The 57671-nt window shown below is 64.2% G+C and carries 48 protein-coding genes and 1 other RNA gene (1 of these 49 running past the window's edge); 29 read left to right on the top strand and 20 right to left on the bottom strand.

All coding sequences use genetic code 11. The features are described from left to right. Positions 1 to 484, top strand: the 3' portion of a protein-coding gene (locus B7449_RS10245; protein WP_039734898.1) for a DUF3465 domain-containing protein. It extends 86 nt beyond the left edge of the window; the window shows 484 of its 570 coding nt (coding positions 87-570); its start codon lies beyond the left edge, outside the window; it ends in the stop codon at positions 482 to 484. Positions 485 to 598: 114 nt separating this feature from the next. Here B7449_RS10245 and B7449_RS10240 read toward each other — a convergent pair whose 3' ends face one another. The 3 genes from B7449_RS10240 to clpS form a co-directional block, all read right to left on the bottom strand. Next, on the bottom strand, positions 599 to 922 hold the full coding sequence (locus tag B7449_RS10240; protein ID WP_039734896.1) for a YnfA family protein: 324 nt from the start codon (positions 920 to 922) through the stop codon (positions 599 to 601). Positions 923 to 1010: 88 nt separating this feature from the next. Then, entirely contained in the window at positions 1011 to 3341 is a 2331-nt protein-coding gene (gene clpA / locus B7449_RS10235) for an ATP-dependent Clp protease ATP-binding subunit ClpA (RefSeq protein ID WP_039734893.1), read from the bottom strand. Between the two features lie 161 nt (positions 3342 to 3502). After that, complete coding sequence (clpS, locus tag B7449_RS10230) at positions 3503 to 3883, bottom strand: ATP-dependent Clp protease adapter ClpS (RefSeq protein WP_026019524.1); 381 nt, start codon at positions 3881 to 3883, stop codon at positions 3503 to 3505. Between the two features lie 312 nt (positions 3884 to 4195). Between clpS and B7449_RS10225 the strand changes: the two genes are divergently transcribed. The 9 genes from B7449_RS10225 (at position 4196) to folB (ending at position 12534) form a co-directional block, all read left to right on the top strand. After that, a complete protein-coding gene (locus tag B7449_RS10225; protein ID WP_039734891.1) occupies positions 4196 to 5329 on the top strand; it encodes a D-alanyl-D-alanine carboxypeptidase family protein in 1134 nt (377 codons plus the stop codon). A gap of 137 nt (positions 5330 to 5466) precedes the next feature. Then, complete coding sequence (gene map, locus B7449_RS10220) at positions 5467 to 6273, top strand: type I methionyl aminopeptidase (RefSeq protein ID WP_039734889.1); 807 nt, start codon at positions 5467 to 5469, stop codon at positions 6271 to 6273. 73 nt (positions 6274 to 6346) lie between these two features. Continuing rightward, the gene (gene ggt / locus B7449_RS10215; protein WP_039734887.1) at positions 6347 to 8122 is read left to right on the top strand and encodes a gamma-glutamyltransferase; all 1776 of its coding nucleotides are present in this window, start codon (positions 6347 to 6349) and stop codon (positions 8120 to 8122) included. A gap of 70 nt (positions 8123 to 8192) precedes the next feature. Continuing rightward, positions 8193 to 8287: signal recognition particle sRNA small type (gene ffs / locus B7449_RS10210), an RNA gene on the top strand. A gap of 66 nt (positions 8288 to 8353) precedes the next feature. Then, a complete protein-coding gene (locus B7449_RS10205; RefSeq protein ID WP_039734885.1) occupies positions 8354 to 10369 on the top strand; it encodes a DNA polymerase III subunit gamma/tau in 2016 nt (671 codons plus the stop codon). A 15-nt stretch (positions 10370 to 10384) separates the two neighbouring features. Next, the gene (locus B7449_RS10200; protein WP_010506817.1) at positions 10385 to 10708 is read left to right on the top strand and encodes a YbaB/EbfC family nucleoid-associated protein; all 324 of its coding nucleotides are present in this window, start codon (positions 10385 to 10387) and stop codon (positions 10706 to 10708) included. A gap of 22 nt (positions 10709 to 10730) precedes the next feature. Continuing rightward, positions 10731 to 11327, top strand: coding sequence for a recombination mediator RecR (recR, locus tag B7449_RS10195; protein WP_010513139.1), 597 nt, complete (start codon positions 10731 to 10733; stop codon positions 11325 to 11327). Then, complete coding sequence (locus B7449_RS10190; protein WP_039734882.1) at positions 11324 to 12109, top strand: SDR family oxidoreductase; 786 nt, start codon at positions 11324 to 11326, stop codon at positions 12107 to 12109. The genes recR and B7449_RS10190 overlap by 4 nt, the downstream gene beginning before the upstream one ends. A 23-nt stretch (positions 12110 to 12132) precedes the next feature. Further along, the gene (gene folB, locus B7449_RS10185) at positions 12133 to 12534 is read left to right on the top strand and encodes a dihydroneopterin aldolase (protein WP_039734880.1); all 402 of its coding nucleotides are present in this window, start codon (positions 12133 to 12135) and stop codon (positions 12532 to 12534) included. Positions 12535 to 12576: 42 nt separating this feature from the next. On the opposite strand, the gene B7449_RS10180 is transcribed toward folB, so the two are convergent. After that, complete coding sequence (locus B7449_RS10180) at positions 12577 to 12915, bottom strand: TIGR02300 family protein (protein WP_039734918.1); 339 nt, start codon at positions 12913 to 12915, stop codon at positions 12577 to 12579. A gap of 178 nt (positions 12916 to 13093) precedes the next feature. Here B7449_RS10180 and aroA point away from each other — a divergent pair, with 178 nt between their 5' ends. From aroA to B7449_RS10150, 5 genes are all read left to right on the top strand, one after another. Beyond that, on the top strand, positions 13094 to 14446 hold the full coding sequence (gene aroA, locus B7449_RS10175) for a 3-phosphoshikimate 1-carboxyvinyltransferase (RefSeq protein ID WP_039734878.1): 1353 nt from the start codon (positions 13094 to 13096) through the stop codon (positions 14444 to 14446). Further along, on the top strand, positions 14443 to 15084 hold the full coding sequence (locus B7449_RS10170) for a (d)CMP kinase (RefSeq protein WP_039734876.1): 642 nt from the start codon (positions 14443 to 14445) through the stop codon (positions 15082 to 15084). Before aroA ends, B7449_RS10170 begins: the two co-directional genes overlap by 4 nt. Positions 15085 to 15360: 276 nt before the next feature. Further along, the gene (rpsA, locus tag B7449_RS10160; protein WP_010513132.1) at positions 15361 to 17076 is read left to right on the top strand and encodes a 30S ribosomal protein S1; all 1716 of its coding nucleotides are present in this window, start codon (positions 15361 to 15363) and stop codon (positions 17074 to 17076) included. A gap of 599 nt (positions 17077 to 17675) precedes the next feature. Continuing rightward, positions 17676 to 22121, top strand: coding sequence for a UDP-forming cellulose synthase catalytic subunit (gene bcsA, locus B7449_RS10155; RefSeq protein ID WP_235720961.1), 4446 nt, complete (start codon positions 17676 to 17678; stop codon positions 22119 to 22121). 15 nt (positions 22122 to 22136) lie between these two features. Then, positions 22137 to 25919: a cellulose synthase subunit BcsC-related outer membrane protein gene (locus B7449_RS10150; RefSeq protein WP_039734868.1), complete on the top strand. Its 3783-nt coding sequence runs from the start codon at positions 22137 to 22139 to the stop codon at positions 25917 to 25919. A 120-nt stretch (positions 25920 to 26039) separates the two neighbouring features. Here the strand turns inward: B7449_RS10150 and B7449_RS10145 are convergent, their stop codons facing one another. Both B7449_RS10145 and B7449_RS10140 read right to left on the bottom strand, forming a co-directional pair. After that, the gene (locus B7449_RS10145) at positions 26040 to 26327 is read right to left on the bottom strand and encodes a hypothetical protein (RefSeq protein WP_039734866.1); all 288 of its coding nucleotides are present in this window, start codon (positions 26325 to 26327) and stop codon (positions 26040 to 26042) included. Positions 26328 to 26492: 165 nt separating this feature from the next. Next, complete coding sequence (locus B7449_RS10140) at positions 26493 to 29117, bottom strand: M16 family metallopeptidase (protein ID WP_235720960.1); 2625 nt, start codon at positions 29115 to 29117, stop codon at positions 26493 to 26495. 156 nt (positions 29118 to 29273) lie between these two features. On the opposite strand from B7449_RS10140, the gene B7449_RS10135 reads away from it, so the two are divergent. Together B7449_RS10135 and B7449_RS10130 are read left to right on the top strand one after the other, a co-directional pair. After that, the gene (locus B7449_RS10135; protein WP_039734864.1) at positions 29274 to 30446 is read left to right on the top strand and encodes a serine hydrolase domain-containing protein; all 1173 of its coding nucleotides are present in this window, start codon (positions 29274 to 29276) and stop codon (positions 30444 to 30446) included. A gap of 54 nt (positions 30447 to 30500) precedes the next feature. Beyond that, complete coding sequence (locus tag B7449_RS10130; RefSeq protein ID WP_039734914.1) at positions 30501 to 31022, top strand: hypothetical protein; 522 nt, start codon at positions 30501 to 30503, stop codon at positions 31020 to 31022. Between the two features lie 145 nt (positions 31023 to 31167). Here B7449_RS10130 and B7449_RS10125 read toward each other — a convergent pair whose 3' ends face one another. From B7449_RS10125 to B7449_RS10090, 8 genes are all read right to left on the bottom strand, one after another. After that, entirely contained in the window at positions 31168 to 31347 is a 180-nt protein-coding gene (locus tag B7449_RS10125) for a DUF1674 domain-containing protein (RefSeq protein ID WP_039734862.1), read from the bottom strand. Positions 31348 to 31418: 71 nt separating this feature from the next. Further along, a complete protein-coding gene (gene ccmI, locus B7449_RS10120; protein WP_039734860.1) occupies positions 31419 to 32141 on the bottom strand; it encodes a c-type cytochrome biogenesis protein CcmI in 723 nt (240 codons plus the stop codon). 7 nt (positions 32142 to 32148) lie between these two features. Then, complete coding sequence (locus B7449_RS10115) at positions 32149 to 32628, bottom strand: cytochrome c-type biogenesis protein (protein ID WP_039734859.1); 480 nt, start codon at positions 32626 to 32628, stop codon at positions 32149 to 32151. Further along, a complete protein-coding gene (locus B7449_RS10110; RefSeq protein WP_039734855.1) occupies positions 32625 to 33197 on the bottom strand; it encodes a DsbE family thiol:disulfide interchange protein in 573 nt (190 codons plus the stop codon). Before B7449_RS10110 ends, B7449_RS10115 begins: the two co-directional genes overlap by 4 nt. Further along, positions 33194 to 35173 carry a heme lyase CcmF/NrfE family subunit gene (locus tag B7449_RS10105; protein WP_039734853.1) on the bottom strand — a complete coding sequence of 660 codons (1980 nt, stop codon included), beginning with the start codon at positions 35171 to 35173 and terminating at the stop codon, positions 33194 to 33196. The genes B7449_RS10110 and B7449_RS10105 overlap by 4 nt, the downstream gene beginning before the upstream one ends. An 8-nt stretch (positions 35174 to 35181) precedes the next feature. Then, positions 35182 to 35712: a cytochrome c maturation protein CcmE gene (gene ccmE, locus B7449_RS10100; protein WP_039734850.1), complete on the bottom strand. Its 531-nt coding sequence runs from the start codon at positions 35710 to 35712 to the stop codon at positions 35182 to 35184. Further along, positions 35709 to 35855: a heme exporter protein CcmD gene (ccmD, locus tag B7449_RS10095; protein ID WP_010513118.1), complete on the bottom strand. Its 147-nt coding sequence runs from the start codon at positions 35853 to 35855 to the stop codon at positions 35709 to 35711. Before ccmD ends, ccmE begins: the two co-directional genes overlap by 4 nt. Beyond that, positions 35852 to 36655: a heme ABC transporter permease gene (locus tag B7449_RS10090; protein WP_039734848.1), complete on the bottom strand. Its 804-nt coding sequence runs from the start codon at positions 36653 to 36655 to the stop codon at positions 35852 to 35854. The genes ccmD and B7449_RS10090 overlap by 4 nt, the downstream gene beginning before the upstream one ends. A gap of 176 nt (positions 36656 to 36831) precedes the next feature. On the opposite strand from B7449_RS10090, the gene B7449_RS10085 reads away from it, so the two are divergent. From B7449_RS10085 to B7449_RS10075, 3 genes are all read left to right on the top strand, one after another. Continuing rightward, positions 36832 to 37125: a YciI family protein gene (locus B7449_RS10085; protein WP_039734846.1), complete on the top strand. Its 294-nt coding sequence runs from the start codon at positions 36832 to 36834 to the stop codon at positions 37123 to 37125. A gap of 10 nt (positions 37126 to 37135) precedes the next feature. Beyond that, positions 37136 to 37549, top strand: coding sequence for an EVE domain-containing protein (locus B7449_RS10080; protein WP_039734844.1), 414 nt, complete (start codon positions 37136 to 37138; stop codon positions 37547 to 37549). A 181-nt stretch (positions 37550 to 37730) separates the two neighbouring features. Then, complete coding sequence (locus B7449_RS10075) at positions 37731 to 38582, top strand: EcsC family protein (RefSeq protein WP_039734842.1); 852 nt, start codon at positions 37731 to 37733, stop codon at positions 38580 to 38582. Between the two features lie 63 nt (positions 38583 to 38645). On the opposite strand, the gene B7449_RS10070 is transcribed toward B7449_RS10075, so the two are convergent. Both B7449_RS10070 and B7449_RS10065 read right to left on the bottom strand, forming a co-directional pair. Beyond that, positions 38646 to 38834, bottom strand: a complete 189-nt coding sequence (locus tag B7449_RS10070) for a hypothetical protein (RefSeq protein ID WP_039734840.1) — start codon at positions 38832 to 38834, stop codon at positions 38646 to 38648. A 31-nt stretch (positions 38835 to 38865) separates the two neighbouring features. After that, complete coding sequence (locus B7449_RS10065; RefSeq protein WP_039734838.1) at positions 38866 to 39840, bottom strand: 2-hydroxyacid dehydrogenase; 975 nt, start codon at positions 39838 to 39840, stop codon at positions 38866 to 38868. Between the two features lie 83 nt (positions 39841 to 39923). Here B7449_RS10065 and aat point away from each other — a divergent pair, with 83 nt between their 5' ends. The 4 genes from aat to B7449_RS10045 all read left to right on the top strand — a co-directional run bounded on the left by aat (position 39924) and on the right by B7449_RS10045 (position 42433). Then, entirely contained in the window at positions 39924 to 40583 is a 660-nt protein-coding gene (aat, locus tag B7449_RS10060; RefSeq protein ID WP_039734912.1) for a leucyl/phenylalanyl-tRNA--protein transferase, read from the top strand. A gap of 70 nt (positions 40584 to 40653) precedes the next feature. Continuing rightward, on the top strand, positions 40654 to 41343 hold the full coding sequence (locus B7449_RS10055; RefSeq protein ID WP_039734910.1) for a hypothetical protein: 690 nt from the start codon (positions 40654 to 40656) through the stop codon (positions 41341 to 41343). Between the two features lie 41 nt (positions 41344 to 41384). Further along, positions 41385 to 41993, top strand: a complete 609-nt coding sequence (locus B7449_RS10050; protein ID WP_039734837.1) for a hypothetical protein — start codon at positions 41385 to 41387, stop codon at positions 41991 to 41993. Between the two features lie 137 nt (positions 41994 to 42130). Next, positions 42131 to 42433 (top strand): hypothetical protein, encoded by a 303-nt coding sequence (locus tag B7449_RS10045; protein WP_039734836.1) that lies wholly within the window; start codon positions 42131 to 42133, stop codon positions 42431 to 42433. Position 42434: 1 nt separating this feature from the next. On the opposite strand, the gene B7449_RS10040 is transcribed toward B7449_RS10045, so the two are convergent. Both B7449_RS10040 and B7449_RS10035 read right to left on the bottom strand, forming a co-directional pair. Next, a complete protein-coding gene (locus B7449_RS10040; protein ID WP_039734834.1) occupies positions 42435 to 42941 on the bottom strand; it encodes a peroxiredoxin in 507 nt (168 codons plus the stop codon). A gap of 124 nt (positions 42942 to 43065) precedes the next feature. Further along, complete coding sequence (locus B7449_RS10035) at positions 43066 to 46080, bottom strand: bifunctional [glutamine synthetase] adenylyltransferase/[glutamine synthetase]-adenylyl-L-tyrosine phosphorylase (protein ID WP_199858288.1); 3015 nt, start codon at positions 46078 to 46080, stop codon at positions 43066 to 43068. A 65-nt stretch (positions 46081 to 46145) separates the two neighbouring features. On the opposite strand from B7449_RS10035, the gene B7449_RS10030 reads away from it, so the two are divergent. Beyond that, positions 46146 to 49475, top strand: coding sequence for an AsmA-like C-terminal region-containing protein (locus B7449_RS10030; protein WP_039734908.1), 3330 nt, complete (start codon positions 46146 to 46148; stop codon positions 49473 to 49475). A gap of 112 nt (positions 49476 to 49587) precedes the next feature. Here B7449_RS10030 and B7449_RS10025 read toward each other — a convergent pair whose 3' ends face one another. Beyond that, a complete protein-coding gene (locus B7449_RS10025) occupies positions 49588 to 50889 on the bottom strand; it encodes an MFS transporter (RefSeq protein ID WP_199858287.1) in 1302 nt (433 codons plus the stop codon). Positions 50890 to 50952: 63 nt separating this feature from the next. Next, positions 50953 to 52317 (bottom strand): dicarboxylate/amino acid:cation symporter, encoded by a 1365-nt coding sequence (locus B7449_RS10020; RefSeq protein WP_039734830.1) that lies wholly within the window; start codon positions 52315 to 52317, stop codon positions 50953 to 50955. 241 nt (positions 52318 to 52558) lie between these two features. Between B7449_RS10020 and B7449_RS10015 the strand changes: the two genes are divergently transcribed. The 4 genes from B7449_RS10015 to B7449_RS10000 all read left to right on the top strand — a co-directional run. Beyond that, positions 52559 to 53899 (top strand): DNA recombination protein RmuC, encoded by a 1341-nt coding sequence (locus B7449_RS10015; RefSeq protein WP_039734829.1) that lies wholly within the window; start codon positions 52559 to 52561, stop codon positions 53897 to 53899. Between the two features lie 49 nt (positions 53900 to 53948). Beyond that, positions 53949 to 54686: a response regulator transcription factor gene (locus tag B7449_RS10010; RefSeq protein ID WP_039734828.1), complete on the top strand. Its 738-nt coding sequence runs from the start codon at positions 53949 to 53951 to the stop codon at positions 54684 to 54686. Next, on the top strand, positions 54676 to 56073 hold the full coding sequence (locus B7449_RS10005) for a sensor histidine kinase (protein ID WP_039734827.1): 1398 nt from the start codon (positions 54676 to 54678) through the stop codon (positions 56071 to 56073). Before B7449_RS10010 ends, B7449_RS10005 begins: the two co-directional genes overlap by 11 nt. 156 nt (positions 56074 to 56229) lie before the next feature. Beyond that, on the top strand, positions 56230 to 57671 hold a 1442-nt coding region (locus B7449_RS10000), incomplete at its 3' end, for an efflux RND transporter permease subunit (protein WP_048883598.1).

The following is a 57671-nucleotide window of genomic DNA, read 5'->3' as shown; positions in this document are numbered from 1 at the left end:
AGCACGCCGTCACCATCACCACAAACGCGAACAGGCCGGGGAAGAGTACCAGCAGTCCGGCAGCGAGAAGGACAGGGCGCAGACCCAGGCCATCGCCAGCCCCGTGCCGCAGTCCTGCGATGATCGCAAATTCCTTGCAGATGTCGAAGCGGCGGAAGCCTCGCAGGCGGACCAGCCTGACCGGGTCGAGCATGTCTGTGGTCGTGTGATCGCCGTATCCGCCTCAAAACGGACCCGCAGCGGACTGCATGGTTATTTCTATGTTGATGTCGGAAACGGCGTGTCCATTCGCATCGTATCCGATCTGGATCGTATGTCTGCACCCGCATGGCCGTGGGTGGCCAAGGGGGATCAGGCCGATGTGCTGGGCCGGTATTATTACGATAATGCCCGCAGCCAGGGCATTGACTGGACCCATCATGGCACCGGGCGGACCTGGCCCGTGGAGGGATATGTGACGGTCAACGGCACCCGTTACCAGTAAAGGGCTGCCTCATATCTTAAGGACGTTTTGGGTGCCGCCTTTTCTTTAAAGGCGGCATTTCCTGAGGCTTTTTGAGAAAAGCTTTACCAAAAAGTTTTCTTATCAACAGGATGTTCAGCCGCGCGGAGCCAGCAGGATGATGGCGGCCCCGACAATGCAGATCGCGGCCCCCCCGATATCCCAGCGGTCGGGCGGCAGTCCTTCCACCAGCCATGACCAGATCAGGCTGGCGACGATATAGACCCCCCCATAAATGGCATAGGCCCGACCCGCATTATCGGCCGGGCTGAATGTCAGCAGCCATGCGAACACCATCAGCGACAGGCAGCCCGGCACCAGTACCAGTGCCGAACGGCCAAGGCGCATCCATGCCCAGAAACAGAAGCAGCCGCCAATTTCGGCAAATGCAGCGGGAATATAAATGGCGGCCGTCAGCATAAGGTTCCTTTCAGGGCAGGGAGACAAAAAAAACAGGGACCATTTCTGGTCCCTGTCATTTTCAGTCAATACCCGCAAGGGCCCGGTATCAGTCGGCGGCTTCCGCTTCACGCGTGCTGTCGCCTTCGTCCCCTTCGGCGGAGGAATTTTCCGCCTGCGAGATGTATTCAAAGTCCAGCTTCCCGTCCTTGAGCGTGATCTTGGCCACGCCCCCCTTGGTCAGCCTGCCAAACAGCAGTTCTTCTGCCAGTGGCTTCTTGATGTATTCCTGAATGACGCGGCCCAGCGGGCGGGCGCCATACAGGCGGTCATATCCCCGTTCCGCCAGCCATTCGCGCGCGGCGGACGAGATTTCGATCATCACGTTGCGGTCCGCCAGCTGGGCTTCAAGCTGGAAGATGAACTTCTCCACCACCCGGTCCACCACATGCGGCGACAGGTTGGCAAACGGAATGATCGCATCTAGCCGGTTGCGGAATTCCGGCGTGAACAGGCGCTTGATCGCATCCTCGTCCTCGCCTTCGCGACTGGTGCGGCCGAAGCCGATCGCCTCCTTGCTCAGGTCGGCAGCGCCTGCATTGGTGGTCATGATCAGGACCACGTTGCGGAAATCGACCGTCTTGCCGTTATGGTCGGTCAGCCGACCATGGTCCATCACCTGCAGCAGGACGTTATACAGGTCCTGGTGCGCCTTCTCGATTTCATCAAGCAGCAGGACCGCATGCGGGTGCTGGTCGATGGCGTCGGTCAGCAGGCCACCCTGATCGAAACCGACATAGCCCGGCGGCGCACCGATCAGGCGCGAGATCGAATGCCGTTCCATGTATTCCGACATGTCAAAGCGGATCAGCTCGATCCCCAGCGTGCTGGCAAGCTGCTTGGCCACTTCCGTCTTGCCGACACCCGTGGGGCCGGAGAACAGGTAGTTGCCAATGGGCTTTTCCGGGTCACGCAGGCCAGCGCGCGACAGCTTGATCGCAGCCGTAAGGGCTTCGATCGCCTTGTCCTGCCCATAGACCATGCCCTTGAGGTCACGCTCCAGCGAACGCAGGGTTTCCTTGTCATCGGACGACACGCTTTTGGGCGGAATACGCGCGATCTTGGCGACGATATCTTCCACGTCCTTCAGCGTGACCGTCTTGCGACGGCGGTTTTCGGGCACCAGCATGCGTGATGCGCCAACTTCGTCAATGACGTCGATGGCCTTGTCAGGCAGCTTGCGGTCGTGGATGTACTTGGCGGACAGTTCCACCGCGCCACGGATCGCATCATCGGTGTACCGCACCTTGTGGTGCTTTTCGTAATTGACCTTCAGGCCGCGCAGGATCTGCACCGCATCGTCGACCGTCGGTTCCGCAACATCGATCTTCTGGAACCGGCGTACCAGCGCGCGGTCCTTTTCAAAATGCTGGCGGTATTCCTTGTAGGTGGTCGAACCCATGCACCGCAGCGTGCCGGCAGCCAGCGCGGGCTTGAGCAGGTTGGACGCATCCATGGCCCCGCCCGACGTCGCACCCGCGCCAATGACGGTGTGGATTTCGTCAATGAACAGGATGGAGCCGGGATTGTTGTCGAGTTCGGTCACGACCGCCTTCAGCCGTTCCTCGAAATCGCCACGGTAGCGGGTGCCCGCCAGCAGCGCGCCCATGTCCAGCGAATAGATCGTGGCGTTGAGCAGCACTTCAGGCACGTCACCCTCGACAATGCGCTTGGCCAGCCCTTCGGCAATGGCGGTCTTGCCAACGCCGGGGTCGCCCACGTACAGCGGGTTGTTCTTGGTGCGGCGGCACAGGATCTGGATCGTGCGCTCGATTTCGGAGTCGCGGCCGATCAGCGGGTCGACCTTGCCTTCCTGCGCCTTCTCGTTGAGGTTGGTGCAGTAGGTGGACAGCGCATCCTGGCTTTTCTGCCCGGTCTTGCCGCGTTCCTCGTTTTCATTCCCTTCGGGGGCGCTGCCCGCGACGGGCCTGCGCGTGGAGCGGTCAGGCGCCTTGGCAATCCCGTGGGAGATGAAGTTGACCGCATCCAGCCGCGTCATGTCCTGCAGCTGCAGGAAATAGACGGCATGGCTTTCGCGTTCGGCAAACAGGGCGACCAGCACGTTGGCGCCCGTCACTTCGTCCCGTCCGGTGGACTGCACATGGATCGCGGCGCGCTGGATCACACGCTGGAAGGCGGCGGTGGGCTTGGGGTCGACGGTACGGTCGGCGGCGAGTCCCGCGAGGTCCTTGTCAAGGAAGTCGGTCAGGTCGGTGCGCAGCTTGGTCAGGTCCACCCCGCAGGCGCGGAATACCGTCACGGCATCCGGGTCATCGATCAGGGCAAGCAGGAGGTGTTCAAGCGTTGCGTATTCGTGCCGGCGGTCGCCGGCCAGTGTCAGCGCACGGTGAAGCGTCTGTTCAAGATTACGTGACAACATGCCGAGACGCTCCTTTTTCAAGAGGGGCCACCCGGGCCCCGGAGATCATAACCGGTAAGTCTGGACAATCCTTGCCCCGTTGTGGCGGAAATGCCAGCACAAAATGCCATGGAACGCGATCGGATCGCGGTGGGGGCTGCAAGATGCGCTTGTCCGTGGGATCAGTCCTTTTCGATGGTGCATTGCAGCGGGTGCTGGTTCTGGCGCGCCAGGTCCATCACCTGTGTTACTTTGGTTTCCGCAACCTCATACGTAAAGACCCCGCACACGCCGACGCCACGTTTGTGAACATGCAGCATGATGTCGGTCGCTTCCTCGCGGTTTTTCTGGAAAAAACGCTCCAGCACATGCACCACGAATTCCATGGGTGTGTAATCGTCGTTCAGCATCAGCACCTTGTACATCGCCGGTTTGCGGGTCTGTGGGCGGGTGCGGATGACCACGTCGATCATGCCGTCATCATTGCCGGGGGGGGAATCCTGCCCGCCGTTGCGGCGTGGCGGCGTGTTGCCGCCATGTCCGTGCGGGTACGTGCCGCCCATTTCGGGCGACGACACGGGGCGGGGAAGGGAAGCGCGAGCAATAGCAGACATGACAGGTACCATATTGGAACTTTGCCGTCGGTTGAAAGGGGTGGCGCAGCAGGGTGACAAGGATTTTTTTTCAGTCCGCGCCCCGTGCCATCCATTCCCCCGCATGGGGCGGGGATGGAAATACGCTCTGGACGAATAGAAAACCTTTCTTTTAGAATGGTTGCAGCCAAGCAACCCATGAATGGATGGAGGGGTGCCGGATAATTACCGTGCGCTCGGAAGCCGTATGAATGTTATTGCACGCGCAGGTTTCACCATTCCATGAGCCGTATGCCCCTGTCCCGCCTTTCCCGCCTGAAGGTCACCATGACCGTCGGCCTGTGTGTCGGTCTGGGTGGCATGCATGCCGCCCGCGCCCAGTATGTCGGTCAGGTCAGCACGATCGTGCTTGACGCCCGCACCGGCGCTGTCCTGTCACAGCAGGATCCCGACCTGCGGCGTTATCCTGCCAGCCTGACAAAGCTTATGACGCTGTACCTGACTTTCAAGGCCGTGCGGACGGGGCAGGTCACGCTGGATCAGGACATGCCGGTATCGGTGCACGCGGCATCCATGGAACCGTCCAAGCTGGGCCTGCGGCCCGGCAGCACCCTGACGGTGGAACAGGCCGTGCTGGCGCTGGTCACCAAATCCGCCAATGACGCCGCCTGCGCGCTGGGTGAATTCCTGGGCGGTGGCGATGAAACCCGCTTCGCCGCGATGATGACGCGCGAGGCAGGTCGTCTTGGCATGTATGACACCGTTTTCCGCAATGCTTCCGGCCTGCCGAATCCGGAACAGATGACATCCGCCCGCGACCTTGCGGTGCTGGCGCGGCACCTGATCGTGGATTACGGCGAGTACTATCATTATTTCGCGGTGCCCGGATTCTATTTCCATGGGCATGAAGTGCCCAACCATGACCCGATGCTGGGTGCCTATCCCGGCGCGGACGGGCTGAAGACCGGCTATACCGGTGAAGCGGGGCATAACCTCGTGACATCCGCCGTGCGTGACAATGTGCGACTGATCGGCGTGGTGATGGGGGCGAAGTCCAACAGCCGCCGCAACGCGACCATGACCGCCCTGCTTGACAGCAGCTTCCAGGCGGAAGGTGTCGCACCTGTCGCCCGTCCCGCCATGCGTCCGCTGCTGCTGGCGCGTGCGGGGGGCGGGACCGTGGTGGCGCGGCATGGCAGCACGCACAACGTACGTCTCGCCAGCGCGCGGCTGAACCCCGTGCAGCCTGACGAGGTGGCCGAAGCCCCCACGATTCCTGCAGGCTACGCCCGCATCCGGCGTGGACATGGCACGGTCGCGCATATCCACCCCACGGCAGTGCGCGCCCATGTGCATCTGGTTGGGATGGGACATGTCGCCCATGCCACGCATACCCATGCGAAGGCGCGAAGCTGACAGCGCGATGTGGGCGCTGTATAGAAGGCATCATCATCCATCCGGTGCGGCTGGCAGGCGTGCCAGCCGTGTTCCTGTTGTCCCCTTCATGACTGCGGGCGGGTGGTCATGTGTCGAACACAGGAAAGGATAACGCCATGGAAGGCGATATGCGCGGCGGCGGGGTGCAGATCCACTCCCCGGAGGATTTTGCCGGGATGCGTGCCGCAGGCCAGCTTGCCGCACGGACGCTGGACATGATCACGCCGCATGTGCGCGCCGGGGTCACCACGGGCGCGCTGGACAGGCTGATCCACGATTTCATGATCGCCAATGGCTCGGTGCCCGCAACGCTGGGCTACCGGGGGTATCCCGCATCCAGCTGCATCTCGATCAACCATGTCGTCTGCCACGGCATACCGGGTGAGCGGGAACTGAAGGATGGCGACATCCTGAATATCGACGTGACCGTTATCCTTGATGGCTGGTATGGCGATACTAGCCGTATGTACACCGTCGGCAAGGTGCCCATAAAGGCGCAGAAGCTGATCGAAGCGACGTACGAATCCCTCATGCTGTCCATCGACGCCGTGCGGCCGGGGGCGACGCTGGGAGATATCGGGCACATCATCCAGACCTATGCCGAGGCACGCCGTTTTTCCGTGGTGCAGGATTTCTGCGGTCACGGGATCGGACGCACCTTCCATGCGCCCCCCAACGTGCTGCATTACGGCCGCCCCGGTGAGGGGCTGGTCCTGCGTCCGGGCATGTTCTTCACCATCGAGCCGATGCTCAATACCGGCCGTCCCGACGTGAAGATCCTTGAAGATGGCTGGACCGCCGTCACCCGCGACCGTTCCCTGTCGGCCCAGTTCGAACACATGCTGGGCGTGACGGAAGAGGGGTGCGAGGTCTTCACCCTTTCGCCCGCGGGCTATACCTGCCCGCCTTACCCGGTCGCATAGGGACTGCCTTCCCCCGCAACGGGTGGTTCGGGGGAAGGCAGCGCCGGAACGGATTATCAATAACGGAGCCAACATGTCCTTTTCCCGTAGCCTGCGGTACAGCGCCGCCCTTTTTGCGTGCCTTGTGGCGGCCGCGCCGGATGCGGGACAGGCCGCGGCAAGCGACCCGCTGGCTTTTGAGACGACACGGACCGGGCAGGCTGTCGGGCTGGCCCCCACGCCGGGACAGCATGCGATGGTGGTCAGTGCGCAGGACCTCGCGTCCCACGCGGGCGCGGACATCCTGGCGCGTGGCGGCAATGCGGTGGATGCCGCCGTCGCCGTGGGCTACGCGCTGGCCGTGGTCTATCCCGCTGCGGGCAATATCGGTGGCGGGGGATTCATGACCCTGCGCACGCCGGATGGACATGCCACCTTTGTTGATTTCCGCGAACATGCGCCGGGGGCCGCGACGCCCACCATGTACCAGGATGCATCGGGTCAGGTCATTGCCGGGGCATCCACCGCAGGCTGGCGGTCGGTGGCCGTGCCGGGCACCGTAGCGGGGATGGAGGAGGTGCATAGCCGCTGGGGCAGGCTGTCGCGTGCCGATGTCATGGCCCCGGCCATCGCCCTTGCGCGTGATGGCTTTATTCTGAAGCAGAGCGATGTTGACCTGCTGCATACCGCGACGGCGGCCTTTGCAAAGGATCCATATGCGCGCAAGATCTTCCTTCACCCCGATGGTACGCCGCTGGCTGCGGGCGAACGGCTGGTGCAGGCCGATCTGGCCCGCACGCTGGAACGGATTGCCCGCGATGGCGCACGGGCGTTCTATGATGGCCCGGTTGCGAAGGAAATTGTCAAAAGCAGCCGCAGGGGCGGCGGAATCCTATCGCGCAGGGATTTCACCAGTTACCACACGCGCATGATGGCGCCGCTGTCATGTGAATACCGTGGCTATCACATCGATACCGCGCCGCCGCCCAGCGGGGGGGGCGTTGCATTGTGCGAAATGCTGAACATCCTGTCCGGTTATGACCTGCATGCCCTGGGGCTGCACACGGCAGCAGGCGTGCAGCGTGAGGTCGAGGCCATGCGCCACGCCTATGCCGACCGGCAGGATCTGGGCGATCCGGCCTTCGTGAACAATCCGGTCGCGCACCTGATTGATCCGGCCTATGCGCAGCAGATCCGTCAGGCCCTGCCGCTGGACCATGCCGTGTCATCTGCCAGCCTGCACCCGGGTGTTGCGGAACCCGAGAAGGAAGAAACCACCCATTATTCCATCGCGGACCAGGACGGCACGGCGGTGGCCGTGACCTATACGCTGAATGGCTGGTTCGGGGCGGGGGTCGTCGCGGGCCGCACCGGCATCGTGATGAATGATGAAATGGATGATTTTTCCAGCCGTCCGGGCGCGCCGAACATGTTCGGCATTGTTGGCAGTGTCGCCAACGCCATTGCCCCGGGCAAGACGCCGCTTTCATCCATGGCCCCCACCATTGTTTCCCGCGCGGGGCAGCCGGTCATCGTGGTGGGCAGCCCGGGTGGATCACGTATTCCCACCATCATCCTGTCGGTGCTGACGGGCATGGTCGATTACGGGCTGGATGTGCAGCAGGCGGTTGACCTGCCACGTATCCACGAACAGTGGCAGCCCGATGTGGTGCAGGTGGAACACGGCGCGCTGTCGCCCGCCGTGGTGCGCACCCTGACGCGCGAAGGCTACCATATCGAGGAACATGCCCCGTGGGGACTGGCCGAAAGCATCCTTTCGGGTGGCTCGCGGATCGGCAGGGCCGGACAGGCCCGTTATTATGGTGGGGCGGACATGCGCCACCAGTCAGGTGCCGCTGTCGGGGAATAGGGGGAAGGGGTGCGATTTTTTCCGTCGCCCCCTTGTGCATGGGGCGGGTGTATGTGTTAGAACCCGCTCGGGAGATCGGTTGTAGACGGATACCTTGCTAACCTGGTCAGGTCCGGAAGGAAGCAGCCATAGTGAGTTTCGTCCGGGTTATGGCCGGTCTTCCACCCGAAAGTTTCCGTGTCGCCATGGCGCTTTACGCGCGATCGCCACTTCTCCAGCCCGGATGCATCAATGACCGTCCCGTCGGATCAGGATCGTTCCGAGGAGGCCGGGCTGCCTGCGCCGCCCGCAGACGGCCCCGGACTTTTTGGTGACGCACCGCAGCCGCCCGCACCGGCCATGCCGGATGCCGCCCCTGCCGCGCCCTACCGGGTACTGGCCCGGAAATATCGCCCCACCACCTTTGATGACCTGATCGGACAGGAAACCACCGTCCGCATCCTGCGCAACGCCTTTGCGCTGGGCCGTGTTGCGCATGCATTCATGCTGACGGGCGTGCGCGGCGTGGGCAAGACCACTACGGCGCGGATCATCGCGCGTGCCCTGAACTGCACCGGGCCGGATGGCACGGGCGGCCCCACGGCCGACCCGTGTGGCGTCTGCCCCAACTGTGTCGCCATCCTGGCGGACCGGCACCCCGATGTGCTGGAAATGGATGCCGCGTCGCGCACCGGTGTCGATGATGTGCGCGAGATTATCGAAGCCACCCGATTCCGTCCCATGCAGGGACGCATGAAGGTGTTCATCATCGATGAAGTGCACATGCTCTCGCGCAATGCGTTCAATGCATTGCTCAAGACGCTGGAGGAACCGCCCGCGCAGGTTACCTTCATTTTTGCGACCACCGAACTGCGCAAGGTGCCGGTTACTGTCCTGTCACGGTGCCAGACCTTTGCCCTGCGCCGTGTGCCGCAGGTGGAACTGGCCGCGCATTTCGACCGCGTGGCGCAGGCCGAACATGTCCGCTTTTCCCCCGATGCCCTGTCACTGATCGCACGGGCTGCGGACGGGTCGGTGCGTGACGGGCTGTCGCTGCTGGATCAGGCCATTGCCCAGGGCACGCTGGATGGGGAAGGCGGCACGGATGCCGCCCCCATTGGCATGGACCTTGTCGCGGGCATGCTGGGGCTGGCGGATCGCGGGCTGGTGTTCGACCTGCTGGATGCAGTGCTGGAGGGCCGGCCCGACCGGGCGCTGGCCATTACGGCGGATGTCTATGTGCGTGGCGGTGACCTGGGCGTGATGCTGGGGGATGTGCTGGAACTGGTGCACACGGTGTCGCGTATCAAGGCGATTCCGGCGCTGCGCGACAATCCCGAACTGCCCGAAGCCGAACGCCAGCGGGGCGCTGCTCTGGCCGAACGTGTGCCGGTGCCGGTGCTGGGGCGGACATGGCAGATGCTGCTCAAGGGCCTGTCGGAAGTGGAGCAGGCCCCTGATCGCAGGCAGGCGGCCGAAATGGTGCTGATCCGCCTGTGTTACGTGGCCGACCTGCCGCCACCGGGTGATCTTGTGCGCAGGATGCTGGGGCAGGATGCGGCAGCGGCCCCCCTGCACGTGCCGGAACCTGCGGGCGGGGGCAATGACGTGTCCGGCCCGGCGGTTTCCACGCCGCCCGTGGCCGGTGGTCCGCCCGCAGGGGGCGATGGCGGCGCGATCCGCATGGTGGCCAATGGCGGCATGCGGGTTGAAGGCACGCCCCGTCCCGCAGCACCCCGGACCGGCAGGGTGGAGGAAACCGCCCCCGCGCCGGAACCGCTTGCCCCGCCGCGGACATGGCGCGAGACCGTGGCGTTCGTCTCTGGCCGGGACGCCATGCTGCATGGCCACCTGCGGCATGCGACGCATCTGGTGTCCTTTGCCCCGCCCCTGATCGAGATCCGTGTCGAACGCAACAGCCTGCCAGGTCTGGCCCGGCGGCTGGAAACCATACTGCGCGAAGGCACCGGCGATCCTGCATGGCAGGTCCGCCAGTCGGATGCGGAAGGTGAGGCGACCCTGGCCGAACAGGGGGCGGAGATCATCCAGCTTCACCGCGCGGCGGCGCAGGCCCACCCGCTGGTACAGGCCGCGATGCAGGTTTTCCCCACGGCCCGCCTTGGCGAGGTTACGGACCATGCGCTTGATGATTACGGCCTGCCGCCGGAAGAAATGGCGGTCCAGAATTTGGCGCCGGATCTCGAATTCGCGCCTCTTGATGCCGATCTGGTAGAAGAGGACGATCTGGATGCAGATGATTTTGCCTGAAGAGAGGAACTGAACATGAAAAATCTTGCCGGCCTGATGAAACAGGCCACGCAGATGCAGGCCCGCATGGAAGAAATGCAGGCCAAGCTGGAAGACATGACGATTGAAGGCAGCGCGGGCGCGGGCATGGTGACCATCACCATGAACGGCAAGGGCGACATGAAGGCGATCCGTATCGACCCCAAGCTGGCGGACCCGGCCGAGATGGAAATGCTGCAGGATCTGATCCTTGCGGCTAGCGCTGATGCCCGCAAGAAGCTGGACGCCACCGCCAGCGAGGAAATGAAGAAGGTCACGGGCGGCCTGAGCCTGCCGGGCGGGATGAAATTCCCGTTCTGATCCACAACGCCGGGGAACATGAATGAGCGGCAGGGGCGAAATTGACCGGCTGGTGACCCTGTTGGGCCGCCTGCCGGGGCTGGGGCCGCGGTCCGCCCGGCGTGCGGCCCTTGCCCTGCTGCGCCAGCCCCATGCACGGATGCTGCCCCTTGCCGAGGCAATGGAACAGGCGGCCCGCGCCGTGCGGACCTGTTCGACCTGCGGCAACCTTGACACCACCGACCCATGCGGCATCTGCGCGGACCCGGCGCGTGATGACGGGCTGGTCTGCGTGGTGGAAAACGTGGGCGACCTGTGGGCGCTGGAACGTGCGGGCGTGCATCGGGGCGTGTACCAGGTGCTGGGCGGCACGCTGTCCGCCCTGTCCGGCATGGGACCGGATGACCTGAACGTGCAGCCCCTGTTCGACCGGATCGCCGCAGGCGGCGTGCGCGAAGTGATCCTTGCGCTGGGTACCACGGTGGAAGGGGCGACCACCATGCACTGGCTGCATGAACGTCTTGCCCGATTCGACGTGCAGGTCAGCCGAGTAGGGCAGGGCGTGCCGGTGGGCGGCGCGCTGGATGTGCTGGATGATGGCACGCTGGCTGCCGCCATCATGGCGCGCAGGCCAGCATGACCGGGCCGGTCTTATGGCCGGTGTCGCCCGACATCCCGCGCGTGGCGCTGGTGACGGGGGGCGCTGCCCGTCTTGGCCGCGCCATTGCGCTGGAACTGGCGCGTGCTGGTTTTGACATTGCCATCCATTACAACGAATCCGCCAGCGCCGCCGACCGGACGGCATCGGACATCCGCGCGCTTGGCCGCAGGGCCCATGTCGTTCAGGCTGACCTGTCGCGGGAGGAATCGGTCCTGCCCCTGCTGCCTGCTGTCACGCAGGCGCTGGGGCCGGTGGGCGTGCTGGTGAACAATGCCAGCACCTTCCGCCGCGATGAATGGGATGATGCCACGCGGGCGGGATGGGATGCCCATATGGAACCCAATACCCGTGCGCCCTTTGTCCTGATTCAGGAATTCGCCCGCCTGTTGCCGCAGGGGGGCGAGGGCATGGTACTGAACATGCTGGATGAACGCGTGTGGTCGCTGACCCCGCATTTTGTCAGCTATACGGTGTCCAAGGCCGCGTTATGGACACTGACCCAGACCATGGCGCTGGCGCTGGCGCCGCGCCGGATCCGGGTCAACGCCATTGGTCCGGGGCCGGTGCTGCCCACGCCCAGACAGACGGCGGAACAGTTTGCCCGGCAATGCGCCTCCGTCCCGCTGGGATATGGGGCGACGCCGGATGAAATCGCGCGTGCGGCGCTTTCGCTGTTGTGCCTGCCGTCCGTGACGGGGCAGATGCTCGCCCTGGACGGGGGGCAGCATATGCAGTGGTCCCCGGCGTCGCGTCCCGCCTGAACACCCAACCGACAGGAAACATCATGTCCGTGCTGCCGTCATGGAACGGGTCGCAGCCCCTGCGCTGCCTGTTTGTGCGCAATATGGTGCTGGATGCCCATATCGGCGTGTTTGAACATGAACAGGGGGTGACCCAGCGTATCCGGGTCAACGTGGCCTTTGGCGTGCCGGACAGTGCGACGCTGGACGTGGGGCCGGATGACCTGGGACGCACGGTATCATATGAACGTGTGGTGCTGCTGGTGCGCGAACTGGTGGCGCAGGGGCACGTCGCGCTGGTGGAAACGCTGGCCGAACGAATCGCAGCCGGCGTGCTGGCGGACAGGCGTGTCCGCATCACGCGTGTCTGCGTGGAAAAGCTCGACATTTTCGACGATGCCGAATCGGTCGGGGTCGAGATCGAACGCCGCAACCCCGCCACCTGATGCAAAAACGGCCCGGGGCAGTGTGCTCCGGGCCGGGTCAGGTCAGTTGTCGTGGTCGTCCTTGTCGGTTTTTACGTCGATGTCGGCGCTGCTGATGTCGTCGTCATCGTCGTCATCAAGGCCCGCGTCGTCGGGCAGGACGGTGTCATCGTCATCCTCGGCGTCGGTGTCCAGATCGACATCGACGTCGTTTTCGAGCGCGTTGTCAGCCGTCTTGGGCTTGGATTCGGGGGCAGCTTCCACCGGGCGACGGACGCGGGGCAGTTCCACGGGCTGTTCAGCGCCGCATTTGGGGCAGACGGCCGGATTCTTGTTCAGATCGTAGAAACGGGCGCTGCAGGAGACACAGACACGTTTGGTGCCGAGGTTGGACTGAGCCATCTTGAACCTGTCGATCCTGTTTTGATTATGAATGAAGCCACGATATCCGGAAGTGGCAAAAGGCGCAGCCCCATGCCAGTTTGTAGGCGGAATGTCAAACACCGGGGCATGCGCCGGCAGGGCGATCATGCCGATCTGCGATTGACTTTGCCACCCGGAATACGGAATTGGATGGCGTATGAAAACCGATCATGTCCAATCTTCCGTCCGTGCGCTGACGGTCCATGCCCCGCGCGCGCCCCTTTCCGGTTCGGTCCAGGTTCCGGGTGACAAATCAATCAGCCACCGTTCGCTGATGTTCGCGGCCCTTGCACGTGGCACGACCCACATCACCGGCCTGCTGGAAGGCGAGGACGTGCTGCGCACCGCCGACGCCATGCGCGCGCTGGGGGCGGACATCACCCGCACGGGCGCGGGGAACTGGACGGTGCGGGGGTGCGGTCTGGACGGGCTGCACGAACCGGCGGACGTGCTGGACATGGGCAATTCGGGCACGGCGGCGCGGCTGCTGTCGGGCATTCTGGCCAGCCACGGCTTCACCTCCGTCATGACGGGCGATGCCAGCCTGCGTGGCCGCCCGATGAAGCGGGTGATGGACCCGCTGGCGGCGACGGGCGCCGTGTTCCTGTCGCGTCAGGGCGGGCGCCTGCCGCTGGCCATACAGGGAAATGCCAATCCGCCGCCGCTGTCCTACCGCCTGCCGGTTGCGTCAGCGCAGGTGAAGTCGGCCGTGCTGCTGGCGGGGCTGAATGCACAGGGCGAGACCCGGGTGGAAGAACCCGTGGCAACCCGTGACCATACCGAAAACATGCTGCGCCATTTCGGTGCGACCGTGCATGTCGAACCCATGGGGGCGGGTGGCCGGGTCATTACCGTGCAGGGCAGGCCCGAACTGGTCGCGCGTGATATCGTGGTGCCGGGCGATCCGTCATCGGCGGCCTTCGTGCTGGCGGCGGCCCTGCTGGTGCCGGGCTCGGCGGTCAGCGTGCGCGGCGTGGGACTGAACCCGCTACGGACCGGGCTGTTCACCTCGCTGAAGGAAATGGGCGCCGATCTGGTCATCAGCAACGAACGCGTGGAAGGGGGCGAACCCGTGGGCGACATCACCGCCACCGCAGGCGCCCTGCATGGCGTGGACGTACCCGCCACCCGCGCACCGTCCATGATTGACGAATACCCCATCCTTGCGGTGGTCGCGGCCCACGCCACGGGGCAGTCGCGCTTTCGCGGGCTGGAGGAACTGCGCGTGAAGGAAAGCGACCGCCTTGCCGCCACTGTCGCCCTGCTGGAAGCCAATGGCGTGAGGGTCGAGGTCGTGGGTGATGACATGATCGTGCATGGCACGGGGGGCGCGATCCCCGGTGGCGGACTGGTCCAGACGCGCATGGACCATCGCCTGGCCATGAGCGCGATCGTCATGGGCCTTGCGGCGCAAAAGCCGGTTTCCGTTGATGATACCGCGTTCATCGATACCAGTTTCCCCGGTTTCATCACGCTCATGAACAGCATCGGCGCCGGGCTTGCGGCATGACCCGGCGGCTGGTCATAGCGGTCGATGGCCCTGCGGCTGCGGGTAAGGGCACCCTTGCGAAGCGGCTGGCGCAGGCGCTGGACCTGCCATATCTCGATACGGGCCTGCTGTACCGCGCGACGGGACGGCGGATGATCGATGCGGGCCGTGACCCCGCACAGGGTGCGGCAGAGGAATTTGCCGCCAGTGTCGGGCTGGAGGACCTCAGCCGGACCGACCTGCGCGTGCCCGAGGTCGATCGCGCGGCCAGCCTTGTCGCGGCACAGCCCGCCGTGCGCCGCGTGCTGGTTGACGTGCAGCGCCGTTTTGCAGGCGAGCATGGTGCGGTGCTGGATGGCCGCGATATCGGGACCGTCATTTTCCCCGATGCTTCGGTCAAGCTGTTCATCACGGCTTCCCCGCGCACGCGGGCCACGCGGCGGTGGGAGCAGCTTGCGACCGATCCCGCCGCACCCGACCGCGAAGAGCAGATCACCCGCGTCGAGCGCGAAATCGCGGCGCGGGACCGGGCCGATTCAGAACGCGCCGTCGCCCCCCTGCGCGCGGCCGGGGACGCCGTGCGCATCGAGACCGACGGCCTGAGCGCGGATGACGTGCTGGCCGAAGCACTGCGGATCGTGGCGCGCATGACGCGCTAGGACGATTTTATGCGGGAACCCGGCCCCATATCGCGGGTTTTTATTGACATGCGCCGCCCATAGGGTGTCTGTGCTCAACGGTATATGCCCCACGCGCCCGCGTGGCGCGGGGTATGGCGTTTCAATATTGGCCGTCAGGCGCGCCGCGACCGTGTCGTGGCATATCCGCCGGGCAAGCCGTTCCCAATATGTCCCGCATGCGCGGGCATGCGGGGGCGCAGGATTGTCCCTGTCCACCCATGCGTGGCACAGGGGTACAGGATTTACGAGTAGCTCATGGCTTCAGCCACAACACAGCCCGTCGCCGACCATAAGGGTGGCGAGGACTTTGCCGCCCTTCTTGAGGAAACCCTTGGTCGCGACTCCGCGTTTGACGGTTCCGTTGTCACCGGTCGCGTCGTCCGCCTGACGGATGAATACGCGATCGTCGATGTCGGCCTGAAAAGCGAAGGGCGCGTCGCCCTGAAGGAATTCGGCCCGCCGGGTGTGACCCCCGATGTCAAGCCGGGTGACGTTATCGAACTGTTTGTCGAGCGGTACGAAGACCGTGACGGGTCCATCGTCCTGTCGCGTGAAAAGGCCCGCCGCGAGGAAGCCTGGTCGAACCTTGAAAAGGCGTTCGAGAACAACCAGCGCGTCAACGGCACCATCTATGGCCGCGTCAAGGGTGGCTTCACCGTTGACCTGGGCGGCGCGATGGCGTTCCTGCCCGGCAGCCAGGTGGACATCCGCCCCGTGCGCGACGTGACCCCGCTGATGGGTGTGCCCCAGCCGTTCCAGATCCTGAAGATGGATCGTGCGCGTGGCAACATCGTCGTGTCGCGTCGTGCGGTTCTGGAAGAGACCCGTGCGGAACAGCGCAGCGAGCTGATCCAGGGCCTGAAGGAAGGCATGATCCTTGATGGCGTGGTCAAGAACATCACCGATTACGGTGCGTTCGTGGACCTCGGCGGCGTCGATGGCCTGCTGCATGTGACCGATATCGCATGGAAGCGCATCAACCACCCGTCCGAAGCCCTGCAGATCGGCCAGCCGGTCCGCGTGCAGGTCATCCGCTTCAACCCCGACACGCAGCGTATCTCGCTGGGCATGAAGCAGCTTGAGGCTGACCCGTGGGAAAACGTGGCGATCAAGTACCCGCCGGGTGCCCGCTACACCGGTCGCGTCACGAACATCACCGACTACGGTGCATTCGTGGAGCTGGAGCCGGGCGTCGAGGGTCTGGTGCACGTGTCCGAAATGTCCTGGACGAAGAAGAACGTCCATCCGGGCAAGATCGTCGCCACTTCGCAGGAAGTCGACGTGATGGTTCTGGATGTGGACAGCGCGAAGCGTCGCATCTCGCTGGGCCTGAAGCAGGTGCAGCGCAACCCGTGGGAGCAGTTCGCCGAGGAACACAAGGTTGGTTCCGTGGTGGAAGGCGAGATCCGCAACATCACCGAATTCGGCCTGTTCATCGGCCTGTCCGCAGATATCGACGGCATGGTTCACATGTCCGACCTGTCCTGGGACGAGCCGGGCGAAGTCGCCATGAGCCACTACGAAAAGGGCCAGGTCGTGAAGGCCAAGGTGCTGGATGTGGACGTGGAGAAGGAACGTATCTCGCTGGGCATCAAGCAGCTGCAGGAAGACCCCGCTGCTGACACGCTGAGCAAGGTGCAGAAGGGCGCGATCGTGACCTGCATCGTCACCGCTGTTCAGTCGAACGGCATCGAGGTGAAGGTTGACGATGTCCTGACCGGCTTCATCCGCCGTGCGGAACTGGCCCGTGACAAGGCTGACCAGCGTCCGGAGCGTTTCGCCGTTGGTGAACGCGTCGATGCGAAGGTCGTGTCGGTTGACCGCGCAGCCCGCAAGCTGGCCCTGACCATCCGCGGCCGTGAGGTCGAGGAAGACAAGCAGGCCATCTCCGACTACGGTTCGTCCGATAGCGGGGCTTCGCTGGGTGACATTCTGGGTGCCGCGATCCGTCGTCGTAACGCCGAGAACTGATACCAGACGGAACTGTCTGGCCTGTTTGACGCAGGCCGGACGCCGTGCCGGAAAGGGGGAGGTGCAGCAATGCACCTCCCCCTTTTTTATGTCGTTCATGAACCGTCGGGGATCGGTCGTCAGCAGCGTCCTGCCAGCGCGCCCATACGGGTATAATATAGTTTTATATTTATTTCATTTGCCATTATGGCAAGCGGTTGTAATCCAGAAAATACTTTTCTACCTCTGATTGTATCTGAACATATTCAGGCAGGTTATGGATACCAGGTGGTTCCCCGGTAGTGTTGAAGCAAACGCGTGCATCCAGAATAAGAATGAGTAGCATAGCTGAGGCTATAGAAATGGAACAGAACGGAATATATTAGGAATATTATCCTTTATGATGAGCGATTTCCATAATTGTGGCATCAATATTGTCTGTTTTTTTTAAAGATATTGACAAAACAGAGAGGTCAATTAAACGGACAGGACATATTTCAGACGCCCCGCTGAAATGAGAAAAAATAAAAATCAATAATAAAACCAACAAATCTGATTTTATTAGTGAATGATCGATAATGGTAAATAAAAAATCAGTATACACAGGTCTTCTGGCGCTTGTGTTTGTCGTTTTCCTGCTTGTCTCCAGTCTGACGTATCTGCCAACCGACCGGCAGCTATTCGTCGCGATTGGGGGTGTCGTACTGTTTTTTATCGTGCGGCGGCATCATGAACGCTGGTCGCGCTGTTTCCTTATGTTCCTGTCCATTTTTGTCTCCACCCGGTATCTGGTGTGGCGTTTTACCTCGACGCTCGATTTTTCCGGTGTGTTGCAGACCATCATGGTACTGGTGCTGGCGCTGGGGGAAATCTATACGACCATCCGCGTCGGCCTGACCTATTTCCAGCTTGCGTGGCCGCTGCGGCGGACGGTCCATCCCCTGCCGGATGACACGTCGCGCTGGCCGGTGATCGATGTCTATGTCCCGACCTATAACGAGGACCTGTCCATTGTCCGCACTACGGTGCTGGGCTGCCTTGCGCTGGACTGGCCTGCAGACAGGCTGAATGTCTATATCCTTGATGACGGCAGGCGCGCCGCGTTCCGGGATTTCGCGCACCAGTCCGGTGCCGGCTACATCACCCGCATGCACAACAACCATGCGAAGGCCGGCAACCTGAACCATGCGCTGGAGATCACGACGGGTGACCTGATTGCCATTTTCGACTGTGATCACGTCCCGGTCCGCAGCTTCCTGAAAAAGACGATCGGGTGGATGGTGGCGGACCCGAACCTTGCGCTGCTGCAGACGCCCCATCATTTCTATTCGCCCGACCCGTTCCAGCGCAACATGAGCCGCGGGCGCGGAATCCCGCCCGAGACGAACCTGTTCTACGGACTGCTGCAGGACGGGAACGATTACTGGAACGCGACATTCTTCTGCGGGTCGTGCGCGGTGCTGCGGCGCAAGGCCATCATGTCGATCAACGGGTTCGCCACCGAAACGGTGACCGAGGACGCCCACACCGCCCTGCGCATGCAGCGTCAGGGGTGGGGCTCGGCCTATCTGCGTGAACCAATGGCGGCGGGGCTGGAGACGGAAACCCTGGGCATGCAGATCGGCCAGCGCATGCGCTGGGCGCGTGGCATGTTCCAGATGCTGCGTATCGACAATCCGCTGACCGGGCCGGGGCTGAAGCTGACACAGCGGATATGCTATTTCGCGGCCGCCACGCATTACCTGTTTTCGGTATCGCGCCTGCTGTTCCTGCTGGCGCCGCTGGGGTACCTGTTTCTGGGCGTGACCATGATCGCGGCGTCACCGTATGAACTGGCGGTCTATGCCCTGCCGCATCTGTTTCATACGACCATGACCATGTCGCGCCTGCAGGGACGGTGGCGTTATTCATTCTGGAGCGAGCTGTACGAAACCGTGCTGGCGCCTTTTCTGGTGCGCATGACCTTCATTACCCTGATCGCGCCGCACAAGGGCAAGTTCAACGTCACTGACAAGGGCGGCCTGCTGGAACACGGGTATTTCGACTGGCGTGCGGTCTATCCCAACATCATCATCGCCATGGCGCTTGTGACGGGGCTGGGCATGGGGGTGTGGTCGGCGTGCGTGCATTATCACGAAACGCTGGTGTTCCGCGCCATGGCCATGAACAGCCTGTGGATCCTGTTCAGCCTGACCATTGTCATGGGTTCGATCGCGGTGGCGCGGGAAACCCGGCAGCGGCGCACCTGTCACCGCGTGCAGGCGAAGCTGCCCGTGCATCTGGCTACCGATGACCACCAGCAGTTCGCCTGTCATACCCGTGACGTCTCCATGGGGGGGTGCTGTGTCAGCCTGCATGCAGCGGACCGGTTCCCGGTCGGGCATGGCGTGACCGTCAGCTGGACGCTGGCCGGTGGCCCCGCGGCCGTGCGCGCGGTTGTCATTGCGCGGACGGACAGCACCGTGCGCCTGAAATGGGCGATAGACGGGCTGGCGCAGGAAGAACAGGTGGTGGAACTGGTCTTCGGCCGGGACGACGCCTGGGCGCAATGGTCCGATTTCCCGCCCGACAACCCGGTACGCAGTTTTTATACCGTCCTGCTCAGCATCCTTGCGCTGTTCCGGCCATCCCCCCGGGATGGGGAAACGAAACAGGCCCCGGAAACCGGCCCGGTCGTTACGGATATGGAAAAGGAAGCCGTCCTGCCCAAGGAACGCCTGGTCATACAGCCGACCCGCCGCCCGCGCGGGGCGGCAGCCGGGATCATGGCGCTGTGCCTGATGCTGGCGACAGGCATGACGGCATGGGCGCAGGTTCCGGCAGCCCCCGCCGCCGTGCCAACGGGCGCGGGCACCCCTGTCGCGGACAGGGATGGGGATAATGCCGTTGCGGTGTTTGATGATGAACATATGACGCAGGCCGATGCAGCGCATGTGTCCCGGACACCGGTGACGGTCAGCCGGACCTTTACCCAGCTGGGCCAGTTCCAGCCGATGCTGCTGCGCGCCATGGCCCCGATATACGGGATGGACGCGGATGTAGGCCGGGACAAGATCATCCGCAGTGCGCGGCTCAGCCTGTCCGGCAGCGTCAGCCTGTCCCCGACGACAGGGCAGGCGGCGATTGCCGTCATGCTGAATGACCAGCCCGTGGGCGTCGTCTGCACGCAGGGCAATGGCCGGTTCGGGCCTGTGGACCTGCCGGTCAGCGCGCTGCTGTTCGATACGCGCAACCGCTTCAATTTCCGCCTGATCGCGCGACAGGGGGCGGGCGCCACCTTCCCGTCCGGTGCATGTGGTCCTGATGCGCAGCCGCCTGCGGATGGGGGCATGCCCATGAAGGCGACAGGGCTGCAGGTGGCCATTGATCCGGACTCCACGCTGTCGTTTACAACGGTCCAGCTCGTGCCGCACCGGCTGCTGTCTGCCCTGCCATACCCGTTGGTGGATCGTGGCATGGCGGGAACCGCCCCCGTGACATTCGTGCTGGCGCCTGCCGCCAGCACGCGGGTGCAGGCGGCGGGCGGCATGGTGGCCTCATGGCTGGGCATGAAACTGCATGACCGGCGTATTCACTTCGCGGTTGCGCCCGCACTGTCCGGGCCGGGCAATGCCATCGTGGTCGGGGTCGGGCTGCCGGGGCCGTGGGGAAACGCGCCCGCGGGACCGGTCGTGGCTGAAATCCCCAATCCGCATGACGTGTTCGGCACCGTGCTTGTGGTCAGTGGACGCACGGATACGGATGTGGCCACGGCGGCGCGCGCGCTGGTTCTGGGCGCGCCACAGCTCCAGATTGATGGTACGCACGCCGCAGCGCCCGACGTGACGCCCCCTGCGCGCAGGCCATATGACGCCCCGGGCCTTCTGCCGACGGATCATCCGGTGCGCCTTGGCGACCTGCTGCCCGATACGCAGCTGCATCGGGCAGGGCTTGACCCCATGGTGGTCGATATTCCGTTCGCCGTGCCGCCCGACCTGCATACATGGCGTTCGAAGCCCTTTATCGCGCGCCTGCGGGTCATGGCGCCCCCCGGCGCGCTGGTGGATCGCCAACATTCCGAGGTGGACGTCATGCTCAATGGCATGTTCCTCCATTCCTATCCGCTGGTTTCGTGGTCGTTCAATCCGTTCGGCAGGCATGACGGGCTGGTTGAACATGATGTGGAACTGCCGTCATGGGTGCTGAAGGAACAGAATGTCCTGTCGGTCTATTTTGATGTCCGCGCCCGGACCAGCGGGGGGCAGGGGCCTGCCGTCAGTGAGGTCGGGCTTGATCCGTCCTCGACAATCGACCTGTCGGCGTCGCGGCATCTGGCAGTCCTGCCCAGTGTGAAGCTGTTCGCCATGTCGGGCTTTCCGTTTTCGCGCATGGCGGATATGTCGCAGACGACCGTCCTGCTGCCGCCAGACCCGGCACCCGCAACGCAGGGCGCCTTTCTGGACCTTATGGGTTTCCTTGGCGCGGTGGACCAGTATCCGGTCACCGGCCTGCATGTCGATACGACGGACATGCACGCAGGGGGCGAACAGGCCGGGGACATGCTGGTCATCTCGCCCTTCGACCGGCTTGGCGCGGCGTCGCAGGCGCTGGCGCGGGCGGGTTACCGCACTGGCGGGACATGGAGCGTGAAGGCAGGGCAATGGATGCGCCATCTGGTCGGGATGGAGGCGGGCAACCCGCCGGGCAGCCTGGATGAGGGGGCGCTGATTGCCGCGCAGTCGCCATTCGCGCCGCATCACTCGGTCGTGGCGCTGCTGGGGGCGACGCCCGATGCGCTGTCGGCCATGGCGGGGGACCTGCGCGACCCGGCCCGGGGCGAACGCTTCCAGGGGGACATGGTGGTGCGGCACGGGGCGCGGCTGGATAATTACCGCACCGCCAGCGCCTATACGGAGGGGTACATGCCGGCATGGATGTGGCCCGACTGGTATCTGGGGGGACATCCGTTCCTGCTGTACCTGCTGGGTGTCATCGGCAGTGTCGCCGGTACGTCCTGCGCCATGTCCGTGCTGCGCGCGCGCAGCCGTAAGCGGGTTCTCAATGATGACCTGACCGGCAATCTGTAACAGAAAAATCGATCAATGCACCCTGACCCTTCCGTGCCGTACCGGCAGTTTCTTTCTTCTGGCACCAGCCTTGCAGCGGCGTGCAGGCGCGTCATGCTGGCGGGCGCGCTTGGCATGCTGGGGACGATGGGCGCGGCACGGGCCGCTGTGCCCCCATCGGTCAGCTATGCCGAGGGGATCGTCAACCAGCAGATCGAGGAAGGGTATTTCTGGATCAATCATAACGAGGACACGCACGCCCTGCATGCCCTGCAGCGTGCGCTGCAGATCCAGTCGGACAATATCGAGGCCCTGCTGATGCTGGGCGCGGTACAGGTGCATCAGGGCGATCCCGCCGCCGCGCGCCAGACCTTGCTCAGGCTTGAAAACGCGCATGGGTCCCCCGAACAGATTGCGGCCCTGCAGCAATGGATCGCGCAGCCGCCGGTTGACAGGGTGGCCCTTTCGCATGCCCGCGCCACGGCGGATGCCGGGCATGCCACGCAGGCGATGTTCCAGTATCGCGCCCTGTTTCCCCAGCCCCTGCTATCCCCCATGCTGGAGGTGGAATATGACCGCGTCCTGTCGGGGGCCCCATTGGGGTATGCCGACGCCGTGCGGCGGCTGAGAACCCTGCTGTCCATCGGGCCGCACGACATGGAAGCCCGCATCGCCCTGGATCAGTCGCTGGGATACCGGCCCGTTTCCCGGCCCGAAGCACTGGCCGACATGCGCGCGCTTGCGACATCGCCCGATACGTCGTCCATGATCCGTGATGAAGCGGTTCAGGTCTGGCGCCGGACGCTGGACTGGATGGGGGTAGACCCGCAGGCCGCGCCCTATTACCGGGCATGGCTGGATATTCACCCCGATGACACGGTGATCAGCCAGCGCATGCAGCAGATCGAGCGCATGCAGCGGGTCAATGCGGGGTTTACGGCGCTGGCGCATGACAATCTGGATCAGGCGGACGCTGCGTTCCAGGATTGTGTGGCGGAGCCATCCGTCCGTGCCGCCGCGACCGAGGGGCTGGGCCTTGTCGCGCAACGGCGCGGCGACATGACAAAGGCCCGGGCGCTGCTGACGCAGGCCGTGGCGCTGGATCCGGCCAATGTCGAAATCCACAGGGCGCTTGCGGCCCTTGACGCCCCGGAAAATGACCCCGCGCTGCCGCAGATGTGGCAACTGGTGTCGCATCACGAATATGACCGTGCATGGGCCCTGTTGTCAGAAATTGAAAAAAGGCACGGCCAGATCGCCGATACCGTTCAGGTCCGCGCCATCATACTGGAGGCGCGGCATGACTGGTCGGCCGCGAAAGTGGCCTGGACGGACCTGCTGCGCCTCTCGCCGGGCAACCCTTCGGCGGAAGCCGGGCTTGCTGGCATCCTGATCCGTGAAGGCAGGCTGGATGAAGCCGCCCGGCAGATCGACAGGCTGCGCGCCGTGCATTTCGCGCGCCTGCCCGTGCTGGAGGGCCTGCTGCTGCAGGCCCGCGCACAGGCGACAACCGACCCACGCCTGCGCGCGACCCTGCTGGAACAGGCATTGCGGCAGCTGCCGGATAACGGGTGGGACCACCTGCATCTGGCCCAGGCGCTGGTGGCGCTGGGCCAGACGGATCGCGCCCAGACGCTGATGCAGCATTTCTGTGACACCGCGCCCCGGCGCACGGATGCGCTTCAGGCCTGTTTCGCGTTTGCCATGCAGACACATGACATGTCCGGGGCCGCGGCGCTGCTGGCGCATATGCCGCCTGCCGCCATAACGCCCGACATGGCGCGTGGCGTGGCGCTGGTGACATTGTGGAAACGGCTTCAGGCGCTGCCCGCCAGTGATGCGCAGGCCGTGGCCATGCTGCAGGACATGCCGGTCGCCCCCGATCCCGACGGCATGCGCGGACAGATGGTGGTGGACGCCATGTTGCGTCGCCATGCGTCGAATGCGCAGGCCATTGCGGTGCTGGACCGGGCCATGGCGCAGGCGGGCGGTACGCTGGGGGTGGATCAGGCGCTGGCTTATGGCGGCACGTTCGTGCAACTGGGTGATCCCTCTGCCGCGCAGCGTGTCATGGACCGGCTGGATGCGGAAGGGCTGGACCTGACACCGCAGCAGCGTGACGCCCGCCAGCAGATACGCGAAAGCATTGTCGTTACCCGTGCGGACCAGTACGACGTGGCGGGCCGACCCGACCTGGCTGAAAAGGTCATTGATCCGCTACTGGCGCAGAACCCGGATTCCGTGGCGCTTCTGCTGGCGCGGGGACGGGTGGAAAATGTCCGTCACCATTCGCGGCAGGCGCTGGATTTCGACATGCGGGCCCTGCACCTGAAGCCGGATGACAGGGTGGTGCAGGCCACCGTCGCCCGCGACGCACTGGCCGTGGGACAGGATCATGTCGCGCGTGACATGGCCGCATCCCTTATGGATCATCACCCGAAATGGGGTGATACATGGGAAATCCAGGCGGAACTGGACGGCCATGCCGGGCGGGAACGGCGGCAGCTGGGTGACCTGCGCCATGCCCGCATGCTGGACTGCGCGACATCCGGCTCGCTGGAGGAACAGATGAATTCCGCCATGCGCCTTGACCCCGGCTGTGCAGAAGGACGCACGCGCGCACGTGACGAACGGCCCGATGCCAGCCTTCCCTTTATCGTCGGGTCCGGCGTGGCCATGCCCGAAACCTATACCTATGATCCACGACTGACACCGGTGCAGACACTGGACCGGCAGGCGGGCTACCTGTCCCGCGCCCTTGCGCCACAGGCGGATGGCAATGTCGAGATCCGCGACCGTTCCGGGCAGAGCGGGCTGGGCCACCTGACATCGATCAATATTCCGATGACGGCGACCATCCCGTTATCATCCACCCGGCAGACGGTGTCCTTTTCCATCATGCCCAGCGTGCTGCTGTCGGGTAACGCGCTGGCGCAGCCAGCCAATGCGCAGCAATATGGAACGGTGGCGGCAAATGGCGTGCGGCCCGGTTTCCATATGCCCGGCGCCGTTGGGGGTGTCGCAGTGGGGGTGCGCTACAAATATGACTGGATAACGGCGGATGTCGGCTCGACCCCGCTGGGCTTTACCACGTCAAACGTCGTGGGCGGGATCGAACTGGCCCCGCAACTGACGCGCAACCTGACCCTGCGCGTGACGGGGGAGCGGCGCGCCGTAATCGACAGCCTGCTGTCCTATGCCGGGGCGCGTGATCCGGGCACGGGACAGGTCTGGGGCGGCGTGACCCGCAACCGGGGGCATGGCCAGCTGGAATGGGGCACGCAGGCCTATAATGTCTATGCTGGCGGCGGCTATGCCGTCATGAAGGGAACCAATACGGTCGCCAACCATGAAGCGGAAGCCGGCGCGGGCGGATCGGCGCAGATATGGAAGGGGCGCGACACCCAGCACCTGCGGCTCGGGCTTGACCTGGTCTATTTCGGCTACAAGCGGAACACGTATTATTTCACGTGGGGACAGGGGGGATACTTCTCCCCCCGCGCCTTCATGGCGGCGCTGGTGCCGGTGACCTATGACGGACATTCCGGCCGGTGGTCATGGATGTTTAAGGGGGAAGCGGGCTACCAGCATTATACGCAGGACCCGACTGCGGTCTTCCCGTTGGGGGGGCGTGGCGTTCAGGGGCACCAGACCTATGCCGGGCTGTCGACCGGCGGTCTGGCGGGAAATGTACAGGCACGCATGATCTACCAGCTGACACCCGGATGGCGCATGGGGCTGGAGGGGGGATATTCCCGTTCCGGAAGCTGGGATGAAGTGCACGGGATCTTCATGATCCATTATGCCCCGTCCCATTAAGGCGTGTCTGAACGGTCTGCCTGCAACACGTCCTGCAGGTCTTCCGGACGTTTCTGGTGAAACCTTATTACTGTTTTCCGTCACCGCCGGGACGGGTGGCATACCCGCCTGCCAGGCAGGTCAGCGAAGGCCGTATTCCTGATAGGAAGCCTTGTCGGACAGGTGCATGATGTGACGGACAAAGTGTTTGTCCGTCATGTCTTTCAGTTCATCGTCCTTTACATAAAAATCGCCACACGATGTCCGTGCCTGCCGTGATGGTCTGATACCGAACATGGTCAGGATGTGTTTTACGGTCACACGAAAGATATGCCATTCGTTTTTTTGCGAAACATAGGAAATATAGAACCGGTGCGAACTGGATAACCACGAGCCAACGACTTCATCTTGCGTAGCGGGGATATCCATAACTGAAAAGTCCTTCTGAAATCGGTTTTATTCTGTCTTGAAATAAAATTTCAGTAAACTGTAACAAGAAACCATCTACGTCGAATTTGTCCTGTCTGGTTCATAACCTGAAGAACGGGGCAGGCCAACCCGCCCCGTTCATGTTTTTTTGGCCGGTTCGTGGCATTAAGGCGCGTCAGGCGGCCCCTTGATGATTTCAGCCAGGTCGGCGGGACGTATCCATTTGCGAAAGGCGTCGCGTATCGCGATGGCGTCCAGCGTGTAATAGGCCCGGGCCGCGATGTCGTTCTGGTCCAGTGGCAGGCCAAGATCACTGAAATGCAGGTAAGCCGCCGCAATGGTGTCCAGGCTGGCGGATTGCAGGGCCAGTCCGCGCAGCATGCCCGCGCGCGCCATGGCCAGTTCGTCTTCGCTGACGGGCTGTTCCTGCATGGCCGTTATGTCATGAATGGCGGCATTGCGCGCCGCCGCGACCTTGTCAGGGTCCGCGCCAAAGGAAATGCTGTAGGCGCTGCGGTGGCGTTTCCATGTCAGGTGGCTGCGCACGGTATAGACATAGCCGCTGCGTACCCGCAGGTCGCGATACAGGCGCGATGAAAAACCGGACCCAAGGATTTCATTGCCAAGGTTGAGCGCGAAATGGTCGGGATCGGCCACGTTCAGCGACAGGCTTTCAGGCAGCGAGACAGTGGCCTGCGTGCTGGACGGGTCGGGCACCTTCATCACACTGGTATGGCTGTCGGGCCGCGGGGGCAGGTCAACCACGGGCGTGGGGCCACTGGCCCGCCATGCGCCGAATGTGCGCAAGACCGCGCGGTAGGCGGCAGCGGGCGTAATATCGCCGGTAATGACGATGGTGGCCAGGTCCGGCCTGTAGGCCGCTTTCCAGAAGGCACGGCAGTCCGCCAGCGTCAGTTTCATCACCCCTTCCGGTCGTGCCTGCCGTAATGACGGGTCGCCCGCAGGGGATACTGCGCCCTGCATGGCGCGCTGGAACAGGTATTCGGGTGAATGCAGCAGGCCGGACAGGGATGCCGCCGTATTGCCCCGCACCACCTTGAACCCCTGTTCGGGCAGGGCGGGATGCAGTTCGTTTTCCGCCAGCAGGTCCAGGCCGCGGTCAAAATCGGGCGTCAGTACGTTCAGGCTGAAATCGGCCCCGGCGCTTTCGGTTGCGGCAATGTCGTCCAGCGCCTTCTGCAGTCCGACGCGGTCGTGCGTCGTGCTGCCATAGCGGAACAGTTCATCCGTAATATCGGCAATGCCTTCCTTGTCTGATGGTTCCTGCATGTCCTCATTCTGGCGGATGGTGCCGTACACGTTGATGGTATGGCTGACGGATGCCGGGCGCACGATCAGGTGCAGACCATTGGGCAGGGTGTACTGCGCTGGCTGGACCGATGCCTCGGGCGGACGCAGGGCCAGCAGGCTGTCATTGGCCCAGCGGGGCAGGGTAACAGGGTGATCTGGTGTGCTGGCAAAGGATTCCGCGCCGCCAAATCCCTTGTCCGCAACCGGGTGGCCGCCATCGCGCGGGGTCAGGATGGCGGTAATGGCCTGTTGCGGGTCCAGCACCTCACGCGCCAGGCGGTTGACATCTTCGGGTGTGACGGCGGCAAAGGCGGCAGCTTCGTCATCGGGCGATTGCAGGCCCATTATCGCCTGTGCTTCCGACCAGCTTTCCGCAAGGCCGGAAATGCTGTTTGCGGCAAAGCCCAGCTGCGCCAGTTCCTTGCGCCGGGCTGCATCGACCAGGTCTGACGGCACGCCGTTTTCACGCAAGCTACGCAGGATGTCGCGCATGCGGGCCTCCAGCGGGGCGGGGCTGGTCCCCTTGGGGAAGGCCGCGATTGCAATGCCGATGCCGGCATCCGCCTTGGTCACGAAATCGAAGCTCGACAGTAGCGCGCGTCCCTGCGGCACCAGATCGTATAATGCGCCACGCTGGCTGCACAGTACGTCGGACAGGATGCGTGCGGTGGCATAATCATGGCTGTTCTGGCCCGGCATGCGACTGGCGATGGCGACAAGGCCCACCGGGTAATCGGTCGGGAACTGCAGGGTCTGCGCATGAACGGGACCGGGGTGGATTTCCGGGCGGGCCGGCAGCCTGCGTGCGGGGATCGCGCCAAAGGTTTCGCGCACCATCGCCAGCGTGCGCGCGGCATCCACGTCACCCGCAATGACAAGGATGGCGTTGTTGGGCGCGTACCACTGCCGGTAGAAACGGCGCAGCAGGGCCGTATCTGTCCGGTCAAAGGACGGACGGCTGCCCAGCGCGTCATGTGCATAGGGCGTGCCGGCGAACAGGATGGACTGCAACCGCGCCAGATAGACATAGCCGGGGCTGGACAGATCGCGCGAGACTTCCTGCTCGATCGCGCCGCGTTCGTGTGCCCAGTCCTCGGCCGCAAGGGTCAGGCCATTCATGCGCAGGGCTTCGATACGCAGCAGGACATCAAGGTTGTCTGCAGGTGCGGTATAAAAGAACTGCGTTACGTTTTCCGTGGTGTCCGCATTATAATCGCCCCCCAGTCGCGCGCCGATGGCCGCCATCTGGTCCCGGTCCAGCCCCTTGCTGCCACGGAACATCATGTGTTCCAATGCATGCGCCGTGCCGGGAAAGCCCGCAGGCGCGGCGGCGGACCCCACCAGATAGTTGATTTCGGTGCTGACAACCGGGGCCAGCCGGTCCGGCACGATCACCACGCGCAGCCCGTTGGGCAGGGTGGCCTGCAACGGCGTTTCAGGCTGGGCAGGGGCGGAAGCGGACGATGCCGCGCGGGCCATGGGCGGTACCAGGCAACTGCCACATAACAGGAGGGAGAGGCATAATGTTTTGGAAAACAGGCGTGCTATCATATCCCCAGACTACGCTGCTTTGGTCATGGCGACCAGTTCACGCGGCCCCTGCCTGTCATAACCATCCCTTATAAGGATCGAACCATGTCCCATGTCTCGGTGGATAAGGCCCATATGCGCGAACGTATCCGTCAGGTCATGGATGCGGCCGTGGAGACGTCCCGTCTGGTCGGTGCCGTGGTCATGGTGGCGGTGGATGGAGAGGTCGTGGTGGCGGAAGCCGCGGGCCAGGCCGACCGGGAAAGCGGCCTGCCAATGCAGGTCGATACCCTGTTCCGCCTTGCATCCCTGACCAAGCCGGTGGTGACCGCCGTCGCCCTGGCCATGGCGGAGGAAGGGCTGCTGGACCTGCATGCCGCGGTTACGCGGTACCTGCCGCATTTCCGTCCCGCCCTGCCCGATGGGCGCGCGTGCGAAATCACGCTGCACCAGCTGCTGACTCATACCAGTGGCCTGAGCTATGGATTTTCGTTCCCGCGTGATGACAATCCTTATACCCGCGTGGGTGTATCCGACGGCATTGCGGAACCGGGACTGTCGCTGGCGGATAATCTGGCCCGGCTGGCGTCAACGCGGCTGATCTTCGCGCCGGGTCAGGGATGGGCCTATTCGCTGGGGCTGGATGTTATGGGCGGGGTGATTGAAAAGGCGTCCGGCCTGTCGCTGCCCGCGGCGGTGCGGCGGTATGTCGGCGCGCCGCTGGGGTGGCGGGACAGCGGTTTCATGCTGACGCCATTGCAGTCCCCTGCCGCCTGCTATGCTGATGCCCGACCGGTTCCCATCCGCATGGGGGTGGAATATGCCCTGTCGCGCCTGCTGCCCGGCGGCGGGGTGGGGGAAATCCGCTTCGCCCCCGACCGCATCCGCAATCCCGCGTCCTATCCATCCGGCGGCGCGGGCATGGTGGGGACGGCTGCGGAGTTTCTTGCATTCCTTGAAGCCGTGCGCATTGGTGGCGAAGGGATGCTGTCCCCCGCATCCGCCATGCTGTTTGGTCAGAACGCCATTGGCGATATTGATATGGGGCCACTGGCGCGGGGGCGGCGCTTCGGTTATGGGGCGGCGATCATAGCGGACCCGGCGGTGGCGCGCACGCCCCTCAGCCCCGGCAGTTTTACATGGGGGGGCGTGTACGGGCATCAATGGGTGGTGGATCGTGCGCGTGGCATGAGCATCGTCATGCTCAGCAATACCGCGGTGGCCGGAATGGCGGGGGTGTATCCCGATGCGGTGGTCGCCGCCGCCTGTGGCGCATGATGGAACGGCGGATGCGCCTGCGCCACGATCGATATGAGGATACTGGGAACTGTCATGTCATTTGGTAATCGCGTCAACCAGTTTGACGCCTGGCTGCTGGACCGGGTTTTCCAGCCTTTTGCCGATGCCCTGCCTGAACGCCTGACGGCCATGGAAATGGGCATGAGCTTTCAGGTCGGGTCCATCGTGCTGTCGGCCGCGTCCATTTCCGCCCTGCTGGTGCTGGAGGGCATGACGCTGGATAACCTGATCACAAACGTGCTCGGCTGGTTTTTCGAGGTGATCTTCTATATCGGCATCCACCGCATGCGCAGGCTGGTAAAACCGGGATACCAGAATCCGCTGCGCGTCATGCTGGCGGGCATGCGGCCCATTTCCATTCCGTTCGCGGCCTATGCCTTCTATCAGGCGGTTACGGCGGACCGGGCGTATGAACTGGCGCTGTGGTTCAATTCCCTGTCGCAGCTTGTATTTGTTGCCGGGATCTACCTGATTTCATGCAATGTGCCGCCGCCGGGGCACCGCGCGCGACAGACATCCTTCGGTCGTGGCCCGCTGCCCAATGAAATCGGCTGATCCCCACCCCCGGGCGTTGGTCAGGGACTGTAAGAAGCCTTTGGTGAAGCGTTTTTCAAAAAGCTTCGAAAAACGCTGCCTTTTTAAAAAAAGCGGCACCCGGAAACTTTTAATTTTTACCGGTGGATTGTTTTGAGATGCTCTCTCAGAAATCCACGCACCGTCCCTTGACTGTCCAGTCACCATAACGGGTCGGCTCTGGCCCCTTGGGGCCACCGACTTCATCTGCCTCGGCAGGCTGTTTCAGCAGCGCGGCTTCCTTGGCCGCTTCGTCCTGCGCCGTACCGGCGACAGGGGCGGGGGAGGGGGTGTTGTCCTTGCTCATGGCATCAGTTTCCGCCCAACGCCATGAAACTGGCAAGCCCAAAACGCCTTCACGGGCGCCGGGATAGCGCGTTATTGATGTTCGGACTGCGCAATGCGCTGCTGCACCGTCATGCGCCACGGTGCATTTGGCGGGGCCGCATCCAGCGCGCGGCGGTACAGATCCGCCGTCTCGGGCGAGATATGGCCGCCATCGGCCATCATCTGCGCTTCCGCCGCACGGGCGGCGACTTCGGGGTCGAAGCGCTGCTCTATGGCGCTGCGCCATGCCTGCGCCGCAGCGGCGTAATGGTCGCGCCCGGCTTCGGCCTGACCCAGCAGCACGTAGCCCTGAAACAGGCTGGGATCACCGGCCGGGATCTGTTTCAGCTGGTCGCGCAGGCGGTCGATGATCGCATCATTGCGGTGGTCTTCATGCTGTAGCGCCACAAGGCGCGGGGCCAGTGGCTGGGCCGGAAGCGACGGATGCCCGACCGTCAGATACAGTCCGATGGCGGCAACCGGCAGCGCGATCAGGGCTGCGGTAATGACCCCGGTGGACGCCCCCTGTCCCGCGACGAAGGCAGGCAGCATGTCCGTGCCCAGCAGGCGCCGCTGGATTTCCAGCCGCGCACTGTCATGTTCGGAGGGCGCGATCATGCCCTCGACCAGATCTCGCTCCAGTTCCGCAAGCTGCGCCTGATGCAGGACAAGCGCCGTTTCGCGTTCATCCCGCAACAGGGTCGTGCGGCGGAACGAGATCAGCGCGGGCAGCAGTGCGATCACGCCAAGCAGGCAGATACCAATCCAGATCATGTAACTCTCAGCGTGTTTCGGTCAGGTCGGACAGACGGCGGCGTTCCTCGTCCGTCAGGGGCGTGGGCGTTACCGTGCGGGGCCTGCGGAATGTCCACCACGCCACGCCAATGCCAATGCACAGGGCCAGCAGCGGCATGACCCACAGCAGCAGCGTGCCAACGGTCAGCGGTGGCCTGAGGCGAATGAAGTTGCCATAGCGGTTGACCATCCAGTCCATGATCTGCCGGTTGCTTTCGCCCCTGGCCACGTGTTCGCGCACGACGTGGCGCAGGTCACGGGCCAGGTCGGCGCTGCTGTCCTCGATCGACTCGTTCTGGCACACAAGGCAGCGCAACTGCGACCCGATGGCCTCGGCGCGCTGTTCCTGCGCCGGGTCGGGCAGCATTTCCGACGGGTCGTCCACCGCCATCGCCACAAACGGGGCAAACAGCAGGCAGGCCAGCAGGGCAATTACGCCATAACGGCGCAGGGAATGTGTTTTCATGGCTTCAGGCTGTCCGCCAGCGGCATGATCGTGCTGGTGATCATGGTTTCGGTAATGGGCGATGCCGTATGCCAGCGGATTACGCCGCCCGGGCCGATCAGGAAGGTTTCCGGCACGCCGGACACACCCCAGTCAATCGCAGCCAGCCCGTCACGGTCGGCAGCAATGCGGGCATAGGGATTACCCGCGCGCTGCACGAAGCCCAGCGCGTGTTCGGGCTTGTCCTTGTACGCAATGCCCCAGATCGGCAGCCGTTCCTTCAGCGCGTTCAGCACCGGCATTTCGGCAACACACGGAATGCACCATGACGCGAAATAGTTCACCAGCACCGGGGATTTCAGCGCACGCAGGTCCTGCGCGGAAAAGCCCTGTCCCGGCGCCTGGTCCGGCAGGGCGAAATCCGGCACCGGGCGGTTCAGCGCCGGGGCATGAATGTCATGCGGGTCGAAAGATCCCTTTGTCATGCCCGACAGCATGCGCCAGAACCCCACGCCCACCCCGCCAGCAACAACCAGCGGGGCCGCCATCAGCAGGCGGCGGCGGGTGGGGGAAGACGGCTGGCCGCTCATTGCGCCACCACCACATCAACGGTTTTCGCCCGGCGTGGCGCACCGACGCGCACGCGCCGGTCGGACAGCGACAGCGCCCCGCCAAAGGCCATGATCAGCCCGCCCAGCCACATCCACGGCGCCAGCGGGTTGTAATGCAGGCGCAGCACGTAGGTCGGGTTGGCGTCATCCCCATGCTTGTCGCCCAGCACGCCATAGATGTCAGCCATCAGATTGGTATGGATCGCGACTTCCGTGGTGGTCTGGTGCTGGCTGGCGAATGTGCGCTTGGAAGGATGCAGCGTCGTGATCAGGCGGCCGTTATGGCGGACCTCGATGGTCGCGACCAGCGCGCTGTAGTTCGGGCCTTCCGCCGGATGCACGTCGGTCAGCGTCCAGCTGTCACCGGCCAGCATCTCGCTCTCGCCCACATGCACTTCCACAATACGGTGGGCCGCCTGCGACATGCCGGCAATGCCCAGCACGACAATGCCAACGCCCGCATGGGCCAGCGCCGCGCCGAACACCGCGCGCGGCAGGCTGCGGGCGCGTTGCCAGCTCTGCGCCAGCGGCTGTCGGAACAGGCGCAGCCGCTCGGCAATATCGGCGATGCTGGAACAGATCACCCACACGGCGGTCGCGGTTGCCAGCACCGGCAGGATGTCACGCATGCGGAAGGTCGCGAAAACCAGCGCCACCAGCGCCACACAGGCCGCCCACCACAGGCGGCGCAGCACCGGCCACATCTGTGCCCGCTTCCACGGCACCATCGGGCCAAACCCCATGAACACCATAAGCGGTATGGCCAGCGGAATGGTGGTGGCGTCAAAGAACGGCTTGCCGACCGAAATCGTCTTGCCGAACAGCAGCGACATGAAGGGCGGGTACATCGTGCCCGTCAGCACCACCGCGCAGATCGAGCACAGCAGGATGTTGTTCAGGACCAGCAGTCCCTCACGCGATACGGGCGAAAACAGCCCCCCCGTGGTCAGTTGCGGCGCGCGGATGGCGAACAGCAGCAGCGATCCGCCAATGACAAGTGCGAGCAGGCCAAGGATGAACACGCCACGCGCGGGGTCATTGGCGAAGGCATGCACGGAATTGAGGATGCCCGACCGTACGAGGAACGTGCCGGACAGCGAGAACGAGAACGTGCCGATGGCCAGCAGCACGGTCCAGATCTTCAGCGCCTCGCGTTTTTCCACCACAATGGCGGAGTGAACCAGCGCCGTGCCCGTCAGCCACGGAATCAGCGAGGCGTTCTCCACCGGGTCCCAGAACCAGTACCCACCCCAGCCCAGCACGTAGTACGACCACCACGACCCCATGGCGATGCCGCAGGTCAGGAAGCACCATGCCGCCACCGCCCACGGCCGCACCCACCGGCCCCATGCCGCATCCACTCGCCCCTCGATCAGGGCGGCGATGGCGAATGCGAACGGCACGGCAAAGCCGACATAGCCGGTGTAGAGAATGGGCGGATGGAACGCGAGGCCGGGGTCCTGCAGCAGCGGGTTCATGCCCTGTCCATCCAGCGGCGCGGGCCATACGCGGGCGAACGGGTTGGACGTGGTCAGGCAGAACAGTTCAAAGCCCGCCGCAACCCCGCCCAGCACCGCGATCACGCGCGCCTGCAGGGCGGATGGCAGGTTGCGACCGAACAGCGCCACGGCGCCACCGCAGATCGACAGGATCATCGCCCACAGCAGGACCGATCCCTCATGGTTGCCCCATACGCCGGTGATCTTGTACAGCAGCGGCTTGCTGACCGCGCTGTTGGCGGCCACGTTCTGCACGGAAAAGTCATTGGTGATGGCCGCGTGGATCAGGCACGCAAAGGAAGTGATCAGGGCGATCATCTGCCCCACCGCCAGCGCAGGCGCCAGCGCCATCAGGCGCGCGTCACGCCGGTTGGCCCCGATCAGGGGCAGGATGGCCTGTCCGGCGGCCATGCAGCATGCCAGCGCCAGTGCAAAATTTCCAAGTTCCGGGTTCATTGCGGATGTCAGTTTCCGTCAGGTGTCGGGGTGGCCGGTTTTTTCGTGTCGGACGCCGTCATGGTGTTCCAGCTGGCCGCATCGGGGGCCTTGCCGAAACGGGGGTCCCACTTGCCGCTGCGGCGCAGTTCTTCGGCCACTTCCTTGGGCATGTAGGTCTCGTCATGCTTGGCCAGCACCTCGCTGGCGCGGAAGGTGCCGTCGGGGCTGACGGTGCCCACGGCAACCACGCTCTGCCCCTCGCGGAACAGGTCGGGCAGGATGCCTTCATACCGTACGGTCACGGCGGCCTGCCCGTCGGTTACGTCAAACAGGTTGACGGGTGAATCCTTCACCTTCTCGCGCCGCACGCTGCCGGCCACGACCATGCCGCCAAGGCGGATGGTGCGGTCAGCCGGCGGCGGCTTGGCATGGACCTGCGACGGGGCCATGAAAAAGACGATATTGGATGAAAAGGCGTTGAGGGTGAGGGCAGCAGCGGACCCAAGTCCGATCATGCATGCCACCACCAGCCACAGGCGTCGGCTTTTGCGGGTCATGACGGCTGGCGTGTCCGGGGCTGTTCAATGGCGGACAGGCGTCTGCGCGCCCTGCGCAGGCGGACGGCGGCGTTGACGGACAGTACCGTCGCAACGCCAAGCGTCAGGCCATAGGCGGCCAGGATATAGGGCAGGTGGGTCATACGGCGGCACTGTCAGGCTGGGGTGCGGGACTGGCGGACTGGCGGCCACGGCTGGCGGCCAGGATCGTGCGGATGCGGCTTTCCATGACCGATGCGCGCAGGCGGGCCAGCACGATCGCGCCAAACCCCAGCGTAAAGCCCAGCGTGGTCAGGCCCAGCGGCCACAGCATGGAGGTGGACATGGTCGGCGCCCCCGTAACCGTGATGCTGTCGGGCTGGTGCAGGGTATTCCACCACTGTACGCTGAACTTGATGATCGGCAGGTCAACCGCGCCCGCCAGCCCCAGTATGGCGGCGGCGCGGTAGCCACGCTGTGGTTCATCGAACGCACGGATCAGCGCGATATGGCCCAGATACAGGAAAAACAGCACCAGAACGGATGTCAGCCGGGCATCCCATACCCACCACGTGCCCCACATCGGCTTGCCCCACAGCGATCCGGTGGCAAGGCAGACCGCGGTGATGGCCGCACCCACCGGCCCGATTTCCACCGCAGCCAGGTCCGCCAGCGGGTGCCGCCAGACCAGTGACAGCAGCGAACACACCGCCAGCCCCATGTAACCGGACGAGGCCAGCCACGCGGTCGGCACATGCACGTACATAATGCGCACGCTGTCGCCCTGCTGCCAGTCGGCGGGGGAGAAGAACAGTCCCCATACGATTCCGGCGGCGGACAGCACCAGCGCGGGCCATGTCAGCCATGGCTGCAGCTTCGCCCCCATGCGCAGGAAACGGCCGGGATTGGCGTAACGGTGAAAAAGGTTACCGGTTCGTGCGGTAAGGCTCTGCGTTGCGTTCAAGGTTGATCCATCCGTGCCCGGGGCACCTGTCCCTGCGATGAAAACGGTCAAGAAATTCGTGCCATCCCCCCGGTGTGGGTGGGGGCTTGCGTTTTCCTGCTCTACACTATCGCGTTAAAAAAGACACGGCCAGTCCTGTCCCATCATGGTACGGTTGGCCCACAGGAGGAGAAAACATGCTGTTTGCGATCATTTGTACCGACAGGCCCGCCAGCCTTGAAACCCGCAAGGCAACGCGCGAACGCCACCTGGCGTATCTGGAACGGTGGAAGCGCCACATTGTTCATGGCGGCCCGCTGCTGGACGCGGAAAACCGCCCCTGTGGCAGCCTGCTGGTGGTGGACGTGGCCGACCGCGCCGCGGCGGAAGGATTCGCGGCGGAAGACCCGTATGCGAAGGTTGACCTGTTCGAGAGCGTGGTGATCCGTCCGTTCCGTTCAGTTTTTCGTGATGGGCTTCGGGTGGAGTAAAAAAACGGTCATGGCGTACTGGCTGATCAAGTCCGAGCCCGATGCCTTTTCATGGTCCGAGCAGGTGGAAAACGGCGTTGAACCGTGGACTGGCGTGCGCAACCATCAGGCGAAGAAAAACCTGGCGGCCATGAGGGTGGGCGACCGGGCGTTCTTCTATCACTCCAACGTGGGCCGGGAGATCGTGGGCGTGGTCGAGGTGGTGCGGGACGCCTATCCCGACCCCACGGCGGCGGATGGCAAATGGGTCTGTGTCGACGTGCGCGCCATCGGTCCCATGCCGCAACCGGTCACGCTGGCGGCGATGAAGGCCGACCCGGACCTTGCGGATCTGGCGTTGATCCGGCAGTCGCGGCTGTCCGTCGTGCCGGTTTCGGATGCGCACTGGCGCCACCTGTGCCGGATGGGTGGCTGGAACAGCTAGGCCCCATGCCACGTTTCATGGCTGTGGGCATGGTGATGCACGTTGCAAGAACGGCATCATGGTGCTGAAACGGTGGGAACTGCCGCATGGGTGTTGCGGGCGGTTGCCCGTGTCCGGCCATCATGGCCGGACTGGGCGCACCAGTCCGTAAGGTACGGAAGATCAGGCGAAGGGCATTGTAATGAGTGCAGGTTCCTCAAACGAACTGGCGCCGCTGACGCTGGACAGCGCGTGTATCACTGAACTCCAGCAGGCGCTGGAACGGGTCGAGTCAGGGCGCGGCGTGCTGGTGCGCCTTGCCGACCTCATGGGTGGGGCCGTGGGGCAGGCGGCCATGCTGGGCATGCGCACGCTGGGTCTGGCCCCGGCGCTGCAGGCGCGGCTGCAGGCCACGGCCGAAACCGCCATCCGCCGCGCCTTCGATCTGGCGGTTGTCGGCATGGACCGCCCCCGTGACGTATCCGCCGCCCCTGATGACGGGGCGGCCTGGCGTGACCCGGCCCTGAAGGCCGCCGTCACGGTATCGGGGGCTGTGGGTGGCTTTACCGGCCTGCCCGGGCTTATGGCGGATGTCAGTTTCACCACCCTGACCATCATGCGTGAAATCGCCCGCATCGCGCGCGAACAGGGTGAAGACCTGTCGCAGGAAGAGGCGCGCGCAGCCTGCCTGGAAGTGTTCGCGCTGCGTGCCTTTCCCTTTGGTGCGTCAAAAGGGCAGGGACAGGGCGAAGATAACGAACTGGGTTATTTCTCCGCCCGCGCCATGCTGCGTGGCCGTCCGGTCGTCATGCTGGTCAGTGAGGTCGCGACCCATTACGGGCTGGGCCTGTCACGTAAATTCGCGTTGCAGATGATGCCGGTGGCCGGTGCGCTGTGCGGGGCGTCGCTGAATGTCGCGTTCCTGTCGCATTACCGTGCGGTGGCGCAGGCGCATTTCACCATCCGTCGGCTGGAACGCGAATACGGACCCGAAGTCCGTCGCACCGCGATTGACCTGAAGACCCATGCGGCCGCGCAGATGCGCGAAAGCTGATTGATGGGAACAGGGGTTTTCCGGTGCCGTCTTTGTTTTGAAAAGGCGGCGCCGGAAACGTCTTCATGATCTGTCCGGCACGCCGGGCGCGGGTTTCGGGTGGGCGCGCAGTTCGATGATTGCGGCCACCAGCGCGAACAGCGCGTAAAACCCCAGCAGTGTATCCAGTACCCCGTGGTAACGGGGGACAAGATACTGCAGCAGCAGCGTGATCAGCGCGAATACGACAAAAACGCCGGGCAGTCCGATCATGATCCTGTCCCTTTCCGCTGTTGCATCGCCATCAGGCCCGGACCGGCGTCAGCGCATCGCGGCCATTCAGCACGGCGTCCACGTTGTCTACCGCCAGCATGCCCATGTCGGTGCGTGTTTCCACCGTCGCGCTGCCCACATGGGGGGTCAGGAAGACATTGGGCAGTTCAAGGAAGCGCGGGTCGGGATTGGGTTCGTTGCGGTAGACATCCAGCCCGGCGGCGGCAAGCTGGCCGCTGCGCAGGGCATCGATCAGCGCATCTTCATCCACCAGCGCCCCACGCGCCGCATTGATGAAAATCGCCCCGCGCGGCAGGCGTGACAGCAGGTCCGCATTGATCATGCCATCGGTCTCGGGGCTGGCGGGCATGTGCAGGCTCAGGATGTCGCAATGCGGCAGCATGTCGGTCACGGTGCTGAAATAGGTCGCCCCGGCTTCCTGGTCGGCAGGCAGGCGGCGGCGGTTGGAATACATCACGTTCATGTCGAAGCCGCGCGCACGCTTCGCCACGGCCCGGCCAATGCGGCCCATGCCGACAATGCCCAGCCGCTTGCCGCTTATGCGCGTGCCCAGCAGTTCGTCCATGGCCAGCGACCGGCCCCACCCCCTGCGCATCAGCGCGCCATATTCACTCGCCCGCCGTGCCGCCGCCAGCATCAGCAGGATGGCCATGTCCGCATTGCATTCGGTCAGCACGTCGGGCGTATTGGTCACCACGATGCCACGCGCATGCAGGGCGGGAATGTCCAGATGGTCCGTGCCGACGCTTACGGTAGCCACGACCTTCACGCTGTCGGGCAGCAGCAGCACGTCATCGCCACGCAGCGGCAGGCCGGTGGAAATCAGGATCGCCTGTGGCTGGAACGCACGTGCCGTATCCAGCAGTTCGCGCGTTGTCAGTTGACGTTCGGGCACGGCGGGTATGTTAAAATCCTGTTCAATGCGCTGCATGACCGTGCTGGTCTGGCGCTGGGTCAGTAACAGGCGGGGACGGGTATCGGACATATGGGGTGGTTTCTCCTGCCAAACGGGGGCATGCGATGGGACGTTATGCCCATGAAAGCATGCGGAAGGGTTATCCTAAGAACATGACGGGTCAAGAGACGGTTCCCATTACGCCGGAACTTATGCTGCGTGCCTACATGGCGGGGCTGTTTCCCATGGCGCCCGACGCCATGTCGGACGAACTGGAATGGTTCTGCCCCGAAATGCGTGGTGTCCTGCCGCTGGACGGATTTCATGTCAGCCGCAGGCTCATGCGCACGGTGCTGTCGGCGCGCTTTGCGGTGGTGGCAGATCAGGATTTCCCCGCCGTCATGGATGGCTGCGCGGAACCGGCGCCAGGGCGGGAGACGACATGGATCAGCCCACGCATCCGCAGCCTGTTCTGCCAGTTGCATGACATGGGCTACGCCCACAGCGTGGAGGTGCGCCATGACGGCAGGCTGGTCGGTGGCCTGTATGGGGTGGCGATCGGGGCGGCGTTCTTTGGTGAAAGCATGTTCAGCCGCATGCGTGATGCATCCAAGGTCGCGCTTGTCCACCTTGTCGCGCGCCTGCGGCTGGGGGGATACAGCGTTCTGGATACGCAGTTCGGCACCGATCATCTGGCCAGCTTTGGCGGGGTGGAAATCCCGGCGCGCGACTACATGCGCCAGCTTGGCCATGCGGTGCGCGAACAGGCGACATGGATTGGAAATGATCGCGTAACGGAACTGGAGGCCGCCATCCGTGCCCTGCGTTCGTGATGCGGAGCGGGCGGTTGACATGACCGGCCATGCAGGGTTCCGTCGTGGCAGATGAGCAAGGGGAAGCATGATGAAGCATGGAACGGCCCGCCCGCGATGGCAGTGGACAAGGGCGGGCGCGCTGCGGCTGGGCATGACGGCGGTGGCCATGGGGATTGCGTCCGGTCATGACATTCCCGCCGCACGGGCGGATGACCCGGCCAGCGTTCATCCCCCGCTGACCCCCACCCGGGACGTGCAGGTGGACTATAACGTGCAGCCCGACGGCGTGCCCGAACCCAAGGCCGTGCGCACATGGTTCGCCTATAACGGCGGCCTGATGCGAATCGACAGCCCGCAGGGCATGGGGGAGACGATCCTCAACCGCATGAGCCGCCAGGTCACGATCATCATCAACCCGCAGAAGGTGTACAGCCAGCTTGATGCCCGTTATGGCATCCGCAATCCCTTCCTGCTCGACCTGTCCATGACCTTCGTGCGCAAGGGCGCTTCCACCGTGGCCGGCGTGGCCTGCACGCAGTGGGATGTCACGACGGATCAGGGCAGCGCCACCGCCTGCGTGACCGATGATGGCGTGGTGCTGCAGGAAATCGGTGTGGATGGCGACGGGCTGAAAGGCAGGCTGGAGGCGACGAAGGTTGTGTACGGCCCCATCCCCGACAGCATGTTCCAGCCGCCGGAGGGGTACCGCAAGATCGACCCGCCGCCGCCGCCCGGCACGCCGCCTGCCCGCAAGGATGCGGACAGGAAGGGTGACTGACGCCGTTTGACCCAGTACGAGTTTTGCAAGGATTACATGAAGTGACACGATGTGCGCATGGCGGCCGCCGTATGGTAGTGGCGGCCTGTCTGCTGGTGGCGGGAATGGCGGGTGCAGGCCATGCCTCCGCCGCTGATCCCGATCCCCAGAGCCCCTATGTCACCCCGCAGGTTGATGTGGACGTGACCTACACCATCTATCCCCCCCATGACACGAGCGAGGTCATGAGCCAGCGCATGCGCTGGTCCGCCAGCCGCATGATGCAGCGCGTGGACCCGGCCAATGCCAGCACCTACATGATTACCGACTATCATGCCGGAACCCTGACGGTGGTGAATCCGGGCCAGAAGATAAAGACGGTCATCCCGGCGCCGGGCGCCGCCAACGTGCAGATGGGCCAGCGCGCGCAGGGCACGTGGCTGCGCACGGGTGTGTCCAGGGTTGCGGGAATACCCTGCGCCCTGTGGCAGACACAGGATACCGACCAGCGTTCAAGCGAGATCTGCTACACCGATGACGGCGTGATGATGGAAGTCATCCGTGACGGCAAGGTGATGGTCGAAGCATCATCGGTTGCGCGTACGCCACAGGATGAAAGCGTGTTCACCGTCCCGCCGGGGCTGAAGGAACTGCACGCGGCCCATCCCTGAACCGGGGACCGGCCCGGTACGCTTTATGGCACGAAAAGGGCAGCACCTGCCCGTAAATCGCCATCACGGTGCTGTTTACATGAGTCCGGCGGGAGGCTTCACCCCGCCAGATCAGGACCAGTAACGGGAACAGGTTGATGAAGAAGACAGGACGTATCGCAGCAGGGCTTCTGGTTCTTGCGGGGCTGGCGGTCGCCACCCCGCAGGCGCAGGCCCACGGGCGCGGTGGTGGCGATGCGTTTGTCGGCGGGCTGGTTGGCGGCCTTGTCGGCGGTGCCGTGGCGGGCGCCATGGTTGATGCCTACGGGCCGCCGCCCCCTCCGCCGCCGCCGATGTATTACCGTCCGGCGCCGCCCATGGCCTATTACGCACCGCCGCCTCCGCCGCCGCCCGTGGTGGTCTATGGCCCTTATGGCGGACCGGGTCGGCCGTATTACTGATCTAGCCGCCGGTCGCCGCCTGTAGCGTCAGGGTCGCAATGGCCTTGCGCACGGCGGCGACGTGGTTCGTGACCTTGACCTTGCGCCATGCCTGAACCAGATGCCCCGTGGCATCGACCAGGAAGGTCGCGCGTTCAATGCCCATGTATTTGCGGCCGTACATGGATTTTTCCACCCATACGCCATAGGCCTCGGTCACCGTGCCGTCAGTGTCGGACGCAAGCGGGAAGGTCAGGCCATGGTCGGCTGCGAATTTTTCAATCGCGGGCATGTCATCGCGTGAAACCCCGATGACGGTTACGCCGTCTTTATGCAGGTCCGCCAGCGCGGCCTGGAATTCACACGCTTCCTTCGTGCAGCCCGATGTATTGGCCTTGGGATAGAAATACAGGACGAACGGATGCCCCAGCAGTGCATGCAGGCTGACCGTGCGGCCGTGGCTTGCGGGCATGCTGAAATCGGGAACGGTGCTGCCGGGTTCGGGAAAGGGGGGTGTCGTGTTGCTCATGACCTGCCTCGCTGATCTGGCTGCATGCGTCGGCCCCGTTGGGGGGATGCATGCAGCCGTGGAATGGGGACGATCATGCACCGCCCCGTCGCGTTCGGGAACCGTCGCCATGCGTCCCGCGCGCTTATGTGTCCGCGGTGGGCGGAAGCAGCCGGTCGAATACCTCCCGCACATCGGCGGCCATGCGGTCCATGCGCGCAAGCAGTCTGTCCGCATCCGCCACGCGGAATTCACCCGTCAGGATTTCAAGGCTGGCGGCGGGGATGGTGTCAGGTATATCGCTGCCGCAAATGATGCGGATCAGTCCCTGCAACGCCCGCCAGAACAGGTCGGCGCGCCGCAGCAGGCGTGCACCGGCCGGGGCGATTTCCCCCCCATGCGCCAGCCGCAGCAGGGCCAGGCGGGTGGACTGGCTGCGGCTGGCGGGGTGCGTCGTCAGCAGTTGCAGCCCCTGGGCCACGAATTCCACATCCATAAGCCCGCCGCGACGGCGTTTGATGTCCCACGGGCTGGTGGCGGGGCGTTCACGGGCAAGGCGCTCGCGCATGTGGCGCACGTCATGAATGATCTGGTTGCGTTCCTGCGCTGTGCGGGCGCCGTGGCCCAGTGCCGTGGCAATGGCCGCGCGCAGTTCGCCATTCAGGCGCGGCGGTCCCGCCACGACGCGCGCACGGGTCAGGGCCATGCGTTCCCATGTCCATGCGGATTCCGCGTGATAGCGGCGGAAGGCGGACAGCGAGACGGCAACCGGCCCCTTGGACCCCGACGGACGCAGCCGCATGTCCACCTCGTACAATGGTCCCTCGCGCCCCGGCGCGGTCAGGGCCGCGACAAAGGCATGCGCCAGCCGGACATAATACGTGCCGGCCGCCAGCGGGCGGGGCGGCAGGCCATCGGCCGGTGTGGTGGCGGGGACGACGCTTTCCCCTGCATCGGCCGGGTGGTCGAACACCAGCATGAGGTCAAGGTCCGATCCCGGCATCATTTCACACGATCCCGCCTTGCCCAGTGCTACGACCGACATGGACCCGCCGGGCACCGTGCCGTGGCGACGCCGGTGTTCGGCACTGACCACGCGCAGCAGGCCACGTATCACCGTTTCCGCCATGGCCGTGCGGGCGCGGGCGGCGCGTTCCTCGCTCATGCGGTGTTCAAGGCGTGCGACCGACAGGCGGAATTCCTCGCCACAGACAAGGCCGCGCAGCACCGGCAGCACCTGTTCGGCCGACCGTGCGCCCGCGATATGCCGCCGCACCAGCGCCGTGGCGGTGCCCAGTGCGCCGGGACCGGCATCCATGTCCAGCAGCCCGTCCAGCGCGGAGGGCGTCTGCGCCAGATGGTCCGCCAGGAATGGCGCGCAGTCCAGCACCGTGACGATGCGGTGGATCAGCGCGGGATTGCGTTCCAGCAGCGACAGGAACTGCACCCCCGCCCACTGGCGTTCCAGCAGCGCGTCAAACCGTCGCAGCACGGTCAGCGGCTGCCGGCGGTTGCCTATTTCCGTCATGATGGCGGGCAGCAGCCGACGCAGCAGCTTGCGCGCCCGGTCCGAGCGCAGCGCGCGCAGGCGGTTGCCCTCCCACCGGTTCAGGATGACAAGGGCGTCGCTTATGTCAGCTGCGGGAAAGCCATGTTCGAGCAGCCGGTCGGCGGCATCGGCATCTTCGGGGGCGATGGTGATGTCCTGCGCATCATTTTCGGCAAACTGCAGGTCGAAGGTGCGGCGCGAACGCTGCATGACCGACAGCATGCCACAGGCCAGATCCCCCGCACCCGATGCCAGCATGAATGTGGCGAAGCGCGCGAATCCGTCACGTGTATCCGGCAGGGTATGGGTCTGGTGGTCCATGCGCATCTGCAGCCGGTGTTCGGCCTGTCGCAGCATGCGGTAATTGCGGGCCAGTATTGCGGACTGCTCACGTTCCAGCAGGCCCGCGCGGCGCAGCCTGCGCAATGCGCCCAGCGTCGTGGGGTCACGCAGTTCGGGCCGCCTGCCGCCCCATACCAGTTGCAGCGCCTGGGCCACAAATTCCACTTCCCGTATGCCGCCCTGTCCCAGCTTGACGTTCTGCCCCAGCAGCCAGCCCGTGGCTGCATCCGGATCGCGGATGAATTCGGGTGGCAGGCTGCCCAGGTTGGCATGTCCCGCGTTACGGTGGCGGTCGATCCGTGCTTTCATGTCATGCAGATCGTCAATCACCGCGAAATCCAGATGGCGGCGCCATACGAACGGATGAATGCTTTTGAGAAAACGGCGTCCCGCCGTGATGTCCCCCGCGACGGGCCGGGCCTTGGTCATGGCCGCGCGTTCCCATGTGCGGCCCATGCTTTCGTAATACTGGATGGCGGCGGGAAAGGACACGGCGGCAGGGGTGGCGGACGGGTCCGGGCGCAGCCGCAGGTCCATGCGGAAAACGTAACCATTTGCATCACGCGCTTCCATAAGCGTGACAAGATCGCTAGTCATGCGCACAAAGGTATGCCGCAGTTCCCCGTTGCCGGGGTGACGGTCCGGATCATACAGGATGATCAGGTCTATGTCCGAGGAGTAGTTCAGTTCCCGCGCGCCCAGCTTCCCCATTGCCAGAACCACGAAGCCGCTGCCCCGGCACGGGGTTTCGGGGTTACGCAGGCGCAGCCGCCCGGTGTCATGTGCATGCAGCAGCAGATGTCTGACCGCGGCCCCCAGTGCGTTCTCGGCCAGCTGGCTCAGCGCGAGGGTGACCTGTTCCAGCGTCCATGCGCCGCCGATATCGGCCAGCGCAATGGCCAGCGCCGCCTGTCGTTTGGCAATGCGCAATGCAGCCATGACCTCCGCGCGGGCGGTTTCGGGCGGCAGGGCCTCCAGGCCCGACAGGATGCGCCGCACGCACGCATCCGCTCCATCGCCCAGCAGGTTGGCAAAGGCCACCGTGTCGCGCAGCGCCAGGTCGGACAGGTAGGGACTGTTTCCCCCGATGGCATCCAGCAGCGGCCCCAGTCCGGGTATCGCCGCAATGTCGGGCAGCCCTGCGCGCGCGCAGGCATCCGTCAGGTTTTCACGCAGGATGCGGGCCGCACGCGTATCGGCCGCATGGGGCCATGTGCAGCCATGCCACGATGGATGCGGCACGAGGGGGGGCAGGGCAGGCTGGTCCATGGCGAACGGTCCGGTAAGGGGCTGAAAAGTCACGCAGCTTCGCGTGATGGCATAGCGTGGGCGGCATGACGGAAGCAGGTCAACCCTCTCCCGCCACGGACCCCGTGTCCAGTCCCGGCCGCGTGCGCCGCGCGGTGATGGCCGCTGGCCGCGTGGTGATCTGGCTGGTGCTGCTGTGCATTACGCTGCCTGCCGTGCTGCTGCTGGTACTGACGGTGCGGCTGTCTGCCGGGCCGCTGGATGTGACGCCGGTGGTCAGCCTGCTCATGCCGCTGCCGGTTGCCCACGGCCTGCGGCATCAGGACATCATCGGCTCCCTGTCCGCAGGGCATGTGCGCATGGGGTGGAACGCCGTGCATGAGGGGCTGCGCGCGCCCCTGGTCATATGGGTGGAGGACGTGCGGATCCAGCGTCGTGACGGGCAGGTTGCCGATACCCTGCGCCGGGGTCGGCTGACGCTGGACAGCCCGGCGCTGTTTCATGGCAGTGTGCGGATACTTGAACTCTCCGCCTCGCATGGGCGGCTGAAACTTGCGCGCAACAGCCAGGGGAAATTCGGCCTGGACCTTGGGCCGGACACACCATACCCCTCGACCAAACCCGAGGAACCGGCCCCAGTGGACCTGACGGCGCTGCGGCAGGCGGTCATATCCGACACCCATGTCAATTTTGCCGATCGCATGACCGGGCGCACATGGCGGCTGGGTGAAGCCGATGCCCGGCTGAAGGTCGTGACCGAGTCCGGGCAGAAGGGCATTACGGGTGATGTCCGCCTCGGGCTGGAGGGGAATGGCGAACGGCTGGTGGTGCATGGCACGGGCGATCGCGTCGGGCCGGGGCAGGTGAACTGGACCCTGCAGCTTGATCCGATCAGCCCCGCAGCCTTTGCGCCGGGACAGAAGGAAGTCGAACCGCTGGGCCTGCCGGTGGGGGGACAGCTGCAGGTCGCCTTCCGCAATGGCGGGCGGGACGTGCCTTTCCTCATGCCGCGTGATTTCACGCTGCACCTGAATGCGGGCAACGGAAAGGTCACGACACGCAAGGCCGGGCAGTTCCTTGTGGGCGAAGGGGAGGCCGACCTGGTGGGCGTGCTGGGACCGGGGCCGGGTAACGCGCCGTTTGATGGTCCGCTGCATGTCATGCTGAAGCGGCTGGAACTGCACCTGCGCGCGCCGGGCCATGCGGCCGATGATGGCAGCGGTCCCACGCTGGACGCCACGGCGGACCTGAAATCGGCATCCCTGCTGCATCCAAAGGCGGTGGCGCTGAATGTCGCGGCGCGCGCACGGTCACTGGATTTCGCGACGCTGGGTGATTTCTGGCCCCCCCGCGCCATGAAGGGTGCGCGGCGGTGGGTGACGCAGAACATTCCCGAAGGACACGTGCAGGAACTGCAGGTCAACATGGGGCTGTCCAGCCACAGGGACTGGGGCGGACTGGACCTCGTCTCGCTTGGGGGGACGATTGATGCTGACCATATGGAACTGCACTGGCTGCGTCCCATCCCGCCCATGCATGACATGGATGCCCATCTGACATTCGATGGCCCGGACGAAATCATGATCCGCTTCGGCCATGCCTATCAGCTGGTGGACCTTGCGAACCGCCATGTTGACGCCACCGGGACAGGCCGGATCGAGGTCGGACCCGGTTCCATGCGGATTACGGGCCTGAATGAAAAGGTGCAGGTGGGGGACATCAACGTCACCCTGCTGGGGAATGCGCGCGATGTGCTGGCGCTGCTGGCCGAACCGCGGCTGAACGTGCTGTCGCGCCATCCCATGTCCTTCACCCACCCCGAAGGGCGGGCCAATGTATCGCTGCATATCGCGCTGCCGCTGGATGCGCATGTGCGGCTGGACCAGATCGACCTGCGCAGCCATACCGACCTGGGGCAGGTCCATCTGGGCAATGTGGTGGTGGGGCGGCCGCTGGATAACGGCAACCTTGGGATCGACGCCACGATCAACGGCCTGCTGCTGCAGGGGACCGGGGTGCTGGCGGGTATTCCCTCAAGCGTGATCTATACCATGGATTTCCGCAGCGGGCCGATGGTTCATGCGGTGGAAAGCGCCAGCCTGCAGGGCCATGTCACGCCAGAAGGGGTGCGGCGCGCCGGTTTCGAGATGGGCGAGCATTTTTCGGGCAGCGCCCAGCTGGATGTGGATTACGACCGTTACGTGGGCGGCAGGGCGCAGGTGGATATCGACCTTGACCTTGACCGTGCGGCGCTGGCTATTCCCATCTGGTCCAAGAAGGTGGGGCAGGAGGCGAATGCCTCCGTCGAACTGGACCTTGACCATGGCCAGATTTCCAGCATCGAAAATATCCGCGCCGTTGGGCCTGACCTGCTGATCGATGGCCATGCCGAAACCGCATCCGGCGTCGCGCGCCGCCTGATCCTGCGTGGCTTCCATGTCGGGCGGTCCATGGGCAATGCGTCGGTGACGCTGCCGGTGCGCGACAGTGACCCGATCGGGGTAAATGTCGCGGCAAAGGTGCTGGACCTGTCGCCGCTGGTTTCCTTCCAGACCGCAGGCGATGATACCGCATCCGCCAAGGTGGCCAGCCAGCAGGGCGGCAGTGGCTACCATGTTCCCGAAATGGCCAGTGGCCGCGTCAAGGGGCCACCGGGGCGCAGGTGGGACCTGAATGTGGATGCCCGCACCCTGTATTACAGCCCGAAAGATACGCTGACGAACGTGCACAGCCATCTGGAAACCAATGGCGTGCGCCTGACACGCGGCGTCATGACGGTGGAAGGGCCGGTCGCTGCCGAGGCGCACCTGACCCCACAGGGCAATACGCGCGTGCTGGACGTGCATGTGGCCAGCCTTGGCACGCTGCTGCAGGACATGAAGGTGACCGATGAAATGCAGGGCGGCGTGACCGACATTACCGGCAGCTTTGACGACAGTGTCGCGACAGCTCCCTTCTCGGGCAAGGTGCATATGGGGCCGTTCGTGCTGCGCAACGTGCCGGCGGTCGTGCGTATGGCCAACAATGCCTCGATCTACGGCTGGCTGCGTGCGCCGCATGCGCCCAGCTTCCAGGTTGAACAGCTGGATGCGCCCGTCACGCTGGATGAAGGCAATATCCATATTGCCGACGGGCTGGTCAGCAATGCGTCCCTCGGGGCCACGGTATCAGGTGACGTGAACCTGGAGAAGAAGACGCTCAACCTTGATGGCACCATCATCCCCGCCTTTGCCGTGAACGCGGCGCCGGGACATCTGCCGGGGCTGCTGGGCTGGCTGTTCAGCCCGGAAAAGAATGGTGGCGTCGTGTCCGCCACCTATCAGGTCACGGGGCCGATGGATAACCCGGCGGTGCATGTGAACCCGTACGCCATGCTGCTGCCCGGCTTCCTGCGCAACCTCATGCATATTCACTGAGGGTGCGGGCGGCCTGTAAAACAGCAGGACGTTTTTTGGTGAAGCTTTTTCCAAACAACGTCTGAAGAATGCCACCTTTTTCTAAAAAGGCGGCACCCCGGACTTTTGTTTTCTAGTGGTCCTGCGTGATGCGGTCATGACCGGGCAGCACGAACAGCACGGTCAGCAGCGAACAGGCGATGCATCCGGTCACGTACCAGTAAAACAGCCCTTCATGCCCGATCTGCTTGAACCACAGGGCCACGTATTCCGCCGTGCCGCCAAAGATCGAGACGGTCAGCGCATAGGGCAGCGCCACCCCCAGCGCGCGGATGCGCGTGGGGAACAGTTCCGCCTTGACCACCGCGTTGATGGACGTATAGCCCGAAATCCCGATCAGGGCCGCCGTCACCAGGCCAAACGCCGCCAGTGGCGACTGCACGCACGACAGCGCCTGCATGAGCGGGACGGTCGCAAGACAGCCAATAACGCCAAAGGACAGCAGCAGCCGCCTGCGGCCCACCCGGTCCGACAATGCGCCAAAAGCGGGCTGGAGCATGGCGAACACAACCAGCGACGCGGTGGACACCAGCGTGGACTGTTCCCTGCTCAGCCCGGACGTGTTGACCAGGTATTTCTGCATGTAGATGGTGAACGTATAGAACGCGACCGTGCCCCCCAGCGTCAGGCCGCATACACCCAGTACCTCGCGCGGGTGGCGCAGCAGCACGCGCAGGCCGCCATGGGCCGCGGGGTCATGGCTGGCTGTATTGAACTGTTCGCTTTCCGCCATGCCACGCCGGAACCACAGGATGGACAGCGCCAGCAGCGCGCCGATGCAGAATGGAACGCGCCAGCCCCATGTCCCAAGCTGCGCGGGCGTGAGCAGGACAAACTGCAGGATCAGCAGCACCACAAGCGCCAGAAGCTGCCCCATGACCAGCGTGACGTACTGGAAACTGGCATAAAACCCGCGTTGCGCGGGCGGTGCGATTTCCGACAGGTACGTGGCGCTGGCCCCGTATTCGCCCCCCAGGCTCAGCCCCTGCAGCAGGCGCGCCAGCAACAGGACGCAGGGTGCCGCAATGCCAATGCGGTCATAGGTCGGGCAGGCGGCAATGGCCAGCGAGCCTGCGCACATGGCGACGATGGAAACGCTCAGCGCCGCGCGCCGTCCATGCCGGTCCGCCATGAGCCCCATGAGCCACCCGCCCACAGGCCGCATGAGGAAGCCGATGGCGAACACCGCCGCACTGCGCAGGAGTTCTGTCGTCTGGTTGCCCTTGGGAAAGAAATCATGGGCAAAATACATGGAAAATGCCGCATAGACGTACCAATCGTAATATTCGATCAGATTTCCGGACGAGCCCGCAATAATGCTTCGTATTCTCTGCGCGGTGGTCAGTGCGCCGGTCTGGATCGTGAAAACAGGCATGATGGGCAACCTATGGATGCAAAAGGAGCGTCAGGGGAAGGAAAGGTATATGCCGCGCGCGACCTAACGGGACGGGTGCTCGGGCAGGGCGGTCGTGCTGGCGATGATGGGGGTATCCGCATCTTCATCGCTGATGCGGCCCGACAGGGCGGCGGCCAGGCGGTCGGTATCCAGCGCACCTTCCCAGCGGGCCAGCACGATGGTGGCCACCGCGTTGCCGATGATGTTGGTCAGTGACCGGCATTCCGACATGAAACGGTCAATGCCCAGAATCAGTCCCATGCCCGCCACCGGCACGTCCGGCACTACCGCCAGCGTTGCGGCAAGGGTGACGAAGCCCGCCCCCGTGACGCCCGCGGCGCCCTTGGAACTGATCATGGCGACCAGCAGCAGGCTGATCTGCTGCCCCAGTCCCAGATGCACGTCCGTCGCCTGCGCAATGAACAGCGCCGACAGCGACATGTAGATGTTGGTGCCGTCAAGGTTGAAGGAATAGCCCATCGGCACCACCAGTCCCACGACGGAGGGCGCGCAGCCGGCGTTTTCCATCCGGGTCATGAGGCTGGGCAGCGCCGATTCAGACGAACTGGTGCCCAGCACGATCAGCAGTTCCTCACGCAGGTAGGCCAGCAGCGGCAGGATGCGGAAGCCGTTCCACCGCGCGACCGCCCCCAGCACCACCACCACGAACAGCGCGGACGTGGCATAGAACGTCGCCACCAGGAAGGCGAGGTGCAGCACGGACCCGATGCCAAACCGCCCGATGGTGAACGCCATGGCCCCCAGCGCGCCGATGGGGGCGGCATACATGACCAGCCGCACCACCCCGAACACCAGTTGTGTCAGCTGCTTGAGCAGCGTCAGGATGGCCTGTCCCTTCGCCCCCATGTGCGACAGGCTGACGCTGAACAGGATGGCGATCAGCAGCACCTGCAGGATATCACCGGACACAAAGGCGCTGACTACCGTGTCGGGAATGATGTTGAGCAGGAAGTCACTGAACGAATGGGCCTGCGCACGCGCGGTATAGGCCGCCACCGCATGGGTATCCAGCGTCGCGGGGTCGGCGTGGATATGCGCGCCGGGTTGCACGATGTTGGCCATGACCATGCCCACCACCAGCGCCAGGGAGGAAAAGGTGAGGAAATACACCATTGCCTTGCCCGCAAGCCGCCCCGCCTGTCCCAGATCGGACAGGCTGGCGACACCCGTCACCACCGTCAGGAAGATGACCGGCGGGATCACCATCTTGACCAGCCGGATGAATCCGTCGCCCAGCGGCTTCAGCGTCACGGCCGCATGCGGGCAGGCATAGCCCAGCACGATGCCCGCCACGACCGCGATGACAACCTGTGCATACAGGCTGCGAAACAGGGATCCGCGCCGCGCCGGTCGGGCTTGCGGGCAGGTCGGCGTTTCCTCGGGCATGGTGGATGGGTCCTCAAGAACGGTTCGGTTTCCGGCACCGCGAACGGGCGGGGTGAAGGCATGCCGGGGCACGCTAGTGGGTTTTGGCGCCATGCGAACCTGAAAATCAGGTGAAAGGCGGAACGTTACGGTTGCTGCATATCACGGTTGCCAGATATTCCAAAAAAACATGATGGCTTTACATCCCCGGCATTACAGGGCACGGACATGTTTTGTTCTATCTGATGGGAAATCATCAACCATGTCCGACATGTCCGGATCTGCGCTTTTATGGCTCGGGGTGGTGTTTGCCGCCGTCTCGTGCCTGGTGTCCCTGATCGTGCTGCGCCGTCTTTCGCTTATGGCGGGGCAGGGGGAAGCGGACCAGCTGGCGCGGCTGTGTGTGATGATGGAGCGTGAGACCGCGGCCCGCGTGGCTGAAAATGAAGCCCAGCGCGCCCGCATGGCGGACATCGAACGCGCGCTGTCAGCGCGGCTGGACCAGCGGCACCAGGAAATGACCGAAACCTTCAACCGCATCGCCCGCATGATGGGCCGCGACCTTGCGGACATGCGGGTGACGCAGTCCGAATCCCTGCGCGAAATGGCGGAAGAGGGCAGGCGGCAGAGCGATGAACTGCGCGCCGCCGTGAATGAACGCCTGCATCAGGCCGTTGAAAAACAGATGCAGACATCCTTCCAGCGCGTGCTGGAACAGATTGCTGCCATGCAGAAGGCCATGGGCGAGGTTTCGGCCATGACCGCGCAGGTGGGTGACCTCAAGCGCCTGTTTTCCAACGTCAAGACACGGGGCGGGTGGGGCGAGGCGCAGTTGCGCAGCATTCTGGACGATGTGCTGCCCGAAGGGGCGTATGAAACCAACCGCCGCCTGCGCGATGACAGCCGCGAGGTCGTGGAATTCGCCGTGCGCATGCCGGTGCGCGCCACCGTGCCGCCAGTGCTGGCCATTGATTCCAAATTCCCGACCGAAGCCTATGAGCGCCTTTTGCAGGCGGTGGAGGACTGCAACCCCGATGCCGAACGCGCCGCGCGTCGCGCGCTGGAAACCACCCTGCGTATCGAGGCCCGCAAGATCGCGACCAAATATATCGTGCCGCCCGTCACGGTTGAATTCGCCGTCCTGTACCTGCCCACCGACGGACTGTATGCCGAGGTGGCGCGGATTCCCGGCCTGCTGGACGAAATCGGCCGGACCTATCGCGTCATCGTGATGGGGCCGGGGCTGATGCCCGCCATGCTGCGGACCATTCACCTTGGTTACGTCACGCTGGCGCTGGAACGGCGCACCGATGACATCGCGCGCCTGCTGGGGGCCACGCGCCAGGAAATGCTGCGCATGGACGGGGTGCTGGAAAAACTGGCCCGGAATGCGTCGGCCATGTCATCCTCCATCGACGAAGCCCGCAGGCGCACGGGGCTTGTCACCCGCAGGCTGCGCGAACTGGATGTGGATACTCACGCCGCACCCGCCGGCGATGACGGCTTTCCCCTACCGCCCGCCATGGACGATGGCGGCGGCGCGCAGGCCGACATGGCGCCCACATGGTCGCGGGAAGGGGTCGGGGGCATGGGGCGTAGCTGAAAACGATTTTAATTGGCCGTGTTCCGGCCCGCGCTGCATAAAGGGGATCATGAGCGTTCCGTCCGAAACCCACCGTCCCGAAACCGTGCCCGTTCCCCCTACGGGCGGGGCCGCGCCGCGTGTCCTGCTGGTGGAGGATGACAGCAAGATCGCGCAGGAAGTGGTGGAGGAACTCGAAAGCCGCCAGTTCCATGTCCAGCATGAGGAGTCAGGCGCCGCCGGCCTGTCCATGGGACTGAACGCGCATTTCGATGTCATGATCGTGGACCGCATGCTGCCCGAACTGGACGGGCTGACGCTGATCGAGACCCTGCGCGAGCGCAAGGTCCATGTGCCGGTGCTGGTGCTGTCCGCCCTTTCCGCGGTGGATGACAGGGTCAGCGGGCTGAAGGCGGGGGGCGATGATTACCTGACCAAGCCCTTTGCAATGGAGGAATTGGCCGCGCGGGTGGAGGCGCTGCTGCGCCGGCCCGATACGTCGCGCCGTACCATGCTGCGTGTCGGCCCGCTGGAAATGGACCTGATCGAGCGCACGGTCACGCGCGATGGCGTGCTTATTGACCTGCTGCCACGTGAATTCCGGCTGCTGGAATACCTCATGCGCCGACCGGGGCAGGTGCTGACGCGTAACATGCTGCTGGAGGATGTGTGGAATTACCGCTTCATTCCCCAGACCAACCTGGTTGACGTGCATATCGGCAAGCTGCGCCGCAAGATCGATGAAAGCGGCAGGCCGCCCCTGATCCAGAGCATCCGCGGCGCGGGGTTCATGCTGCGTGATTCGTAACGAACTGTTCCGCACCGCCACCTTCCGCCTGACGCTGGCGGTGGTGGCGGCGATGATCGGTTCGGCGGCGTTGCAGTTCTTTTTCGGCTACAGCCAGGCCAACGTGTTCGAGGCCCGGCGTTCGGACATGCTGCTGCTGCGCGAGGCCAGCATCCTGCAGCGCGAAACCCCTGCCGAACTGGAACAGCAGGTGCGTGACCGCGCCACCGATGACCTGCGCATCATCATGAATGTCACGACGCTGTTTGATACGCAGCAGCATTATATCGTGGGTGACCTGCATACCTGGCCCACCGGGCTGGTGGCGGACGGGCATGTGCATGTCATCGGGCCGGAGGCGATGGGCGGCGGTTCCGCCACGGTGCTGCGCATGGTGGCGGTCAGCGTGCCGGGGGGACGGTACCTGGTGCTGGGGCGCAGCCGGCACATGCGCACCGAACTGCGGCTGATGATGCGGCATTCCATGCTGGTCTCGATCGTGCCGACCGTCCTGTTCGCGCTGGTCACGGGCATCATCCTCAGTCATCGCGCCCTGTCCCGCGTGAAGGACATGCATGAGGCCATCGACCGGATCATGGAAGGTGACCTGCATGAACGCCTGCCGGCGGGAAAGCAGAATGACGACCTCCAGCGCCTTGCGGGCAGCGTCAACCGTATGCTGGACCGGCTGGAGCAGCTGCTGGATGAAATACGCGACGTGGGCAACGACATCGCCCATGACCTGCGCACGCCCCTGGCGCGCGTGCGTGCCCGCCTTGACCGCGCGCTGAACGCCGATCATTCGGCGGCCGCGCTGCGCAATGTCATTTCCCGCACCATAGACGATCTGGACCAGTCCTTTTCCATCATCACCGCGCTGCTGCGCATTGGCGAGATCGAGAACGGGCGCAGGCGCGCGGGCTTCGGCACGGTGGACCTTGATGCGCTGGTGACTGATATCGTGGACCTGTATGAGCCCATTGCCGAAACCAAGGGCATCCGCCTGTCGCACGTGGCCGGTGACGGACCGATGCAGGTGCAGGGGGACCGGGACCTGCTGATCGAGGTGCTGGCCAATCTGGTGGACAATGCCATAAAGTTCACGCCTGAACGCGGGTGGGTGCAAATCCGCACCCGCATGAGCGGGGACTGCGCGCTGCTGCAGGTTGTCGATACCGGAATCGGCATCCCGGCGGGGGAACGCAAGGCCGTCATGGGGCGTTTCTACCGTTCGGACAAAAGCCGCCACATTCCCGGCAGCGGGCTTGGTCTCAGCCTGGTGTCGGCCATTCTGGCGCTGCATCACGCGCGGCTCGACATCATGCCGTCGCGCATGCATGACAGCCTGCCCGGCGCGACAATGAGCATCATTTTCCCGCCATCGAACGTGATCCAGACCGGAAACTAAATTGAAATTTCATTTGCCACCCGTCCTGCCCCCATTAACACCAGAAGGACAGACGGGGAGACGAGATATGTACGAACACCACCTGTCCGGGTCCGTGCGCGACACGGAATCCGTAACCGGCGGTCTGCCGACAGGGCGGATGGAAACAGGCCACGCATGAACGGTATCGTCGTTACCGCGCTCAAGCGGCCCTATACTTTCGTCGTCCTGTCCATCCTTATTGTCGTATTCGGTGTCCGTGGCCTGCTGCGCACGCCAACCGACGTTTTCCCCAGCATCAACATTCCCGTCGTTGCGATCTGCTGGACCTATACCGGCCTCATGCCCGAAGACATGTCGGGCCGCGTCGTCTATTATTACGAACGCGCGCTGACCGCGACGGTCAACAATATCGAACATATCGAAAGCCAGTCCTATTACGGGCGCGGCATCGTGAAGGTGTTCTTCCAGCCCGGCACCGATACCGCCGTGGCGCAGACGCAGATCACCTCCGTCTCCCAGACCGTTATCAAGCAGATGCCCGCAGGCATGACGCCGCCGCTGGTGCTGACCTACAATGCATCATCCGTACCGGTGCTGACGTTGCAGGTGTCATCCGATTCCATGACGGCGTCGCAGATCTATGACATGTCCTCCAACCTGATCCGGCCGGCGCTGGTTTCGGTGGCGGGGGCGGCCATTCCCAACCCGTATGGCGGCCAGCCGGGCAATATCATGGTCGACCTGGACCAGAGCAAGCTGCTGGCCCATGGCCTGTCCGCGACCGATATCGGCAACGCGCTGGGCAAGCAGAACATCGTGCTGCCCGCCGGTGACCAGCAGATCGGCGCATTCGACTGGATGGTCCAGACCAATGCCTCGCCCGAGGAAATAGACAGTTTCAACAACATGCCCATCAAGCAGGAAGGCAACGCCGTCGTCTACCTGCGCGACGTGGCGTGGGTGCATGCCGGTGGCCCGCCCCAGACCAACATGGTGCTGGTCAAGGGGCATCAGGCGGTGCTGATCGTCATCATGAAAAGTGGCGACGCCTCCACCCTGTCGGTGGTCAGCGGGATCAAGGCGCTGCTGCCGTCCATCGTGCGCACGCTGCCGCCGGGGGTGGATATTACCGTGCTGGGCGATGCCTCGACCTTCGTGAAGGAGGCGGTGCGTGACGTGGTGCAGGAAATGGGCACCGCCGCCCTGCTGACCAGCCTTGTGGTGCTTCTGTTCCTCGGATCGTGGCGATCGACGGTCATCATCGCCACATCCATCCCGCTGGCCATGCTGTGTTCGGTCATCGGGCTGGGCATGGCGGGGCAGACCATCAACGTCATGACGCTGGGCGGGCTTGCGCTTGCGGTCGGTATCCTGGTGGATGACGCGACTGTCATGATCGAGAACATCGATGCCCATCTGGAAATGGAAAAGGATCTGGAAACGGCCATCATCGATGCCGCCAACCAGATTGTTATCCCCACCTTTGTGTCCACATTATGTATCTGTATCGTGTGGATGCCGCTGTTCCAGCTGACGGGTGTCGCGGGCTGGCTGTTCATGCCAATGGCCGAAGCCATCATCTTCGCCATGATCGCGTCCTTCATCCTGTCGCGCAC

The sequence above is a fragment of the Komagataeibacter intermedius TF2 genome, assembly GCF_000964425.1.
Lineage (GTDB): Bacteria > Pseudomonadota > Alphaproteobacteria > Acetobacterales > Acetobacteraceae > Komagataeibacter > Komagataeibacter intermedius.
The sequence above is the reverse complement of the archived record's forward strand: the minus strand, read 5'-3'. Positions and strand labels throughout refer to the sequence as shown.

Coding starts and splice junctions, on each gene's coding strand:
- B7449_RS10240 (WP_039734896.1), bottom strand. CDS start 922: ATGCTGACGGCCGCCATTTATATTCCCGCTGCATTTGCCGAAATTGGC.
- clpA (WP_039734893.1), bottom strand. CDS start 3,341: ATGTTGTCACGTAATCTTGAACAGACGCTTCACCGTGCGCTGACACTG.
- clpS (WP_026019524.1), bottom strand. CDS start 3,883: ATGGGCGGCACGTACCCGCACGGACATGGCGGCAACACGCCGCCACGC.
- B7449_RS10225 (WP_039734891.1), top strand. CDS start 4,196: ATGAGCCGTATGCCCCTGTCCCGCCTTTCCCGCCTGAAGGTCACCATG.
- map (WP_039734889.1), top strand. CDS start 5,467: ATGGAAGGCGATATGCGCGGCGGCGGGGTGCAGATCCACTCCCCGGAG.
- ggt (WP_039734887.1), top strand. CDS start 6,347: ATGTCCTTTTCCCGTAGCCTGCGGTACAGCGCCGCCCTTTTTGCGTGC.
- B7449_RS10205 (WP_039734885.1), top strand. CDS start 8,354: ATGACCGTCCCGTCGGATCAGGATCGTTCCGAGGAGGCCGGGCTGCCT.
- B7449_RS10200 (WP_010506817.1), top strand. CDS start 10,385: ATGAAAAATCTTGCCGGCCTGATGAAACAGGCCACGCAGATGCAGGCC.
- recR (WP_010513139.1), top strand. CDS start 10,731: ATGAGCGGCAGGGGCGAAATTGACCGGCTGGTGACCCTGTTGGGCCGC.
- B7449_RS10190 (WP_039734882.1), top strand. CDS start 11,324: ATGACCGGGCCGGTCTTATGGCCGGTGTCGCCCGACATCCCGCGCGTG.
- folB (WP_039734880.1), top strand. CDS start 12,133: ATGTCCGTGCTGCCGTCATGGAACGGGTCGCAGCCCCTGCGCTGCCTG.
- B7449_RS10180 (WP_039734918.1), bottom strand. CDS start 12,915: ATGGCTCAGTCCAACCTCGGCACCAAACGTGTCTGTGTCTCCTGCAGC.
- aroA (WP_039734878.1), top strand. CDS start 13,094: ATGAAAACCGATCATGTCCAATCTTCCGTCCGTGCGCTGACGGTCCAT.
- B7449_RS10170 (WP_039734876.1), top strand. CDS start 14,443: ATGACCCGGCGGCTGGTCATAGCGGTCGATGGCCCTGCGGCTGCGGGT.
- rpsA (WP_010513132.1), top strand. CDS start 15,361: ATGGCTTCAGCCACAACACAGCCCGTCGCCGACCATAAGGGTGGCGAG.
- B7449_RS10150 (WP_039734868.1), top strand. CDS start 22,137: ATGCACCCTGACCCTTCCGTGCCGTACCGGCAGTTTCTTTCTTCTGGC.
- B7449_RS10145 (WP_039734866.1), bottom strand. CDS start 26,327: ATGGATATCCCCGCTACGCAAGATGAAGTCGTTGGCTCGTGGTTATCC.
- B7449_RS10140 (WP_235720960.1), bottom strand. CDS start 29,117: ATGGCCCGCGCGGCATCGTCCGCTTCCGCCCCTGCCCAGCCTGAAACG.
- B7449_RS10135 (WP_039734864.1), top strand. CDS start 29,274: ATGTCCCATGTCTCGGTGGATAAGGCCCATATGCGCGAACGTATCCGT.
- B7449_RS10130 (WP_039734914.1), top strand. CDS start 30,501: ATGTCATTTGGTAATCGCGTCAACCAGTTTGACGCCTGGCTGCTGGAC.
- B7449_RS10125 (WP_039734862.1), bottom strand. CDS start 31,347: ATGAGCAAGGACAACACCCCCTCCCCCGCCCCTGTCGCCGGTACGGCG.
- ccmI (WP_039734860.1), bottom strand. CDS start 32,141: ATGATCTGGATTGGTATCTGCCTGCTTGGCGTGATCGCACTGCTGCCC.
- B7449_RS10115 (WP_039734859.1), bottom strand. CDS start 32,628: ATGAAAACACATTCCCTGCGCCGTTATGGCGTAATTGCCCTGCTGGCC.
- B7449_RS10110 (WP_039734855.1), bottom strand. CDS start 33,197: ATGAGCGGCCAGCCGTCTTCCCCCACCCGCCGCCGCCTGCTGATGGCG.
- B7449_RS10105 (WP_039734853.1), bottom strand. CDS start 35,173: ATGAACCCGGAACTTGGAAATTTTGCACTGGCGCTGGCATGCTGCATG.
- ccmE (WP_039734850.1), bottom strand. CDS start 35,712: ATGACCCGCAAAAGCCGACGCCTGTGGCTGGTGGTGGCATGCATGATC.
- ccmD (WP_010513118.1), bottom strand. CDS start 35,855: ATGACCCACCTGCCCTATATCCTGGCCGCCTATGGCCTGACGCTTGGC.
- B7449_RS10085 (WP_039734846.1), top strand. CDS start 36,832: ATGCTGTTTGCGATCATTTGTACCGACAGGCCCGCCAGCCTTGAAACC.
- B7449_RS10080 (WP_039734844.1), top strand. CDS start 37,136: ATGGCGTACTGGCTGATCAAGTCCGAGCCCGATGCCTTTTCATGGTCC.
- B7449_RS10075 (WP_039734842.1), top strand. CDS start 37,731: ATGAGTGCAGGTTCCTCAAACGAACTGGCGCCGCTGACGCTGGACAGC.
- B7449_RS10070 (WP_039734840.1), bottom strand. CDS start 38,834: ATGATCGGACTGCCCGGCGTTTTTGTCGTATTCGCGCTGATCACGCTG.
- B7449_RS10065 (WP_039734838.1), bottom strand. CDS start 39,840: ATGTCCGATACCCGTCCCCGCCTGTTACTGACCCAGCGCCAGACCAGC.
- aat (WP_039734912.1), top strand. CDS start 39,924: ATGACGGGTCAAGAGACGGTTCCCATTACGCCGGAACTTATGCTGCGT.
- B7449_RS10055 (WP_039734910.1), top strand. CDS start 40,654: ATGAAGCATGGAACGGCCCGCCCGCGATGGCAGTGGACAAGGGCGGGC.
- B7449_RS10045 (WP_039734836.1), top strand. CDS start 42,131: ATGAAGAAGACAGGACGTATCGCAGCAGGGCTTCTGGTTCTTGCGGGG.
- B7449_RS10040 (WP_039734834.1), bottom strand. CDS start 42,941: ATGAGCAACACGACACCCCCCTTTCCCGAACCCGGCAGCACCGTTCCC.
- B7449_RS10035 (WP_199858288.1), bottom strand. CDS start 46,080: ATGGACCAGCCTGCCCTGCCCCCCCTCGTGCCGCATCCATCGTGGCAT.
- B7449_RS10030 (WP_039734908.1), top strand. CDS start 46,146: ATGACGGAAGCAGGTCAACCCTCTCCCGCCACGGACCCCGTGTCCAGT.
- B7449_RS10025 (WP_199858287.1), bottom strand. CDS start 50,889: ATGCCTGTTTTCACGATCCAGACCGGCGCACTGACCACCGCGCAGAGA.
- B7449_RS10020 (WP_039734830.1), bottom strand. CDS start 52,317: ATGCCCGAGGAAACGCCGACCTGCCCGCAAGCCCGACCGGCGCGGCGC.
- B7449_RS10015 (WP_039734829.1), top strand. CDS start 52,559: ATGTCCGACATGTCCGGATCTGCGCTTTTATGGCTCGGGGTGGTGTTT.
- B7449_RS10010 (WP_039734828.1), top strand. CDS start 53,949: ATGAGCGTTCCGTCCGAAACCCACCGTCCCGAAACCGTGCCCGTTCCC.